A 57,671-nucleotide genomic window follows, 5' to 3' on the forward strand; every position below is an offset into this window, starting at 1 on the left:
ACCTATCGCTTGGGTAGTATCTTTTCCATCCTCACTAATAAAGGTGGTTTTCCAGCGTCCGTTGACTTTAAATCTACTCTCTACTACATTCTCGCTAATTCTCCAGTTTGCATTGGCTTTCGCATAAAATGTCATTTCTACATCCTTATCAGCGAGATGCTTAGTCCAAACGCCGGTAATCTTTTCGTCTAGAATAACTCCATTAATTTCAGAATCAAATAACGGCATTCTGATATGGATAGAATCTCCAACTCTCGTAATCTCATCTACTTTAAACCGCTCCTCACCGTTGATGATATAAATAGTGTGATTTTCTGCACTATCCTTTACTTCAAAATTAAAAGGAATCTCTACTCCAGTTTCTGTAATTAACGCTCCCCGCCAAATACCCGCACTAAACTTGCCGGAGGGCTTATCGCATGCGCTTAACAGTATAATTCCTAATAGAATTGTGTTTAATATTAAGCTGATCTTTTTCATGCTATAAATATAGATGTTCTGTAAACTATTTTAAAATACTTCTGGAGATTACAATCTTTTGAATCTCGGAAGTTCCTTCGTAAATCTGCGTGATTTTAGCGTCACGCATCAATCGTTCAACGTGGTACTCTTTAACAAAACCATAACCGCCGTGAACTTGAACTGCCTCAACAGTAGTTCTCATGGCAACTTCTGATGCAAAAAGTTTGGCCATTGAACTCGCTTTGTCATAAGGCAAATCCTGGTCTTTTAACCAAGCCGCATTAAGTACCAATAATCTCGCCGCTTCTATCTCGGTTGCCATATCTGCCAGTTTAAATGCAATTGCTTGGTGCTGGCAAATCGGCTTTCCAAATGTTTTTCTTTCTTTCGAGTAATTGGTTGCCAATTCGAAAGCTCCGGAAGCTATGCCTAATGCCTGGGCAGCAATACCAATTCTACCACCTTCTAAAGTTTCCATGGCAAACTTAAACCCAAAACCATCTTCGGCAATTCTATTTTCTTTGGGAACTTTAACGTCATTAAACATTAAAGAGTGTGTATCAGAACCTCTAATCCCTAATTTATTTTCTTTTGGGCCAATGGTAAACCCATCCATTCCTCTTTCAACAATCAGAACATTTATGCCGTGGCTACCTTTTGAAACATCTGTTTGTGCAATCACTAAATAAATAGACGCAGAACTTCCGTTGGTAATCCAGTTTTTTGTACCGTTTAAAAGGTAATGGTCACCCATATCTTCGGCAGTAGTATGTTGCGATGTAGCATCAGAGCCAGCTTCAGGTTCTGACAATGCAAAAGCTCCCAATTTTTCTCCTGTTGCCAAAGGTGTTAGGTACTTTTCTTTTTGTGCCTCTGAACCATATTTTTCTAAGCCAAAACAAACCAAAGAATTATTAGCAGAAACTACGACAGACGTCGATGCATCAATTTTAGAAAGCTCTTCCATTACCAAAACGTAAGAAATGGTATCCATTCCGGCACCCCCATATTTTGGATCAACCATCATCCCCAAAAACCCCAATTCGCCTAACTTTTTGATCTGCTCGGTCGGGAACTTCTGGTGTTCATCTCTGTCGATTACTCCCGGTTTCAACTCAGTGTTTGCAAAATCTCTTGCCGCCTGTTGAATCATTAAATGCTCTTCGGATAGTTGAAAATTCATAGGTATAGTCTTTTAATAATTGAAATGATTTAGGTTTTGCATAATTGATGCGCAAACGCTTAACTCAAATATATTAAATTTTATTATGCAAGCATAGTAATTTAGAGATTGATATATTACAAATTTTAAGGCTCACCTTCAACTTAAATTTGCTCCCAACTGTTTGAACGAATGATTTGGCCTTTTCGCTAAGCCTTTTCTGCCCTCTGCCGGGCAATGGCAGTCACTTTTTTCCGAAAAAAGTTCCCAAAACTCTCGCCTGCGGAATTAGCTATGAAAGGTAGTGCTTTTACTCTTTTCAGAACACCCGCAAATTCCAAGGTCGAATTGAGGAAAAATAAAGTCAGTGCTTGACTGGATCGGCTAGTCAAAGAAAATTCCGAAATCTGTGCTTTTTTTGACTAAACTCGATTTCTAAAGCAAAAAAAGGGTTGCTCAATGAACAACCCTTTTAAACAAGTTTAAAAAACTAAACTATATAATTCCAATTACGAGTATCTTCAACGCGGCCATACTTAATATCGTCCATGGCTTTTCTCATTTTATTTGCAAATACGCTTTCGTCTGGGTTTGGTAAAGTATAAGTTTTACCCTTATAAGTAATATCAGCAACTGATGCAATAACTGCTGCTGTTCCTGCACCGAAAGCATCGGTCAGCGTTCCATTTTCTACCGCTTCTATTACTTCTGCAACAGAAACTCTACGCTCCTCAACTTCCATTCCCCATTCTTTAGCTAAAGTGATGATGCTATCACGGGTAACGCCGTCTAAAATAGTATCTCTGGTTGATGGCGTTACTAATTTACCATCAATCACGAACATGGCATTTGCAGCACCCATTTCTTCAACGTATTCGTGGGTTTTGGCATCCGTCCATAAAATTTGATCAAACCCTTGTTCTGCCGCCTTTTTTCCAGGATATAATGAGCCCGCATAATTACCGGCAGCTTTAGCGTAACCAAATCCGCCTTCTGCAGAACGGGTGTATTCTGTTTCGATTTTAACGCTTAGGTTTTTAGAAAAATACTTACCTGTTGGGCAAAGCAACACCATAAACTTATAGGTAGTTGATGGTTGTACGCCTAAATACGGGTCTGTAGCAAACATAAACGGGCGGATATACAGCGTATAATCTTTTTTATTGGGTACCCAATCTCTGTCTAAATCTACTACTGCTCCAATACTTTGTATAAATAATTCTTCTGGCAAAGCTGGCATACACATACGCTCAGCCGAACTATTGAAGCGCTTTGCATTTTTATCCGGACGAAAAATAGAAATCTTTCCATCATCGTTTCGGTAAGCTTTTAAGCCTTCAAAAAAGGTTTGTCCGTAATGTAAAGAAGACATAGCAGGGCTTACGCTGATATTTCCGTAAGGGACTATTTCAAAATTCTTCCATTCACCGTCTGCATAATCAGCAGTAAGCATATGGTCCGAAAATATTTTACCAAATGGAAGGTCTTCAAAATCAGTTTTTGAAAGCTTGGATGAAGTAGTCTTAGTTACCTTAATAGCTAATGTATCTGTCATGATTTTACGATTTTTACGGTCGGGCAATTTACAAAATTGTTTAACAAAATATCAACAATTAACTTTGATTAACACATTTTTAGTCCGCTTTTCAAGATTTTGGCAATACGTTGATTTTTGCAATAGATTAATTAATATGGTATTTTAATTTAACACTGGATTTGAGGTAGGCGACCCTTGCCGATAACTGATTAAACGCGGGAATGTAAATATGTAATTTGTGTAATATTTCTTCTCCTTAAACGCTCAATAATTAAAATTTGTAAATTGCTACTCAAATTTTGTAAATCTATTTACCGCATGAAATTTAATTTTTTAAGTCTGTTTTTTCTTTTTATCACCTCTTCTTCTATAGCACAAACATCGCCACAGCTCAATGCTGCTGAGTTATTGCTGGCTATAAAGAAATTAGGTGTTACGGGCAGTGTGCTTTACATTGCAGCGCACCCGGATGATGAAAACACCCGACTGTTGGCTTATCTCGCAAAAGAAAAACTATATAAAACAGGTTATTTGGCTTTAACCAGAGGCGATGGCGGACAAAACCTGATTGGAAACGAACAAGCTGAGGATTTGGGTCTGATTAGAACCCAAGAACTTTTGGCAGCCCGTAGAAATGATAGTGCTATACAATTTTTCACGCGAGCAAATGATTTCGGTTTTTCAAAAACCCCAGAAGAAACGTTCAAGATTTGGAATAAGGATTCCATTTTGTCGGATGTGGTTTATATCATCAGAAAATTTAAACCCGATGTAATCATTACCAGATTTCCACCAGATGCTAGAGCTGGACACGGACACCATGCAGCATCTTCCATTTTAGCCCAGGAAGCTTTTACCGCTGCCGCAGATCCTAACATGTTCCCTGCACAGTTAAAAGAAGTATCGGTGTGGCAGGCAAAACGCATTTTATGGAATAACTATAATTTTGGCGGAAATGATAATACTGCCGACGATCAGCTAAAAATTGATGTTGGTGTTTATAACAATTTGCTGGGTAAAAGTTATGGCGAAATTGCGGCAGAAAGCCGTTCGATGCATAAAAGCCAGGGTTTTGGTAGCGCCAGACAACGCGGTAGCAGTTTAGAATACTTTAGCTCGTGGAAAGGCGCTTTACCTAAAAGCGATTTGATGGAAGGCATCAACACCGATTGGAGCAAAATTAAAGGCGCAGAAAACGTGGATGGCTTGGTAACAGCTGTAGTTGAAAGTTTTAATCCGCAACAGCCACAGAAAAGCATCACCCAATTGTTGATAATCTATAAAGTGTTGGCAAAAGCCCAAAAAACTGACTTGGTAAACGAAAAACTAAACGAACTTAAAAATATCATTTTAGCCTGTAGCGGAACTTGGTTTGAGGCGTATGCTATTGCTGCATTTAATGCTGTAAATACGCCTTATAATGTAAAGGTAGATTTGATATCGCAAAGCCCGGATGTTAGCATTACCGTAAAAAATTGGGATAAAAAGGTTGCATTGCAACCTAACAAATTGACAACCGTTGAAGGTGAAAAAACCTCCGCAAACATCAGCCAGCCTTATTGGCTAGCGGAGGCGCATGATATTGGCAGGTATCATCTTGCTAGTCAGAATTTATTGAATTATCCAGAAGGAAAACCGGCAGATTCGATCAATTTTTCAGTAAATATTAATGGTGTAAATTTAGATTTCCAGCGCTCAATTGTTTACAAATACACGGATGCAGTGCGTGGCGAGGTTTACCAGCCCTTAGCAATTACACCACCAGTTACCGCAACCATTAGTACCAAAGCGTTTGTTTTTAACGAAGAAAAACAAAAAAGCATCACAGTTAAATTAAAAGCTTTCCAAAAAAATGCCCAAGGTACGCTAACATTGCAAGCACCTAAAGGTTGGAAAATTTCTCCCAACAAATTAGATTTTGACCTTAAAGATAAGGATGAGGAAAAAAGTTTGGCATTTACCCTTTTACCTTTGCCCAATGCAGAAAATGGCCTGTTGAAAGCTACCGTTTTAATAGCTGGAAAAACATATGACAATGGCATTAAAACCATCAGTTATGAGCATATTCCAACGATCACCTATTTCCCACCCGCTGAAGCAAAACTGGTAAAACTTGATTTAAAGAGTACCGCAAAAAACATAGGTTATATTGTAGGCGCTGGAGATCTAATTCCCGAAGCTTTACGCGAGATTGGTTTAAACGTTACTGTACTTTCGGAAAATGATTTGGCAAACAATAATTTGAGCAACTACGATGCAATTATTGCTGGCGTAAGACTATACAACGTTAACGAACGGATGAAGTTTGTGCAAAAAAAACTGATGGATTATGTAAAGAATGGTGGAGTTTACCTGGTTCAATATAACGTAAACCGTCCTCTAGTAATGGATAACATTGGTCCTTACCCTTTTACTATTGTAAGGGATCGGGTTACGGAAGAAAACGCAACAGTCAATTTTATAAACCCACAGAGTAAAGCTTTAAATTTTCCAAATAAAATTACAACTGCTGATTTTGATGGTTGGATACAGGAACGTGGAATTTATTTTGCTAGTGAGGCAAGCAAAGAATATGAGAAACCTTTGAGCATGAAAGATACGGGCGAAAAAGAAAGTGAAGGTTCTTTACTGATTGCCAATTATGGCAAAGGCAAATTTGTTTATACTGGGTTGGTGTTTTTTAGAGAGTTGCCAGCGGGCGTTCCAGGAGCGTATCGGCTGTTTATGAATTTGTTGGCGAAGTAGGGTTTCTTTCCTCCGTCTTCACCGTTCATTCCGAATGAGGTACGAGGAGGAATCTGCAAGCGACGGAAACAGAATCTCTTTTTAACCCACTGCCCAAAAAAACACTGTTAAAGGTGGGACAGTGCAAAGGAATTTGCAGACCTCTCCTTTCGTCGAGGTGACGGGAAACTCTCTTCCCCACTGCCGTGTTAGGGATTGCAGTGGATACCGGCCAAGCGCCTAATGCCTGTGTGCGTATGAAGGTAAAGCCCGACCCCGTTTTTCCCGGGGTAACACCCATATTTTACTCATCATCACTTCCGGCATTTGCACCCACACCTCTTCTCACCACTGGCATTCCTAAAATTTTATAAACGTCATCAATTTGATTGATGCTTCCGTTTACCAGATTGCTTAAAATCACGATGGTGATGTCACGTTTCATATCCCGCAAATAAATATGACGGAAACCATGCCACCAGCCCGTGTGGTAAATTACCTGTTCTTTTCTAGCAGAGTCAATATACATACGCCAGCCCAAACCGTATCCAAAATAGTTGCTTTGCAATTTACTGTGTGGCGTATAGGCCGAGTCTAAAGTCTGTTGCTTTAATAATCTCCCGTCGCGTAGGGCTCGATCAAATAAAAACAAATCCTCAACGGTAGAGTAAACTCCTTTATCGCCAGTAACACCATCTAAAAAATCCTGACGAACAGAACGACGCCAAATACGGTCATGCCCGACTACATCTACCGGAATTTTCTCATATTTTGCAGTAGTGTAGATAGCGGTATTCTTCATCCCGCTAGGTTTAAAAATATGTTCCTGCATATAAATATCAAAATCCTGCCCCGTCACTTTTTCTACAATGGCGGCCAGCAACATAAAATTACTGTTGTTATAATGGAATTGCCTATTTGGCGGAAAGTAAGGCGCTGGTTTATGTTCTGCATAAAGCCTTATTACATCTTTATTGGTCATTCCTTTATACTTTTCTTTCCAAATGCCATCTGTAAAATAAACGTAATTGTTTAAACCAGATCGGTGCGAAAGCAACATCTCCACGGTAATGCCCTTGTAAGGGAACTCTGGGTAAAACTCGTCAACCGTTTGCGAAAGTTTTAATTTCCCTTGCTCCATGAGCATTAAAACTGCTGTAGCAGTCATCGGTTTAGAAACCGAAGCCAACTGAAACTTTGAATCTATTTTCAAAGAATCGCGGTGCAGGTAATCGGCCCATCCAAAAGTACCTTCATAAATAATTTTGCCTTTTTTGGCAATCAATACGTTGCCGTTATAATTTCGTTTACGGTGGATTTCTTTAAAATATTCGTCCAGTTTTTTATCGTTGTTTGCAGGATGAAAAATAAGCGACAGACTGTCTTTTTTAGAATTGTCAATTATTTTTTGTTTTGCTTTTTGTTCTTTAGAACCAGAGGAAGAGCAGGCACCTAAAATCAACACAGAAATCAATAAAAAATGGAACGGGCGAATCTTAATCATTGTAATTTTTAAACATTTTAAACGAGCGTTGAAATTAGAAATTATATAGCGATAAAAACAAACAGAGTTTTACACATTAGTGTGCTAATAATTGGGCTTTGACTGTAAAAAGGCTTAATTTTGTGCCCGTAACAAAAAGGAAACAAATGGAATACAGAATAGAGCATGACACCATGGGTGAGGTTAAAGTTCCGGCAGAAAAATACTGGGGAGCACAAACCGAGCGTTCAAGAAATAATTTTAAAATTGGTCCGGAGGCTTCGATGCCTATCGAGATCATACATGCTTTTGCTTATTTGAAAAAGGCTGCTGCCATGGCAAATGCCGATTTAGGCGTTTTAGCACCAGAAAAAAGAGATTTAATTGCCAAAGCTTGTGATGAGATTTTAACTGGTAGCTTAGACAATGAGTTTCCGCTGGTAATTTGGCAGACAGGCTCCGGTACGCAATCAAACATGAATGCAAACGAAGTAATTGCCAATTATGCGCATGTAATGAACGGCGGTTCGTTAGCAGACGACAAAAAAGTTTTGCACCCCAATGATGACGTAAACAAATCACAATCATCTAACGATACCTTTCCAACTGCCATGCACATTGCTACTTACAAGCAGGTGATGGAAGTCACCATTCCTGGTTTGGTGCTTCTGCGTGACACGTTAACAAAAAAATCAGAAGAGTTTGCTACGATTACCAAAACCGGTCGTACCCATTTTATGGATGCTACTCCGCTAACTTTGGGTCAGGAGTTTTCTGGTTATGCACAACAGATCACCAATTCCATCAGAACCATTAACAACGCTTTAGAAGCTGTAAAAGAACTAGCTTTAGGCGGTACAGCTGTTGGAACCGGCTTAAATACCCCAAAAGGTTATGATTTTTTAGTGGCAAAACATATTGCAACACTAACCAAACTGCCTTTTATCACTGCTCCAAATAAATTTGAAGCTTTGGCAGCACATGATGCCATGGTAGAAATGTCTGGCGCATTAAAACGCACCGCGGTTTCTTTAATGAAAGTTGCTAATGATATCCGTATGTTGAGCTCGGGCCCACGTTGTGGAATTGGCGAAATCATCATTCCCGATAACGAACCAGGTTCTTCTATTATGCCGGGCAAAGTAAACCCAACCCAGCCAGAAGCCTTAACTATGGTTTGTGCACAGGTTATGGGTAATGATGTGGCGGTTTCTATTGGTGGTGCAACTGGTCATTTTGAACTGAACGTTTTTAAACCTGTAATTGCCTCAAACGTATTGCAATCTGCCCGTTTAATTGGCGATGCCTGCGTTTCTTTCACTAACAATTGTGCTGCTGGTATTTTACCAAATCTGCCAGAAATCCAAAAGCATTTAGAAAATTCTTTGATGTTAGTAACAGCTTTAAATCCACATATCGGTTACGAAAACGCGGCTAAAATCGCGAAGAAAGCACATAAAGAAAATAAAACTTTACGTGAAGCCGCTGTAGAGTCCGGCTTGTTAACTACCGAACAGTTTACCGAATGGGTAAAACCTGAAGATATGGTAGGTTCATTGAAGTAAATTATTGAAAACTCGCGAGGTACTAAAAACTTCGTGAGTTTTTTGAACGTCTAAATGATTTAGGCGTTTTAACGGTCCGCCAGCTGGCGGATGTATCTTTTTTGTCATCCTGAGCGGAGTCGAAGGACAAAAAAAAGGATGCCGTTTCAATCCCTAACGCAACCTTGCCAACGCAAAAATGAAATTTAAAACACATCAATTACTGGCTTCAACAATAGTTTTCGTACTTTTTTTTACTGCTTGTAAGTTTAATAAAGTTGAAACGTCAGCTGGCGAAGCCTTTTTGCAAGGAAAATGGACCGAAGATTCTCTAGCCAGTGAGCGTGAGCTTGTCTCCTATCAGCAATTTGATTTCACCTTTACTTGCGACTCATTTTATACCGTAATCAATAACTTCTCGAAAGTAGATTTACAGGGCGGTGCCTGTTACGAAAAAGGAACATGGAAAGAATATGCCAAGGGTTACTATAAAATAGCTGGCGATACTTTAAAGTTCAACGGCAACTTTGTAGACAATGAGTTTAAGTACAAAACGCAGGGAAGTTGCTATCGCAGCGGAAAGTTTACTGATTCTTTTATCATCAATCACAAATCAGACAGTACACTAATTTTAAAAAGTTTAGAAACCGGAACACTACACCAATTAGTGCTAAGGGAAAGATTAAACTGTAAGTAATTTTCACTGATCTTAAGCGCTTAGCGCTCGCATCAAGCCTTAACGTATTTACTGGTAAGCTTAAGTATTCCACAGTAAATCAACTCGGATTACAATAAAATCATTAAAAATTTCGCAAAGTCAATTTTCTTTATAATTTTGCGGAGCAATGAATAACAAAAACAATACAAACAGATGGTGGTGGCAAGGTAAAAACCTAGCTTCGGCAACCGTATTTGTATATTAAAGAAGAATTTAATCCAAACCTAAACAAATATGAACCCGACGCTAACCCGTCGGGTTTTTTTTTGATTTAAGATTTGTAAAATATAAAAAGCATGAAAACATTTAAATTAAATGTATCCTATAAAAAATTATTAGCAGACACCACAACGCCGGTGAGTATTTACTTGCGTTTACGTGATGTTTTTTCTAACAGCTTACTGTTAGAAAGCTCTGATTACCACAGCAGAGAAAACAGCATGAGCTATGTTTGTAGCGATCCAATAGCATCTATTATTTTAAACAAAGGCGTTTTAACCAAAACCTATCCTGATGAAAGTATAGAGACTTTACAGCCGGGAACATTCAACCTCAGCGACGAAGTTTACACCTTCAGAAAGTGTTTTGAAAGTAATGCAGATACCAGTTTAAAATTCATCACCGATGGTTTATTTGGTTATTTTACCCACGAAGCTGTTGAGTTTTTTGAAGACATTAAACTAAAAACAGATGACAACGACGAACGTGAAATCCCAACTTTTCAATACCACGTTTACCGTTACATTATTGCGATAGACCATTTTAAAAACGAACTCTACATCGTTAAAAACGAAACAGAATTTGAAAAGGAAGAAAATGGCTTGGAAAAAGTTCAATACCTTATCCAAAACAAAAACTTCCCCGAATATAAGTTCAACCTGCAAGGAGAAGAAACCTCAAACCTAAAAGACGAGGAGTTTATCACTTTGGTTGAAACCATGAAGAAACACATTTACCGTGGCGATGTTTTCCAAATTGTTCCTTCTCGGGCTTTTCAAACTTCTTTTTTAGGAGATGAATTCAACGTTTACCGAGCTTTGCGTTCTATCAACCCTTCGCCATATTTATTTTATTTCGATTACGGAAGTTTCAAAATATTTGGGTCTTCGCCAGAGGCACAGCTGACTATCAAAAAAGGCGTTGCTGCTATTTATCCAATTGCCGGCACATTCAAACGTTCTGGCAACGATATTCAGGATAAAATAATTGCTGAAGAATTGCAGAAAGATCCTAAAGAATCTGCAGAACATGTTATGCTGGTAGATTTAGCCCGTAATGACTTGAGCAGACATTGTACCGAGGTTAAGGTAGAAGCATATAAAGAAGTTCAGTTTTACTCACATTTAATTCACTTGGTTTCTAAAGTAAGTGGTAAATTAAAGCCAGGCGTAAATCCGTTTAAAATTGTCTCAGATACGTTTCCAGCAGGTACGTTAAGTGGTGCGCCAAAATACAGAGCTATAGAGTTGATAGACCAGTATGAAAAAACAAAACGTAGCTTTTACAGTGGAGCCATCGGTTTTATGGGTTTTAATGGTGATTTCAACCACGCCATCATGATTCGTTCGTTTTTGAGCAAAGCCAATAAATTGCATTACCAAGCTGGCGCCGGAATTGTAGCCGATTCGGATCCCGCATCTGAACTGAACGAGGTAAACCATAAGATAGCAGCTTTAAGAAACGCGTTGAAGCAAGCAGAAGAAATATAAGCGGAAAGTCAAAGACGGAAAACTTAAAGCGAACTAAACAGTCTGCTTGCTTTCTGCCTTAAGCATAAAAAATGGAATTAGCAACAGATTGTAAAAGCCTTACAGAGGTGAGAAATTGTATTGACGAGCTGGACAGAGAAATTATAAAACTGATTGGCAAAAGATACTCTTATGTGAAGAGAGCGGCCGACTTTAAAACCGACGAACAAGCGGTAAAAGCTCCGGAGCGTTTTAAAAATATGCTACAAAAAAGAAAGGACTGGGCAACAGAAGAAAATCTCAATCCCGATGTAATTGCTAAAATATATACAGATTTAGTGAATTACTTTATTGAAGAAGAATTAACCACTTGGAAGCAACGAAAATGAAAATATTAGTTATAGATAATTACGATTCTTTCACCTATAATTTGGTGCATCTGTTGAACGAACTTGGTCACGAGGCCGAAGTTTGGAGAAATGACAAATTCAAGATTGAGGAGGTAGGAGCTTTTGATAAAATTTTGCTTTCACCCGGGCCAGGAATTCCTTCTGAGGCAGGATTACTTTTAGAAGTAATTAAAACTTACGCCAAAACAAAAAGCATTTTGGGCGTGTGCTTAGGTCAGCAAGCCATAGCCGAAGTTTTTGGTGGCGAATTGTACAACCTAGAAAAACCCGTTCACGGAACGGCAACCAATATTGTAATTACCGACGCCGAAGAATTACTATTTAAAGGCTTACAAAGTGGATTCAAAATTGGTCGGTACCATTCGTGGGCAGTAAAACCAGAAAACCTCCCAGAAGAATTATTGGTTACCGCAACTGACGAGAAAGGCGTAATGATGGCTTTACGCCACCGAGAACTTGATGTGCGTGGCGTTCAGTTTCACCCAGAGTCTGTACTTACAGAAAACGGAAAAGAAATGATCGCGAACTGGTTAAACGCCTAAGCTCATGGCTTAAAGCAGAAAGTTAAATGCCTGTACGGGATTGTAGACTGTAATTCCATTTTAAAGAAAATATTGTTTTAAGATTTAAACGAGCTTTCAGCTTTTAGCTCAAAAATTCAGCTTATAAAAATGAATATCCTAGATAAAATAGTAGCCCGTAAAAAAGAAGAAGTTGCATCGGCGAAAGCAATAAACAGCATCAAAAATTTGGAAAATTTTCCGGCCTTTTTACGGGAAACTTATAGCTTAAAATCTTTTTTAACCGACCCAAATAAGTCGGGGATTATTGCGGAGTTTAAAAAAAAATCGCCCTCAAAAGGAATCATCAACGATAAAGTTACGGTAGAAGAAGTAACTACAGGCTATGCAAAGGCTGGCGCGTCGGCTTTATCGGTATTAACGGACCATGATTTTTTTATGGGTCACGAAGATGATTTAATTGCTGCCCGTAAAGTAAATGAAATCCCCATTTTACGTAAGGATTTTATGGTAGACGAATATCAGATCATCGAGGCGAAAGCCATTGGTGCCGATATTGTTTTGCTAATTGCAGCTTGCTTAACTCCTGATGAAATCTTAAGCTTCGCAAAACTCGCTAAATCTTTAGGCTTAAGCACTTTATTGGAAGTTCATAACCGCGAAGAATTGGACAGAAGTTTAAACCCTTATTTAGATGTAGTTGGGGTAAACAACCGTAACCTGAAAGATTTTACGGTAAGTATTGATACGTCGCTTACACTTGCGGAAGTTATCCCAACAGAATTTCTTAAAATATCAGAAAGTGCCATAAGCGAACCAGAAACAATTAAAATTTTGAAAAAAGCAGGGTTCAATGGCTTTTTAATTGGCGAGAACTTTATGCGTACCCCAAACCCAGGTTTAGCAATGGCCAATTTTGTGAAACAGATTTAATATTGTACAATCAGAAACGCATGTATAATCTCATGCCTTCGTAAAATGTAGATCTTGCTCTTAAATAAAGAAACAAGTCTTCACTAGGCTACGGATACTTGTTTTATTGGTAAATCATAGGCCATTCTTCATCCAGCTCTGTGACCTCGGCGTCCTCCGTGGTTGAAAAATAATCCTATAAACTTCAAAAAAACCTAGCTCTGTGACCTCCGCGTTCTCCGTGGTTAATATTCGTCTACTACGTTTATAAAAACTCTTTATTCGCCGTGGTTAAAAAACCTTTAACTCTACCTCTTAAAATTAAATATCCTCCTCCCCTTCACAATCTCGAAATCTCTTCATACTTTTAGATTTTTTCTATCGCTACCTTCTCTAAATTTTTTTCCTATTACGATGTTAAGAGTTGCAACAGATAAGCCTTATAAACTGGTTTATTCATTGGCGAAACATGATTATTTTGGATTTTTAATTGAGCCACATATCGTTCAACTAAATACTGATGGAGATTTTTCGCTAACTCATCAAAGAATCTTTTCTCATACCCATGATGAATTTAGTGCGTGTATTGACGCAGTAGATGTTAAGCTGATCAAACTGTGCGAAGAAACCGAGCAGGACTACGTAATCAAAAAGATTTTCAAAAAAACGGTGAGGGCAACTGAATTCTTCGCAAAAATGTGGGATGATAAATCGTACGACTTTGTTCGCCCTAAAATCGAGAAAAAATTAGCCGAAATTCTAAAGCTTCTACGTGGCAAAGACATTTATGTGATGAGCAAAGAGGGCTGGCCTGTAGAAAAGAAAGTGAATTTTGCAGAAAAACCGTCTACCGTTTTATTCCATTTTAGAAGAAACGAAACTGAAACCCGCTATTTCCCTACCATTAAATATTTAGATAACCGCATCGACTTTATGTTTAAAGATGCGCAGGTAATTACCAACAAGCCAGCATATCTATTATTAGAAGACACACTCTACGATTTTGAACAGGATTTAGAAGGCAAAAAACTGCAACCATTTTTAAACAAGCGTTTCATCTCCATTCCAAAATCATCAGAAGAAACCTATTTCGAGAAATTTGTGTGTCCACTGATTGAGAAATATCACGTTTACGCCGAAGGTTTTACCATAAATACCGAAAAATACGAAGCCACGCCGATACTAAAAGTGGTTTACGTGAATGATGGAACGTCAGAAATTCAGCTTTACTTTAAATACGGAAAATATACTTTCCCCGCTGGCAGTGATTTGGCTGTAACCGTCCGCATGGAAAAAGAAGGCGATGATTATGCCTTCCACCGCATTAAACGTTCTTTAGCGTGGGAGCAAAAAAAACTGGAAGAGCTTTTGGCAATGGGTTTAAAACAGCCATCCAGTCTTTTTGTCCATTTAGAAGTTGCAACTACTAGCGAAGAGGCAGACAAATCCTTCTCGGTTTTCGATTTCATCAGCGAACATCATGATGTTTTGGTAGAACAGGGTTTTGAGTTTGAGCAAGATACCAGCGCAAAAAAATACATAATCGGTAGCAGTAAAATTGATTTAGAAATTAACGAGAAAAACGATTGGTTTGATATTGAAGCCATCGTACAGTTTGGCCAATATAAAATTCCTTTTATTCAACTTAAACATCATATCCTCAATAAAAAGAGAGAGTTTACTTTACCTAATGGCGAGATCGCTATCATCCCAGAAAAATGGTTTTCGCAATACGGCAACCTGTTAAGTTTTTCTGAAGGCAATGAACATTTACGTTTGAAAAAACTGCATGTTGGTTTGGTCCATGATTTTGCAAACAGTGAGTTGGCAAACATCACCATGGATAGAAAACTACAAAAACTTGCTGATTTTGCCCATATTGATGAAGTTCCAGCGCCCGTAAATTTTAAAGGAGTATTGCGTCCGTACCAAAAAGCTGGTTATGATTGGTTTCACTTCTTACAGAAATACAGTTTCGGCGGTTGTTTGGCAGATGACATGGGTTTGGGAAAAACCATCCAAACATTAGCATTACTACAAAAAAGCAAGGAGGAACAGGAAGTGCAAGGCATCCATACCACATCCTTAATTATAATGCCTACCTCCTTAATCTACAACTGGATCAATGAGGCAAAAAAGTTCACACCAAAGCTTAAAGTTTATACCTATACCGGCAGTTTCCGAGAAAAAGACATTGCTATTTTTGATAAATACGATGTGGTAATTACCACTTATGGCATTACCCGTGTAGATACCGATTTACTAAGTGAGATGTATTTCCATTACATCATTTTAGATGAAAGCCAGAACATTAAAAACCCTTCATCAAAGTCCTTTAAAGCGGTTAAACAGCTAAAATCTAAATATAAGCTCATCTTATCGGGTACGCCAGTTGAAAACACGGTGAATGATTTATGGACGCAGATGTCTTTCATTAATCCAGGCTTACTGGGTTCACAAACGTTTTTTCAAACAGATTTTGTACAACCTATCGAAAAGAAAAAAGACGAAGAGAAAGCGCAAAAGCTACAAGTGCTTATTAAACCATTTGTAATGCGCCGCACCAAAGAGCAAGTGGCAACAGAGCTTCCGCCGAAAACGGAGAACTTGGTTTATTGCGAGATGAGCGAAGATCAGTTGGATATTTATGAGCAAACAAAATCGGAATACCGTAACGAATTGCTAAAATCTATTGAAACGGGAGATTACCGTAAATCGCCTATTCAGATGTTGCAAGGTTTAACGAAATTAAGGCAAATTGCCAATCATCCGTACATGATTGATGAAAATTACACCGGCGATTCGGGCAAGTTTGAAAACGTAATCCATAAACTGGAAAGCGTGGTAGAAGCCGGGCACAAGGTTTTAATTTTCTCGCAGTTTGTTAAGCAACTGGATATTTACCGTAAGTATTTTGATAAAAACCAAATCAACTATTCGTATTTGGATGGTAGTACGCAAAACCGCGGGCAAGTAGTGGAGGAGTTTAAAAACGAAGATCATATTCAGGTTTTCCTGATCTCCTTAAAAGCCGGTGGCGTGGGTTTAAACCTTACCGAAGCAGATTACGTTTTTATTTTAGACCCCTGGTGGAACCCAGCGGTAGAGCAACAAGCTATAGATAGAACGCATCGAATCGGGCAAACCAAAAATGTTTTTATCTATAAATTCATCACTAAAGATACGGTTGAAGAGAAAATTCTAGCACTCCAAAATAAGAAAATGCGGGTGGCAAAAAGTTTGATTACTACGGAAGATAGTTTTATCAAATCGCTTACGGAAGCGGATATTAGGGAGATTTTGGCGTAATAATATAGCTACCATTAGCCTTTTTAGAAGCCGTTACAGCCACACAGTACAAAATACCCTGACCAGAAAAACTACCAAGAAATTAATTCTGACAATGGCGTTATTAAGCCATTTGCTTTTCACCATAAATATCCCGACTTTTGCGACGCTTATAGAGAAAGACGGAGGGATTAGACCCAACGAAGTCTTAGCAACCTGTTTAAAATAAGGTGCTAAATTCTATCCCAAAAACAAGGGAGAAGATAAGTGAAAGTCTAAAAAAACTAACCCGACTTTTCTTTTAAGCATTTTTAGAGTAGCAAGAGCCAAGTATCAAGACACAAGACACTTGTATTACGCTTATCTTGATACTCAAAACATTTTTAGTAAAAGATTTAAAAGCCACCATTTGAGTTAATACTCATTCTAGGCTCTTGATACTCGATACTAAATACTTGATACTTTAAAAAATGGATATCAGAAAAGAATTAGAGAAGAGAATATTAGTGATAGATGGTGCAATGGGTACCATGATTCAGCAATACAAATTGTCTGAAGAAGATTTCCGTGGAGAGCGTTTTAAAAATCATCCTTCAGATGTTAAAGGGAATAACGATTTATTAAACATCACTCGCCCCGATGTTATTAAAGCTGTTCACGCAAAATATTTAGATGCTGGCGCAGATATCATTGAAACCAATACTTTTAGTACGCAGCGTATTTCCATGGCCGATTATGGCATGGAAGATTTATCATACGAGCTGAGTTTCGAAGGTGCAAAAATCGCCAAAGAAGTCGCGACTGAATACACTCAGAAAAATCCAGAGAAACCACGTTTTGTAGCGGGCGCTGTTGGTCCAACCAACCGTACGCTTTCCATGTCGCCAGATGTTAATGATCCAGGCTACCGAGCAGTGTCTTTCGATGAGTTAGAAGCGGCTTATTACGAGCAAGTTCGTGGTTTGGTAGATGGCGGCGCCGATTTATTATTGGTAGAAACTATTTTTGACACCTTAAATGCAAAAGTTGCAATCTTCGCCATCAAACGCTACGAGCAAGAACTAAACGAAAAACTAAAAAATTCAGAGGAGCTCCCAGAGAACATATCGTCTTCTGTATATAATCAGTCAGCAAATTCTCCCCAAAATAACCCCACTACAAATCCCCAAGGACAGGCATCCCTCTCCTTCGGAGAGGGACCGAGGGTGAGGCTCCCCATCATGATCTCCGGCACAATCACCGATGCTTCTGGAAGAACCTTATCCGGGCAAACCGTTGAAGCTTTTTTAAACTCAATGCGTCATGGCGATTTACTTTCCATTGGTTTAAACTGTGCTTTAGGTGCAAAAGAAATGCGTCCGCATGTTCAAGAGCTTTCAGAAAAAGCAGATTTATTTGTGTCTGCTTATCCAAATGCAGGTTTACCAAACGAATTTGGAGAATACGATGAAACCGCATCTGAAACCGCAGCCTTAGTTGATGATTTTATGGCTTCAGGCTTTATAAATATCATTGGTGGCTGTTGTGGTACAACACCTGCGCATATCAAAGCAATGTCCGCTGTGGCGACCAAATATCCGCCAAGGAAAATTCCGCAGACAGAACCTTATATGCGTTTATCAGGCTTAGAAGCTGTTACCATTAAACCTGACACTATGTTTGTAAACATTGGTGAACGGACTAACGTAACGGGTTCTCCAAAATTCTCTAAGCTTATTTTAAGTGGAGATTTTGATACCGCACTTGCGATTGCCCGTCAACAAGTTGAGGGTGGCGCACAGGTAATCGACGTAAACATGGATGAAGGGATGTTGGATTCTGAAGCCGCAATGACCAAGTTTTTAAACTTGATTGCCTCAGAACCTGATATTTCTAAACTGCCCATCATGGTGGATTCATCCAAATGGACGGTAATTGAAGCAGGCTTAAAATGTTTACAAGGTAAAGGAATTGTAAACTCAATTTCCTTAAAAGAAGGTGAAGAAGCTTTTAAAGATCACGCTCGTAAAATCAAACAATACGGTGCCGCAACGGTAGTAATGGCATTTGATGAGCAAGGTCAGGCCGATAATTTAGAGCGCCGTAAAGAAATTTGCCAACGTTCTTATGATATTTTGGTAAACGAAGTCGGTTTTCCACCGCAGGACATCATTTTTGACCCTAATATATTAACGGTTGCAACCGGATTAGAAGAGCATAATAATTATGCAGTAGATTTTATTGCTGCCACAAAATGGATTAAAGAAAACCTTCCTTACGCAAAAGTAAGTGGCGGTGTATCCAATATTTCTTTCTCTTTTAGAGGAAACAACACTGTTCGTGAGGCCATGCACTCGGCATTTTTATACCACGCCATTAAAGCTGGTTTAGATATGGGAATTGTAAACGCCGGGATGCTAGAAGTTTATGAAGAAATCCCAAAAGAGCTACTCGAAAAAGTAGAAGATGTTTTGTTGAACCGTCGCCCCGATGCGACTGAGATTTTAGTGGATTATGCCGAAACGGTTAATACCAAAGGAAAAGTTGTTGTTAAAGATGAGGAGTGGCGCAACGGAACAGTACAAGAACGACTTTCACATTCGTTGGTAAAAGGCATAATCGATTATCTAGATATCGATGTTGAGGAAGCCCGTTTGCAATATCCTTTACCTATCGAGGTAATTGAAGGTCCGTTAATGGACGGGATGAATGTGGTTGGTGACTTATTTGGCGCCGGAAAAATGTTTTTGCCGCAGGTGGTAAAATCTGCAAGGGTAATGAAAAAAGCCGTTGCTATTCTAATGCCTTACATTGAAGCGGGCAAAGTAGCTGGCTCAAGCAGTAGCGCCGGAAAAATTCTAATGGCTACCGTAAAAGGTGATGTTCACGATATCGGTAAAAATATTGTCGGCGTAGTTTTAGCCTGCAATAACTTTGAAGTGATTGACTTAGGCGTGATGGTTCCGGCCAACAGAATTATTGAAGAAGCCAGAAAACACAATGTAGATATCATCGGCCTAAGCGGATTAATTACGCCTTCACTTGATGAAATGGTGCACTTTGCCAAAGAGATGGAGCGTGAAGGTTTTACCCTTCCCTTGCTGGTTGGTGGTGCAACGACTTCCAGAATTCACACCGCAGTTAAGGTAGATCCTTTTTATAGCGGTGCGGTGGTTCACGTTTTGGATGCTTCCAGAAGTGTGGGCGTTTGTTCCCAGCTTTTAGCGAAAGATACCAAAGTAGCATACATCAAAAACTTTAAAGACGAATACGAAAAAACTCGTGACAACTACAATGCAAAAAAGGTGACAAAAACCTTTTTACCAATTGCAGAAGCAAGAGCAAATAAATATCAAATCAATTTAGAAAACTTAAATCCAGTTAAACCTAAGTTTTTTGGAACAAAAGTTTTGGACAATTACCCACTAGAAGAACTACTTCCGTACATAGATTGGACCCCATTTTTCCATACTTGGGAATTAAGAGGCTCTTATCCAAGGATTTTTGAAGACGAGTTTGTAGGTGTGGAAGCCAAAAAATTATTTAACGATGCTCAAGTTTTATTACAGCGAATCGTTGATGAAAAGTTGCTGACCGCGAAAGCTGTCTTCGGTTTCTGGCCAGCGAATACCGTTGGTGACGATATTGTCTTAGAAGTGGAAAGTGAAAAGTTAGAATTTGAAAGTCCGGATGATAAAGCCGAACAACCTAACAACCAAAAACCTAACAAACTGGTTACTATTCACACGCTTCGCCAACAGGCAGAAAAACCAAAAGGTGAGGTTTATTATGCCCTTTCAGATTTTATTGCGCCAAAAGGAACAGGAATCCAAGACTATTTTGGAGGTTTTGCAGTAACAACCGGACATGGAACTGATGAATTGGTGGCAGAATTCCAAAAATCTTTTGATGACTATAATAGCATCATGACTAAAGCTTTAGCCGATAGATTGGCAGAAGCTTTTGCAGAAAAACTGCATGAAATGGTACGTAAAGATTATTGGGGTTATGTTAATGATGAAGCGCTTGATACGGATGAGTTAATCAAAGAAAAGTACCAAGGTATTCGTCCGGCGCCGGGCTATCCAGCTTGTCCGGACCATACCGAAAAAGGAATTTTGTGGGATTTGTTGAAAGCTGATAAAGAAATAGGTTTAGAGATTACCGAAAGCTTTGCCATGTACCCAACTGCTGCAGTAAGCGGGTTTTATTTCGCCAACCAAGAATCACGCTATTTTGGTTTAGGAAAAATAAACAAAGACCAAATAGCAGATTACGCAGCAAGAAAAGGAATGGATTTAGAAACCACTGAAAGATGGATGAGCCCTAACTTAGGTTATTAAAAGTAGGAAGTATTTAGTAGGAAGTATCAAGACTGATTTGCGAACTATTAAAGTATTTAGTAGCAAGAATCAAGACTGATTTGCTTAATGTATTTATGTAGTTAGTAACTAACACTAAAACTGCTTTGCTAGATTGTCTTGTTAAAGTAAGAACTTTATATGCATAATTTTAAAGAACTAAAGGTTTGGAAATTGAGTATGGAACTTTCAAAATCGATTTTTGAAACCACTCGCACATTTCCAAGTGAGCATAAGTTTGGATTAGCAAGTCAGCTATTCAGATGCGCCGTTTCGATTCCTTCCAACATTGCTGAAGGATGTGGAAGAAAATCAGACAAAGAATTGAAGCAATTTGTTAGTACAAGCTTGGGTTCTTCTTTCGAACTAGAAACGCAAATCATAATTGCAAAAGAAGTTGAATTAATAACTCTAAAACAATTCGAAACCCTAAATGATAAAATCATCGAAATACAAAAGATGTTGAGTGGTTTTTCAAAAAGTATTAGCATTTAATACTTTTTGAAAAACCACTCGATAATTCTGCAAGGAGTCTCGACACTACCTATTTCCTACTCAATACTATTAAAAAATTTGCAAATAATCTTGCTACTTAATACTAACTACTCGGTACTATTGAGAACTCTGCAATAAGTCCTGATACTTGTTACTTAAATCTTTAATACTTTTGCAAAGAGTCTTGCTACATAATACTTGCTACTCGATACTTAAAAAATGAAAATTACCGACCATATTAAAAACGCAAACGGGAAAACGCTTTTCTCTTTTGAACTTCTACCGCCAATTAAAGGGCAAAGCATTCAGTGGATTTACGATGCTATTGACCCCTTGATGGAGTTTAAACCACCTTTTATTGATGTAACTTCATTACGTGAAGACTATATCTATAAGCAAAAGGACAACGGCTTATTAGAAAAAGTATCGTACCGCAAACGCCCAGGAACTATTGCAATTTGTGCTGCAATTATCAACAAATACGGTGTAGATGCTGTACCGCATTTAATTTGTGGTGGCTTTACAAAAGAAGAAACAGAAAATGCGTTGATAGATTTACAGTTTCTAGGTATCGATAATGTTTTAGCACTTAGAGGTGACGCAAGAAAAGCGGATTCTTCTTTTGTGCCAACTCCAGGCGGACATTGTTACGCAACCGACTTGGTTCAGCATGTTAAAGACCATAATTCTGGCAAGTTTCTACATGAGGATATCTCTACAGAATATACAAGTGATTTTTGTATCGGTGTTGCCGGTTATCCCGAAAAACATTTTGAATCACCAAACTTAAAAACAGATTTTGCCCACCTCAAGAAAAAGGTAGATATGGGCGCTGACTTTATTGTTACCCAAATGTTTTTTGATAATCAGAAATACTTTGATTTCGTAAATAAATGCCGTGAGAATGACATTAACGTTCCCATTATACCCGGCTTAAAACCAATAAGCGCCATTGGGCAATTGGTGGCATTGCCTAAAATTTTCCATATTGATTTACCAGAAGAATTAAGTGAAGCCGTTGCAAGCTGTAAAACGACTAAAGATGTAAAAGAGGTTGGTACCGAGTTTATGATTCAACAATGTAAAGAACTGATGGATTTTGGCGTTCCAGTATTGCACTTTTACACCATGGGCAGACCACAGCAAACTTACGACATTGCAAAAGCGATATTTTAATGGAAAGCTTCTCGAACCATCGAGAAGCTTTTTCGTTTGTGAACTTCCCAATTATCAGCGTTTTTCTTTTTAAACGGATAACCATACAATACATTGACAGAACCTAGCAGTCCAACAGCAAAAAACGACCCTTACATCGCATTACGGTTTCCCGAATTTAGGTCATATCTACTAATGCGTTTCTTTTTAACCATCGGTTACCAAGTACAAGGCGTAGTTATTGGCTGGTATGTTTACAGTTTAACTAAAGATCCTTTATCTTTAGGTTTAGTAGGTTTAGCAGAAGCCATCCCAGCAATCGGAATTGCACTTTATGGCGGTTACGTGGCCGATAAATCTAACAAAAGATCCTTGCTGATTAAGGTTGTAGCACTCATCCTACTATCCTCTACGGTAATGTTTGTAGTCACACTACCTTCCGTAACCCAAAGTTTGGGACAGTCGATGCTGATCAACGTTATTTACCTCATGATTTTTGTAAATGGCTTTGCCCGGGGATTCTATGGACCAACCGCGTTTTCGCTTATGGCGATGATTATTCCACGAGAACATTACCCCAATTCCTCCACCTGGAACAGTTCGACCTGGCAAACAGCATCGATTATTGGTCCCGCAATTGGAGGTTTACTTTACGGATTTGTAGGTATCCACAATACTTTCCTATTTATTTTAGCCTGCCTTTCCATAGCCTTTATCGCTACATTTCTTTTCAAAAACAGGCCAGCCACTTACGTACGTACAACCAGTATTTACCAAAGCTTGTCAGAAGGATTGCGTTTTGTATTTAAAACAAAAATGCTAGTAGGTGCATTAAGTCTGGATTTATTCTCGGTGTTTTTTGGTGGTGCAGTTGCGTTAATCCCTGTAATAGCCACAGAGGTTTTGCATGTTGGTGCAACTGAGTTTGGATTTTTAAGAGCCGCACCCGCAGTTGGAGCAGTTTTAACCATGCTTTTGATGACTCGCTTTTCGCCTATGGGTAAACCTTGGCGCAACTTACTGTTGGCCGTTACTGGTTTTGGGCTCTCCATTATCTGTTACGGTCTTTCTACCAACTTTTACCTCACTCTATTTTTTCTGTTTTTAGAAGGAGCTTTTGACAGCGTAAGTGTAATCATCAGATCCACTATATTACAGTTGCTTACGCCCGATGATATGCGTGGACGGGTTTCCGCCGTTAATCAAATGTTTATTGGTTCTTCAAATGAAATTGGGCAGTTTGAATCCGGTTTAACCGCAAAATTAATGCGTACCGTACCTGCCATTGTTTTTGGCGGAAGCATGACTTTATTGGTAGCTGGCATAACCTGGTTCAAAACCAAAAAACTAGTTCCTTTAAGCTTAGATGATATTAGCAGATCCTAAATGTAGCAGAAAAATCAGCGGATTTTTTAAAACTGTACCACAAGAATTCTCAAAGATAAAGATTGGGGTCAATAACTCTTCGTTGTAACGGAAAGAAGTGCCTGCTCAATAAAATGAACAACACATAACTCATCAGACAGACCAATTTCTGGTTGCTTATCGCTTTTAATGCAATCAATCACCTTACTTAAAAAAATATCGTGTTTATCGGCCGAGCCTTGGTAATATTGATAATTATTGGCTTGGTTAACCTGGTTAAATACCGGAATTTCAGAATTCTTCTTCAGGTTAACAGAATCCAGTTTCTCCATATATTGCCCGCCAACTTTAACGTTCCCCTCCGATCCAATAATGGTTAAGCTACTCTCTAAATTAGCTTGGTAGGCTGCGTTAGTGAAGTTAAAAGTCCCTCTTCCGCCGTTTGCAAGGTTAAAACTTATTGTTCCGCTATCATCAAACTCTGTTTTAATTTCTGGTTTTAAGGTAAAGAGGTTACTGCTGATGTTTTGCGGTTCGCCACACAACCAAATCAATAAGTCAATAAAATGGCTAAACTGCGAGTACAATGGTCCACCACCTAACTGCTTTGTTCCTCGCCACGACGAATCAAGATAATATTGTTCATTCCTATTCCAAAAGCAATTGATTTGCAAAAATAACACCTCACCCAACATCTTGTCGGTCATCAGCTTTTTTAACCATACCGCAACTGGGCTATACCTGTTTTGCATTACTGCAAAAACCTTTTTCCCAGACATTTCTTCAGCTTCCATCATCTGATGTACATCCTGCGTTTCTAAAGCAATTGGTTTTTCGCAAACTACATGGTAACCTGCATTTAAACATGCTATAGTGTGTTCTGGATGCAAACCGTTTGGTGTGCATACACAAACAACATCTGCAGGGATTTTTGCTTGTAAAAATTCTGGAACAGACGTAAAAAAAGGAACTAAATTTTCTAAATCTTTATGCTTTCTAAAATCCGTATCTACTACAGCCGTGAGTTCGGCATCTTTAAAACTATTAACAAGCGCAACGTATTTCTTTCCAATGTTGCCTATACCAATAATTACGAATTTTGTAGTGCTCATGTAGTTTTTTATTCAAATAATACTGCAAAAAATGCCTAATTTAGGCGACTTAAATAAACGCGTAAATAGGTTAAAACTATAATATTAGCACCCAATAACGTTGTAATAATATCAAAATATAATATAAATACATGAAAAAAGACAAATTAATTTTTGACCTCATTCAAAAAGAACAAGAAAGACAAGAAAACGGAATTGAATTAATTGCTTCAGAAAACTTTGTTAGCAAGCAAGTAATGGAAGCTGCGGGTTCTGTTTTAACCAATAAATACGCCGAAGGGTTACCCGGAAAAAGATATTACGGAGGTTGCGAAGTTGTTGATGATATTGAAACAATTGCGATTGAAAGAGCAAAAGAATTATTTGGTGCTGCATGGGCAAACGTACAGCCACACTCAGGCGCACAGGCAAATGCTGCAGTATTGTTAGCCGTTTTAAATGCAGGCGACAAAATATTAGGTTTCGATTTATCACATGGTGGGCACCTTACCCACGGTTCACCGGTAAATTTTTCTGGTAAATTATACAAACCATTTTTTTACGGAGTTATAGAAGAAACCGGTTTAATTGATTACAAGCAATTAGAAGAAGTTGCTTTACGCGAAAAGCCAAAGTTGATTATTTGTGGTGCTTCTGCATATTCAAGAGAATGGGATTATGAGTTTATTAGAGCTGTTGCCGATAAAATTGGCGCTTTAGTGTTGGCAGATATTTCTCATCCATCTGGCTTTATTGCTAAAGGATTATTAAAAAACCCATTACCACATTGCCATATTGTAACTACTACTACTCATAAAACGTTGCGTGGTCCACGTGGTGGTTTGATTATGATGGGTCAGGATTTCCAAAATCCTTGGGGTTTAAAAACTCCGAAAGGAGAGATAAAAATGATGTCGGCTATTTTAGACGGAGCAGTTTTTCCAGGCACACAAGGTGGCCCATTAGAGCATATCATTGCGGCCAAAGCAATTGCTTTTGGCGAAGCTTTAAGCGACGATTACAAAACCTATATTGAGCAAGTTAAGAAAAACGCCAACGCAATGGCAAATGCCATGGTAGCAAAAGGCTATAAAATCATATCTGGCGGAACAGACAACCACCTGATGCTTATTGACCTTACCAATAAAGATATTACGGGTAAATTAGCAGAACAAGCTTTAGGCAAGGCAGACATCACCGTGAATAAAAACATGGTACCTTTTGATAAAAAATCTCCATTTGTAACTTCTGGTATAAGATTGGGTACTGCGGCCATAACAACCCGCGGTTTAAAAGAAAAAGAGATGGAAGAGATTGTGGAATTAATTGATTCTGTGATAATTAATCATCAAGACGAAACTTTTTTAAGTGGAGTGCGTAAGAAAGTGAATGAGATGATGAAAAATTATCCTCTCTATAAATAAACCAACACTTGAATTACGTTGATGACAATATGTTAGACCAAAATCCTCCATTTAAATTAATGGAAGATTTTGGTTTATATGAACCCTCGTCTAATGACCAATTCAACGACATACTATCTTTAGCCTGCTTTATAACAGGTTGCTCCTCTGCTTATATATCTTTAATTGACGAAAACTGGCAAAACATTAGATATACCCGTAGTTTTACTGCCGGGCAAAACCCTATAAATAACTCTATTTGTAAACTTGCAATTACCGAAAGGAAGATATTGCAAATAGTAGACATTAGCACCAATCCAGCTTTAATAAACACTATATTACCTACGCAACAAGGCTTTAAATTCTACGTTGGCCTACCGTTAATAGACAACAAGGGCGTTGTTTTAGGTACTTTATGTGCCCTTCATCCAAACACTAAAGCGCTAGACCTTAACCAGCTCCAAAATTTCGAAATAATAGGTAAGCAAGTGCTCAATCTTTTAAAATTACGAAAGCGTAATATCCAGAAAAAGAAGAGCGAGGAATCCGCAGATGAACATAAGGTTTTCTTCAATGCTACCGATAGCGTAATCTGTACTTTAAGTGATCAGTTAGACATTAAAGAAATTAATAACGCTTCTTTTGATGTATTTGGTTTTGAACCAGAGGAGTGTATAGGATTAAATATTGCAGATTTCATATTCCCTGAAGACAGGGTGCGAGTGGTGAAACTGGCAACCGAGAAACTAAAAAACAAGTTAAAAACGCTTGATATTGAGACCCGTATCGTTACCAAAAACAATGAATTAAAATGGATCAGCTGGAATGCTGTTACCAGAAACAGAAAATGGTTCGTAGTTGGCAGGGAAATTACACAGGAAAAAGAAATCAGTAAAAATTTACAGCACCTTTCAACCGTTGCCAGTAAAATAGAAAACGGTATAGTAATAAGTAACGTAAAAACAGAAGTAACGTGGGTAAACCCAGCATTTACAACTATTACAGGGTATAATTTAAGTGATCTGAGTTTTAAGCGCTTGGGCGATGTGCTTGCTGGCGAAGAGACCGATAAAGAATTATTAGAAAAAGTAAGATATGAAACAATAAATAATCGTTCATCATCTACAGAGTTTTTAGCTTACAGAAAAAATGGGGAAAAGATTTGGATATCTGTACATAATACGCCTCTTGTTGACGATAAAGGCATAGTTGAGAGCCAAATCACGATAATTATTGATATTACTGAAAGGAAAAAAGCAGAAAAACAGCTAGAATTACTCTCTTTAGTAGCCAGCAAAACCAATAATGGTGTTCATATATGTGATAAAGATGGGAATGTAACTTGGATTAATGAAGCGTTAGAGAACATTCTAGGCTTAAAAAACAAAGACGTTATTGGAAAAAAATTAGTAGATCTTGTAAAAGGAGAGGATACTGACATGGATCTTCTGGAAATTGTGAGAGAGAAAGCAAAGCTCCACGAACCTTTTAATATTGAACATAAAGTTTACAGAAAAGACGGGCAGCCGATATGGCTTTCTATTGCTAATACACCAATTTACAATACCACAACAAAGCAACATACGCAAATAGAAATTATCAATGATATTACACAAAGAAAAATTGCTGAGTTTCAATTATTAGCTCAGCGTGAAGAAACTTTGCAGTTAAGTAAAGCCAAAGAGTCCTTTGTGTCAATCATGAGCCACGAAATACGGACCCCATTAAATGCGGTCATCGGTTTAGCTAATATTTTGCATGACGAAGAAAAACTCCCCAGTCAAGAGCAGTCTATAAATTTACTTAAATTCTCTGCGGATAATCTGCTTAATCTCATCAATGATATTTTAGATTTCAATAAAATTGAGGTAGGTAAAATGGAGCTTGAAAATAAGCGGCTTGATATTAGAGCTTTATTAAAAGACATTGTTGCCTCGATGCGCTTCAACACTAATGAAAAGCCAATAACGCTAGCATTTAGTGTAGACAATCAAATTCCGGGACTGATCCGTGGCGACAAAACCAGACTTTACCAAATTTTAGCAAATCTCATCAACAATGCACTTAAATTTACGGAACAGGGAAATGTAAATGTGAGTGTTACGCTACAACCAGAAATCCAAAATAAGGTTGTGCTAAATTTCAAAGTCACAGATACTGGCATCGGCATTCCAGAAGATAAACTAGCTGCAATATTCGAACCTTTTACCCAGGCAGCCAGCAATACCAGCAGAAAATACGGCGGATCTGGCTTAGGTTTAGCTATTACGCAAAAACTGATTCATCTATTTGGTGGCGACATTAAAGTGCAAAGTAAGCTTGGCATTGGCACCGAATTCTCTTTTACGCTTAACTTTAATAAATTTGAAGGTGATATAGTTATGCCAGAAACTCCAGAAAAAATCAGCCTAGCCGGTAAAATATTAGTTGTTGATGATAATGAAATAAATACGCTATTGGCAAAACGCGTATTGAGTAAGTTTGGTTTAACTGTTATTACGGCAAACAGTGGCGCAAATGCTATTGAATTACTTAAAAGCAAAGAATTTAGTGTCGTTTTAATGGATGTACATATGCCAGACATGAACGGCTATGAAACTACACAGCATATCCGTTCTCTAGACGATGAATATTATAAAAACATACCTATAATCGCCTTAACAGCTTCCGTTTTAGAAGATGGTGTGGAAGATTTCAAAAAAGCTGGAATGAACGATTTCCAACTTAAACCTTTTAAGCCGGATGAGCTTGCGAGTAAGATTGCTCAATACCTCAAAAAAGCTTAAACAACGGTTATTCAAAAAACGCATCTGATTTTAGCTTATAAAAACATCCTCACATTTTTATTTAACTTTGCCAAAACAAAAATTAAACGTTGGCAAAATGTTCAAATCTTTAAAAGGCAATATCTACGTCGCCTTAGTTTTAAGGTTACTCATTATATTTTTTCTATATACAGTTTCTAGAATACTTTTCTTAGCATTTAATCTCGATTCCTTTACCGGCTTATCAACAAAAGGAATTTTAACAATATTATTGGGTGGCTTAAAGTTTGACTTAAGCGCTATACTCTACATCAACATTCTTTTTATACTTAGTCAGGTTATTCCCTTCAAAATCGTTTATCAAAAGCTTTATCAAAAAGTATTTGCTTGGGTATTTTTTATTACCAATGCAATTTGCCTAGCCACCAATATGGGCGATATTGTGTATTATCCGTTTACCCTTAAACGCACTACGTTTTCTGCGTTTTCGCAATTTTCTAATGAAGACAACCTAGGCAAACTGTTCCTGAAGTTTATGTTTATAGATTACTGGTACATTACCTTAATTTTTATAGTCATGCTGTTTTTTATGGTTTGGAGCTATAAAAAAATACCAGTTATCAATCCTCAAACTAAGTCGAAACTACTTTATCATTTTACTGCACTGGCATTGATGCTATTAATTGCGTGGTGCTGTATTGCAGGTATGCGTGGTGGTTTTAGGCATAGTACTCGCCCTATTACGTTAAGCAATGCAGGTGAATTTGTTGAAGATCCGGCCCAAATAAATATCGTAATTAATACGCCTTTTTCTATTATCAGAACCATCCGTACAAAACCTTTAAAAAAACAGGAATTCTTTTCACAAGCAGAAGCAAACAGCATCTACAACCCAATAAAACAACCAGATACAACCAGCTCATTTAACAAAAAAAACATTGTAGTGTTGGTTTTAGAGAGCTTTAGTAGAGAGTATATTGGAGGTTTCAATAAAAAATTGGATGGCGGAACATACAAGGGTTATGCACCATTCTTAGATTCACTAAAATCAGTTTCACTTTCTTTTAACAATGCCTATGCAAATGGCAGGAAGTCTATAGAGGGTTTACCCTCAGTAATTGCTAGTATCCCAGGGATAAACGAACCTTTTGTATTAGGGTATTACTCTGGAAACAAGATAAACAGTTTGGGCGGATTATTGGGTAAGGAAGGTTACCATACTTCATTTTTTCATGGTGCACCAAACGGCTCAATGGGTTTTAGTTCCTTTATTAACTTGGCGGGTATAGCGCACTACTACGGCAAAACAGAGTATAATAATGATGCTGATTTTGATGGAATGTGGGGTATTTGGGACGAACCATTCTTACAGTTCTGGGCAAACAAAATGAATACGTTTAAAGAACCTTTCTTTAGCAATATTTTTACAGTTTCCTCTCATCACCCATTTAAGGTACCAGAAAAATACGAAGGTAAATTCCCCAAAGGCACTTTACCGATCCACCAAACGGTTGGCTATACAGATATGGCATTGCGCAAGTTTTTCGAAACTGCATCTAAAATGCCTTGGTATAAAAATACTATATTTATTTTAACGGCTGACCATAGTACGGTGGCGTGGCATAACGAATACAAAACGTCTATTGGGGCATTCGCAGTCCCAATTATTATTTTTGATCCTAGCGGAGATTTAAAAGGGCAAATTGACGCTCCGGTACAACAGATTGATATTTTCCCTACAATTATGAACTATCTGCATTACCCTAAGCCTTATTTTGCTTTTGGTAACAATATGTTGGCTCAGGACAGCAACCATTTTGTAATCAACACGATTGATGGTGACTATCAGATTATAATGGGTGATTATGTAATGCTTTCGAGAGATAACAAACCCGAAAAGCTTTTTAATTACAGAAATGATGTTCTTCTAAAACAAAACCTGATAAATAAAGAGCCCGAGCAAGTGGAAAAAATGAACAAGTCTCTAAAAGCTTTTATTCAGCAATATAACCAACGCATGGTTGATAATCAGCTTACCGCGAAATAAAAGCTAAACATATAAGGCTAAAGGCAAAAACTAACCTGCCAGTTGTAAACAGCAGGTTAGCCTTATTTGCAGAAAATTAATCCCACTTATTTTTACTGGAAAGCGCAAACCTGCCCGACCCACTAACTATGAGTGCTAAAGCGCCTGTGATAAACAAACCTAGTAGCTCAACGCCCCAACCGCCTGCTTGATTAAGTTGAAATATATCTGCTGAGTGAACCAAAAACATTGCAAACAACGCTCCGAATAGGAGAACTATAGATGCTAATCTTGTTCTGTAGCCAATGATGATCAAAAGTGGAGCTATGATTTCGGTTAAGTAAACGCCATAAGCAAAAAAGCCTGGCAGTCCGTTTTTACTTAACATTCCCTCAATAAAACCAATTCCTTGCAGTTTTGCAATACCATGCAAAAGCATCAAAACACCTACTCCAATGCGGAGAATGAGTAAGCCCAAATCTTTGTCTTTTTTCATCTTCTAATTTTTAAACAATTTTAAATTGATTATCTGTTTAAACACTAAATTAGTGTCAAAGTTTGAATTATTACTATTAATTCGATAAATTTTCGGTTACTCTTCTTTATGGAATAAATTTAAACTGCTAATTATGAAAACTATTACAAGATTATTATCTCGCCGTACCGGGTGTAAATTTGTGATAGTTTGCTATTATGTGTTGTGATGTTACAACTTTTTAGCAACAATTGCTACCGCGTGTAAATTATTTCGGTGTTTCTTGAAAGTTTTTCGAAGTGCAAAAACACGTTCCCTGATTTCCGCCCGTGTAATCAGATTCCAGATAATATGGAGGAAATTTATCAAACCTTCATCAGCAAGCATCCGCTTTGGCTCCAATAAAAGCATTTCACTCGTTTCCACAGCAAGCACTCTAAAGCCTTGCTGTTCTAACAATTCTACCCATTCCTTATTGCTTAAAGGACGGGCATTTACATGTGATACTTGCGCAAGTTCCTTTTTAATTCGACTGCTAGCTATATCAGAAATTTCATCGGTATTTAAACCTAATTCGTGGATGCCATATAAACCACCTGGTTTTAACAAGCGATAAGCCTCTGCAATAATTTCTGTTTTCCGACGATCTGCATGCATAGTAAGCATAGCTTCGCCATAAACTTTACTTGCGCAACCGGCCAACAAGCCCGATTTTGCCACATCGGCAATGATGAAAGTACAGGATTTGTTCGGAAACTTCTTTTTTAAACGACCCACAGTTATTCCATCACGCTCAATACCTGTATATGATTTTGGGTATTTGCTTAAAGTAATTGAAGCAGTAAAGCCCAAACCTGGCGCAAACTCTACCACATCATCTTCGGGACCAATATTTAGCTGGGTCAGAAGTTTTTGGGTAAGCTGTAAACCGCCTGGTCGAAGTACTTTTTTACCAACACGGTTTAATAGGTCATAGCTTTCTGCTTTTTCAATACTTTGAGTATTCACCTAAGTAGATTAAGGTTGATTAGCAACATCTTTTACGCGGTTAACCTTATCTCCTTTAGCAAGTGTTAAACGTACGATACTTTCCATATTGGCTTTTAAGTCATGCGGAACATTTGCATCCAATGTTACGATATCACCTTTCTTAAGTGCTAAAGTTTCACCGTTTACACCAAATTCAATCTCTCCATCAAAAATTTCTACCACAATAGGAAAAGCAGTTTTATGCTCTTTCATGGTTTGATTCTCTAAAAAAGCAATACGTATTTCTTTGGTGAAATCACTTTCGAATAAAACTGATATCGCAGGTTTGTTTTCGCTAAACTCTAAATTCTCTAAAATGGATGCTCTTTTCATAATTGTATGTTTTTTGGTAAAAGTACAGGTGTATGGTTATTTGCAAATGACGAGTATCATGTTTTACACCAATGCCTATTTTAGTAGGCTATTTTTACTTATGTATGATGATTAAAACCCTAAACTATACAAATGCACTAAACCCGGTAATTGCTCTTCCAACAATTAACGAATTAATTTCTTTAGTTCCTTCGTAAGAGTAAATCGCTTCTGCATCTGCAACAAATCTGGCTACGTCATGCTCTAATAAAATTCCGTTGCCACCCATTACTTCGCGGGCTCTGCTTACCACATCACGCATGCGCATGGTACAAAATACTTTTGCTAAAGATGCATGTTCATCAGTCAGCTTGCCTTCATCTTGCAGTTTAGAAAGCTGAAAAACTAGCGTTTGCATGGCTGTTAAATTAGATAACATTTCTACCAAGTGGTTCTGTATCAACTGAAATGATGCAATTGGTTTTCCAAACTGCACACGCTCTCTGGTATATTTCAAAGCACTTTCATATGCACCTCTGGCGCAACCAACTGCCATCCAGGCCACACCTGCTCTTGTCATTTGTAAAACTTTGGCGGTATCTTTAAACGAGTTACAGTTCTGTAAGCGGTTTTCTTCCGAAACCACACAATCCTTCATGGTAATTACGGCATTCTGTACTATTCTCAGTGCCATTTTATCTTCTATTTTCTTAGCAGAAAAACCAAGATTGTTTTTTTCTACAATAAATCCTTTTACTTGATCATCATCAACATCTCTTGCCCAAATAATATTAACATCTGCAAAAGTTGCGTTACCAATCCATTTCTTTTGACCGTTTAAAACCCAAGTGTCGCCTGTTCTTTTCGCAGTTGTAGTTAAGCCACCAGCAGCAGCCGACCCAACTTCTGGCTCGGTTAAACCAAAAGAACCAACCAGTTCTAGTTTCTGCATTTTTGGCAACCATTTTAGCTTCTGTGCTTCGGAACCACAGATATAAATTGAGCCCATTGCCAAACCACTTTGCACTCCAAAAAATGTGGCGATCGATGCATCTATCCTACCCATTTCGGTTGCAATAATCCCTTCCATTAAAAAAGAACGGTTAGCGCATCCATAGCCTTCATAAGTTAATCCACAGATATTAAGTTCGGCTAGTTTAGGGATAAGTTCGAAAGGAAATTCGGCCCGGTTCCAGTATCTGTTTACTATCGGTTTAACCTCTGTTTCCATAAAGTTGCGCACTTTTAGCTGCAAGGCCCGGTCTTCTGGCGAAAGTGAATCTGAAAGCTCATAAAAATCGCCGTTAATGGGCGGAAGTTCCCGCTTCTTAGCATTGCCGTTCATCATTTTCATCAAACCATTTAGTTGGCGCTCATCAAGCTTACTAAATTGGTTCATTACTTTTGGTAGATCTACTTTTTTAGAAAGCGCTTCTAATTGGTTAAAATCTACCGTTTTAAGTAAATTATAGATGTTTTTTGCTTTTGAAAATAAATCCGACATAGTTCTTTAGGTTGGGCATACAAGATATTGAATTTTGTGTCGCAAGAACATTGCCAATTTAAAGCAATTTGGGCTTAGTGAGGAAATCACTAAAAAAGAACCATCGAGATATGCAAATTATCCCGATGGTACTAAATTTTTAGAAAAATCTTACTTTGCTGATAGCGCTTCGCCTTCGAATTGGATTCCGTCCCAACCGTTTTGCATAAACTGACGGATATTCTGATGATCATTTGCTTCAGGGCTGTTTAGCACCGATTGATAATGTTCTGCAAATAGTAAAAGCGTTTCCTCTTTTGATAAACAATTTAGCGTTGCAAAGGAAAAGACCTTTGCACTACCTTGATTCTGGTTTGCCTCATTATAAGTATCGCCGTTTTTAAAAGCTGTAGGTGTATGGTTGTAGAGCGAATCTATGGTTTCGATTACCGCGGTAAATGGCAGTTTATTTTCTTTTAAACTTTGGATAAGATTAGTAGCTGTATTTGTCATAAAGCAAAGATAATAGGATTTATAATTCTAACACAAAAGGTACGAAAGTGGCAATTTAAAACTTGTGAAAATTTGCGGTTAGTGATAGATACGGATATCGGTCTCTGGCCGGTACCCTGTAGAGTATAAGTGCGTAAGGCGTTACCTCGCCTCCGACAGGCAACAAACGCCTAAACTAAAAACTACGTTACTAATTAACTAAACAATAAATAGTATTTTGGGCACAGTTATAGGTTATAAAACTATAAAACGTAAAAATGTCCAGTCACCATATAATTAGAGAAAAACAGGAACCTGCACTTTTAATTTTTGATTTGAGCGAATTCAACGAGGAATACTTAGGTCAATTATTAGAGTGGTCGCCCATGATTATGGTTCCGCTAAATTTGTTTGAAAAGGTTGTTTCCTTAGGAATTAAAGTTGATGCAGTGCTGGCGAAAGAAAACCCAAACCTTTTATATTTTCAGGAGCATGTGAAAGTGATTCCATGTGATGAAAACCTTTTAGACTGTGCGCTAAAACATTTAGTTGGCGAAGGTTTTCCAGCGGTAAACATTATTGGAAACCATTTTAAAGCTAATGAATATCAGTTTTACACAGATTTAATTGATGTAGTTGTTTTCAATGGCAATCGCAAAATTTTTCCAGTAAAATCTGGATTTAGCAAGTGGAAAACAAGCGGAGAAAATGTATTTATTTTGCAAGAGAGTTTAGCCAGCAATTTATCCACAAGTGGTTTACACTGTATTGAGCCAGCACATTATCGTACAGAAAAAGATGGCTTTTATAGCTTAACTTTTCAAAATTCTTTTATTTTTATTGCGGAGGAAATATAATGAATGTAAGAATCGCTAACCTGTCTGATGCGGAAACTATTGCTAAACTTGCTCGCGAGATTTGGCCCCGTACTTATGCTGATATCATTAGCACCGAGCAAATTGCATTTATGCTGGAAAAATCCTACACGGTTACTTCACTTGAAAAGCAATTGCTAGAAGGACACACTTTTTTCATCTTAGAATCAGATGCTGTTGCTTTGGGTTTTGCAAGTGTAACGCAAGAAATTGAGGATACTTATAAACTCCAAAAGTTTTATATCCACCAAAATCTACATAAAAAAGGTGCAGGAACATTGCTTTTGAGTTTTGTGGAAGATTACTGCAGAACCAAAGGAGCTGAACGTTTACTGCTAAATGTGAACCGGAATAATAAAGCGAAGCTATTTTATGATAAAATGGGTTACACCATCCTTCATACGGTGGATATTCCTTACCATGATTTTGTTTTGAACGATTATATCATGGGCAAAAACCTGTAGAACGAATATTTCTTATCAGATTTGTCAAAATGGCATTCACCACACTGACTAGATTACTCATCCACATCATTGTTTCATTGGTTTTAGCCGATTTTCGTCAGAAATTAGCAATTTGTAAGCAATTATTTTTGAACGGACTACTTTTTGTTTATCATTATAAAATTATTAGAAGAAAAAAATGGCTATTATTTTATTTGTAATTATTGCTTTAGCGGGTTTCGCAGTACAGTGGAGATTTAAAAGTAAGTTTAAAAAATATTCGGAGATCGCGATATCATCTGGTGTAAGCGGTGCGGAGATCGCCCGTAAAATGCTGTCTGATAACGGCATCCACGACGTGGAAATTATTTCTGTTGATGGACAGTTAACAGACCACTACAACCCCGCAAACAGAACAGTAAACCTTTCGCCAGATGTATACCATGGCAGAAGTATTGCTGCTGCTGCAGTTGCAGCCCACGAGTGTGGCCACGCTGTTCAACATGCTAAAGCTTACGCTTGGTTACAGTTTAGATCTGCAATGGTACCGATAGTTGGTGTTGCTTCAAACCTTATTCAATGGGTATTAATCATTGGTGTTTTGCTAATGGTTTTTAGCGGCAGTCCGATTGTGTTAGCAGTTGGTGTTGGAGCGTTAGCAATTGTAACGATATTTAGCTTTGTGACTTTGCCTGTAGAGTTTGATGCAAGCAGAAGAGCTTTAGTTTGGTTACAAACCCAAAAAGGAATTATGCAGACTAGCGTAGAAAATGACCAAGCTAAAGATGCTTTATGGTGGGCCGCTATGACATATGTTGTTGCTGCTTTATCATCATTGGCAACATTGGTATATTATGCTTCAATGCTTTTCGGAAGAAGAGACTAAGAATAGTTTTTAATAAAGAAAGGGGATGATTCGACCGAATCATCCCCTTTTCTATGTTCTTTTTAATCTACTTTCTCTAAATAAGAACCAAATGTACGCTAAGTCAAAGTCTATTTATTTCAGCGTAGCGGTTAAGTACCTTATTAGAACCGATAAATCATCGCGTTGATATTCATTCCTGCGCCAACGGAAGCAAAAAGTATCACATCACCTTTATTAATTTGATGATTTTCTTTTTCTCCTTTTAGGATTAAGTCTAATAACGTTGGTACAGTTGCTACTGATGAGTTCCCTAAAGTGGAAATCGTCATCGGCATTACGTCTGCTGGTGGTGTATCAATATCATACAATTTAAAGAAACGCTTTAAAATTGCTTCGTCCATTTTTCCGTTTGCTTGGTGCACCAACACCTTTTTCACTTCACTCGGCGAAACACCAGCTTTTTCTAATGTAGCTTTCATTACCAAAGGAACATGAGTTAAAGCGTATTCATAAACTTTACGCCCGTCCATTTTAATGTACAAATCACCTATAGCATCGTGATCTATTTTATTAGAGCCTTCCATTCTTAAAAAATAAGCTTGGTCAACAGTATGGCTTTCCGTCTTGTGACTTAAAATACCTGCATTATCCGAACCATCAGTGGAGGCTGCTAAAATCGTAGCCCCGGCACCGTCGGCATAAATCATACTGTCTTTATCATGCGGGTCTACTATTCTTGATAAAGTTTCTGATCCAATAACCATCACTTTTTTAGCATCGCCAGATCTGATAAAATAATCTGCTTGTATCATGCCCTGCAACCACCCTGGGCAACCAAAAGGCAAATCGTAGGCTACGCAGTTGGGGTTTTCTATTCCTAATTTATGTTTTACCCTACTGGCCAAAGTTGGTACAATATCCGTTCTGTTCGAGCCTGCCTTAACATCTCCAAAGTTATGGGCTACAATAATGTAGTCCAACTCCTCCCCATTTATTCCAGAACTTTCTAAAGCATCTTGGGCGGCAAAAAAGGCTAAATCAGAAGCGTTTTGTCCGTCTTCTGCGTATCTTCTTTCTTCAATATCGGTTATCTGTTTAAACTTATGAATGGCATCAGCATTTTTTCTTAGCTGTGGAGTACCATCTTTTTCTACAAAGGTGTGAGAAAGAAAATCATCGTTCTTTACCACTTTAGACGGGATATACTTCCCTGTCCCAACAATTATTGATTTTATATGACTGCTCATTTTTAAAATTTAAACCGAAAACTCTTCTGGTATATAGTATAAAGTTACTGAATAATTTTGAAAATCATTTAGGTTTGTAATCAGCTCGATAAGCATTTACAATTGCGTGGAGTAGGATTATTTATTTACATGGTAATAAAATCACACTGTAACAAAGCTTTACGATTGCTGTCTTAATAAAAGAATATCTAATTTGTCGTTAAATCTATTCAATGGATAATATAGAAATCGTAAAAGTTGCGCTACAATCTATCAACAGTAATAAATTAAGAACCTTTTTAACAGCCTTAATTATTGCAATTGGCTTGATGGCTTTAGTAGGTATTTTAACTTCTATCGACGCCATTAAAGGCTCGTTAAATAACACTTTTGCCAGTATGGGCGCTAACTCGTTCACTATACGTAACCGAGGAACGGGAATTAGAATTGGCGGAAACGGTGCAAAAGCGAAACGCTGGCCTGTAATTACTTACCGCCAGGCAATGGATTTTAAACGAGGCTTTTCAGTACCTTCTTTGGTTTCAGTTAACACTTTTGCATCTTTTGCGGCAACGGTAAAGTTTAAGAACGATAAAACGAATCCCAATATTTCTGTTTTAGGTGGCGATGCAGAATATGTGGCTACGGGCGGTTATAAAATTGTCGAAGGGCGTAATTTCTCTAGCAACGAAATGGAGTTTGGTGCAAGCGTTGTAATTATTGGAGATGAAATAAAAAAGAAATTTTTTGATAAAGGTGATGCTGTAGATCAAATTATAACTATTGGCACTAATAAATTTCGGGTAATCGGTGTTTTTGCACCTAAAGGTTCGAGCATGGGTTTTGGAGGTGATAAAGTCTGCGTAATTCCGATCGTGAGAGGTCGGCAAATTATGACCAACAAAAACCCAACATATACTATTTCTGTAATGGCTAGCGACCCAACTTTACTTGACTATGCGTCTGGCGAAGCAACAGCGTTAATGCGAAAAATTAGAAATTTAACTGTGCAGGAACAAAGTACATTTGAAATTACCAAAAGTGATGCAATTGCAGAAACCTTGATCAGCAACCTAAAATTTGTACAAATTGCCGGCATAGCAATCGGTTTAATTACTTTGATTGGCGCAGCAATCGCCTTAATGAATATTATGATGGTTTCTGTTACCGAACGTACCCGCGAAATAGGTATCCGAAAAGCAATTGGAGCAAACCCCGCATTAATTCGTAAACAATTTTTGTACGAAGCTATTGTGATCTGTTTAATAGGTGGTGGCGTTGGAATATTTTTGGGGATTGTAATGGGAAATTTATTAGCTATTGCAATGGGAGCCTCTTTCCTAATCCCATGGTTATGGATTTTTATAGGCTTGGTAGCATGTGTTGGAACAGGTTTAGCGTCTGGAATTATCCCCGCATCAAAAGCTTCAAAACTGGACCCAGTCGAAGCTTTAAGGTACGAGTAGATTTTCGTTCTTTGCTAATCCACAGGGTTCTCTTTGGAGAAACCCCTGCTGGGATGTAAATGCACTGAACTAAACGCAGGGTCCTCTGCGAGAGACCCCTGCTTCGACGAATGAACTAATGACTAATAAACTCTCAACCACTCCAAAAGCCTATCTAACTAATAACTAACTAACTAACTTAGCCCAAGTATCTTTCAGCGTAACCGTTCTATTAAACACCAAATGCTCTGCTGTTGAATCAGCATCTAAGCAAAAATAACCTTTACGTATAAACTGGTAACGTCTATCAGGATTGTCTGCTAACTGTTGTTGGGCGTTTGCCAAATCAGCTTCTATGTAAGCATTTTTTAATACTACTAAACTTCCTGGGTTTAAATAATCTTTAAAATCGCCTTCTTCACGGTCTGGCTCTTCAGCGGTAAATAGTCTCTCGTACAGCCTAACTTCTGCAGTTTTTGCGTGTTTAACACTTACCCAATGCATGGTTCCCTTCACTTTTAGTCCTGATGTATCTTCGCCAGATTTTGATTCTGGGAAATAAGTACAATGAATCTCCGTAACGTTACCTTCAGCATCTTTCACAAAATCATCACATCTAACAATGTAAGCGCTCTTTAAACGGCTCATTAACCCAGGTCCCAAACGGAAAAACTTTTTTGGTGGTTCTTCCATAAAATCTTCCCGCTCTATCCAAAGTTCGCGACTGAATGGGATTTGGCGTTCACCATCATGACCTTCAACTTCAGGATTGTTTTCGCCCGTCAACATTTCCTCTTGTCCTTCTGGATAATTGGTAATCACCATTTTAATAGGATCCAAAACCGCCATTCTGCGCCACGAAGTTTTGTTTAAATCCTCACGAATAAAAAACTCCAACAAACTATATTCAATTAAGTTCTCTCTTTTTGCAATTCCGGTACGTTCGCAAAAATTACGGATTGATGATGGTGTAAAACCTCTTCTGCACAAACCGCTTATGGTTGGCATACGTGGGTCATCCCAACCCGCAACAAATTTCTCGTTCACCAACTGCAATAATTTTCTTTTGCTGGTTACCGTATAATTTAAGTTTTTACGAGCAAACTCATATTGTTTTGACGGATAAATCTCCAATTTCTCAATTAGCCAGTTGTATAAATCGCGGTGAGGAATAAACTCTAAAGTACAAACAGAATGCGTAATATGCTCAATGGCATCACTTTGTCCGTGAGCAAAATCATACATCGGATAAATACACCAAGCATCACCAGTTCTGTGGTGTTTTGCATGCTTTATACGATAGATAATAGGATCACGCATAATCATGTTCACATGCGTCATATCTATCTTGGCTCTTAAAGTATGGCTTCCATCTGGAAACTCGCCATTCTTCATTCTGGTAAATAAATCCAAGTTTTCTTCAACACTGCGGTCTCTGAACGGACTGTTTTTCCCTGGTTCTGTTGGTGTTCCTTTTAAGGTTGCCATATCCTCTGCATTCAAATCGTCCACATAGGCCAATCCTTTTTCAATCAGTTTAACAGCATACCCGTAAAGCGTATCAAAATTATCTGAAGCATAATTCTCGTTTTCCCACTTAAAACCTAACCAAGCAATATCTTTTTTAATTGCTTCAACGTAGGCTGTATCTTCTGTAACTGGGTTGGTATCATCAAATCTAAGGTTGGTGTAGCCTTTGAATTTTTCTGTTAAACCAAAATTCAAGCAAATACTACTTGCATGCCCAATGTGCAAAAACCCATTAGGCTCTGGCGGAAAACGGGTAATAATCTGATCGTATTTACCTTCTTTTAAGTCGGTTTCTACAATCTCTTCTATAAAGTTTAGTGATTTCTCTTCGGACATGTGTTTTGCGTATAGCCTGCAAAAATAGTAAAATTAAAGATAGGCAAAAAGCTTGTTGATGGTGTTCAAGTACACTAATCGTCTAAAGACATAAATAAATTATTCAAGGATTCGCTAAAGAGTGGATGCGCAAACATGGTATGCCTTATTTCGGGGTATGTAATTCTACCCATCATAGCCATCTGCAATACCGACATTACTTCGCCGCCTTCGGCACCAATAATTGTTGCACCTAAAACCTCCTTTGTTTTGGCATCTACAATGGCTTTCATAAATCCTAAAGTTTCACCAGTTTCATCTGCTCTGGCAACATGGCGCATCGGCAGTGTGGCAACTTTATAATTTAGTTTTTGCTTTTTTGCTTCACGTTCCGTAATTCCCACACGCCCCATTTGTGGATCGGTAAACATACAGTAAGGAATCAGTCTGTTTTTGATGCTTCTGCTTTTTTTATTGATAAGGTTATCGTAAATAATTAAATGGTCATTGTAGGCAACATGCGTAAACGCTGGGCCACCTTTTACATCGCCTAAAGCATAAATATTTTTTGTAGCTGTTCTCAACTGATTATCAACTAAAATGTGACCCCTGTTATCCGTTTTCACTCCTGCTGCCTTTAAATTTAGGTTTTCTGTTTGGGGTTTTCTACCAGCAGCTATTAAAATATGACTACAAAGAAAATTTTGCTTTTTGCCGTTTACGGTTGCCATAACCTTTTTTTGTTTTTTCCCGCTTATCGCTGATACTTTGGAGTTTGTGTGTATTTCTATATTTTCCTTCTTAAATATCTCTGTCATCGAGACGCAAACATCTTCATCCTCATGCGGAAGCAATGTTTTTGATTGTTCTAAAATGGTGACTTTAGCACCAAACCGGTTCATCATTTGCCCTAGCTCTAAAGCAATATAACCACCACCAATAATTACTAAATGTTTCGGAATTTCTTTTAGTTCTAATAATGTTGTAGAGGTGAGATAATCAGTTTCTTCTATACCTTTCAATTTGGGAATTAGCGGACTAGCTCCGGTATTGATAAAAATCTGCTTGCCGCTGATTTCTATATTGCCTTTAGCGGTTTTCACTTTTAAAGTTTCTTGATCTTGAAAAGAACCCTCACCCATGATGATGGTTAGGTTCTTCGTCTTTTTTAATCCCTTGATCGCCCCGTTTCTAAAAGAAGTTACAATATCCTGTTTTCTCTCATAAACTTTATCGTAATCTATGCTTATGCTTTTACATTTAACGCCCCAACGTTCTGAGTTCTTTACGATATGAGCCACCCTAGCAGAAAAGATCATCGTTTTGGTAGGCGAACAGCCATCGTTAATACAAGTTCCACCGATAATCCGCTTTTCAATCAATGCCACTTTTTTGCCAGCCTTCGCTAATTTCTTAGCCAAGGGGATCCCTGCCTGGCCTGCTCCAATAACTATTGCATCAAATTTTTTCATATTATGCTATTTTCCGCCATCACCAAATAGCGTACAAATAGTAAGCAATAACTTTACCAAGGAAAGCTATAAAAAAAAGAGGCTATCTCTAATAAGAAATAGCCTCCGTTTTAAGGTTAATCTGTATGTGCTTTTTTATTTGTATTCTGAAGAAACGGAATTAATTTTCCAATCTTTACCAGCTTTCACAAGTGTAATGTAATTCTCTCTGGTAAATGTATCATAAACTTGGCTCACCTTTACTAGCGTATAGCTTTCTGTATTAACTACCACGGCTGACAAGACTTCGCACTGCTGTGTAATGCCTTTGTTTTTGGCTAAAAATCCGTATTCCTCACTTTTTGAATGACTGGTTGTTTTCCCGTTAGCGGAAATACTAAATTTTGCATCATCAGTAAATATTTTATTGAAATTAGATAGGTCGCCATACTTAATCAGATTCACATAGTTACTTATGCTAACATCCATAGTTTGAACAGTGGCTGTACCGTCATCTGTTTTCGCAAAGCTTATGGTAGCGGTAAGCATTACAATGGCTAAGAATGATTTTTTTAGGTTAAAAATTTTCATGGTTTTAAATATTAGTTGTTTAATTGTTATGTAATATAGACGGCACCATGAGCTAAAAAGTTACAGTTGGATTACAAAAAAAAAAATTTAGGGTGAGAGGAGAAAATCTGGTCCAAAGAAAGCGCTAGATTTAGTGTTTGCAAGAGGAAAACTAGTCACCAAAAAAAACTAAATTAATGTGCCAGTAGATGCGCCAAGACCTAGTTAAGTTTGCCCGAAAACACCTATTTTAGTTTTACTAATTAACTCAGAAATTAATTGGCGCAAAAAATTAGATTTGTTATTTGCTTGGATAAAAACTTCTAAAAAGACAAAAGAGAGCAAAATGCTCTCTTTTGTTGCTGTGGCTCCGACGAGAATCGAACTCATATCTAAAGTTTAGGAAACTTCTATTCTATCCGTTGAACTACGGAGCCTTTTAAAAAAAAAGTTCTTACCTCACCACACTTCCAACTCCAAACTCTTCCTTAGGAGCCACAAAAGTAAGTTTTCCATCTGAATTTTCTGCCATTAAAATCATTCCTTGTGAAAGAATTCCTTTGATTTCTCGTGGTTCTAAGTTAATTAAGATACTTACCTGTTGACCAACAATACTTTCTGGTGCAAAAAACTCTGCAATTCCCGAAACTACCGTTCTTTGATCTAAACCAGTATCAACAGTAAGTTTCAATAATTTTTTAGTCTTCGCTACCTTTTCTGCGGTTAATATTTTGCCTGTTCTAATATCTAACGATGCAAAATCATCAAAACTGATATTTGCCTTTGCTGGCACAAGCGCTGGTGAATTTGCTGCTTTTGCTTCTTCTTTTTTAACAGCTAACTTAGCTAACTGCCTCTCCACTTGTTCATCTTCTACTTTTTCGAACAGTAAACTTGCCGGATTTAGCTGATGCCCGTCGGAAAAAACAATTACTTCATTATAGCTTTTATCTGCTACTGCGATGTTGAGCATCGTTGCCAACTTTTTACTTGAATGCGGTAAAAATGCCTGCGAAAGAATTGTTAAATGTGCGATGATATGCAAACAGTTCTGCAAAACCTCTCTAGTCTCTTCTGGGTTTTCTTTGAAGGTTTTCCACGGTTCTTTCTCTGTCAAGTACTTATTCCCTAGCCTCGCCACATCCATTAATGAGGCAATAGCATTTCTAAATTTATAGTCTGTTAAGTACTTATCAATATCTGCGTATGCAGTTTCTATATGCGTTGCTAAAGTTTCATCTTTCAATTTTTCTCCGCCCAATACTTTTCCGTCAAAGTATTTGTGCATCAAAATCATCACCCTGTTTACAAAATTTCCGAAAATAGCCACCAACTCATTGTTTACACGAGCTTGGTAATCTTTCCAGGTAAATTCGCTATCGCTGGTTTCGGGCATAATAGACGTCAACACATAGCGCAGTTCATCCTGCTTATTGGGGAATTCTTCTAAATACTCATGCAACCAAACTGCATGATTTCTGGATGTAGAAAGCTTATCGCCCTCTAGGTTCAAAAACTCATTTGCAGGTACATTTTCTGGCAAAATATAATCGCCATGCGCATTCAATATAGACGGAAAGGTAATACAATGAAAAACAATATTGTCTTTACCTATAAAGTGAATCAGGCATGAATTATCTGCTTCATTTTCCTGCTTTTTCCAGTACAGTTGCCAATCTTTATCATTATCAATTGCCCACTGTTTTGTAGCAGAAATATAGCCAATTGGCGCATCTAACCACACATAAAGCTTTTTACCCTCGGCTTCCATCAAAGGCACATCAATTCCCCAATCCAAATCACGAGTCATGGAACGTGGTTGTAAACCCTGCTTTAACCAAGAGCTACACTGCCCGTAAACATTTGTTTTCCAGCTATCCTTTTTCCCTTCTAACAACCATTCCTCTAACCAAGGCTGGTACTTGTCTAAAGGCAAATACCAATGTTTAGTAGGCTTTAAAATCGGTTTATTCCCACTTAAGGTTGACCGTGGATTAACCAACTCGGTTGGACTTAATGATGTTCCACATTTTTCGCATTGGTCGCCGTAAGCGTTGTCATTACCACAATTTGGGCAAGTACCAATAATATAACGATCGGCTAAAAACTGCTGAAACTCTTCATCAAAATATTGATCAGAAAACTTTTCTATAAACTCTCCTTTTTCGTAAAGATTCAAGAAAAACTCTTTCGATAAATCGTGGTGAATAGGTGCAGAAGTGCGGTGGTAAATATCAAAAGCAATCCCAAAATCTTCAAAACTTTTTTTTATCTGATGATGATACTGGTCAATGATTGCTTGTGGCGTAGTTCCCTCTTTTTTGGCTTTGATAGTGATAGCCGCACCATGCTCATCAGAACCGCATACATAAACTACGTCTTTTTTCTGCAAGCGCAAATGGCGCACAAATATATCAGCTGGCAAATAAGCCCCGGCTAAATGACCGATATGTAAAGGTCCGTTGGCATAAGGCAAAGCGGAAGTAACAGTATATCTTTTATAATTTTTATTAGTCAAAACTAAATGTTTGGGTTGTTTTATTAATTTGCAAAGATAATTGATAATGGTTAAAATCTAAGCTATCGCAAAAGATAAATAATTTGTGCGCTTTAACACGCTTTTCGCTGTATCTTTTTATTTGTTTCCCTCCAGCTCCGCCCAGGACAACAAACAAAAAGGATGTCGCTACTATCGTTAACGCCTTATAATACTTATAAAAATTTAGAAATCGATGACCCATCCACCCTATTTAAAAAAAGGAGACAAAATAGCCATTACCTGTCCGGCTAAAGCTTTAAAATCTCCAATGACTGATGCAATTTTGCTGTTAGAGTCTTGGGGCTTGAAAGTTGTTTTAGGCGAAACTGTAGGTGCTGTTCATCATCAGTTTTCTGGAACAGATGAAATGCGGGAAAGGGACATGCAAAAATTCATTAACGACAACACGATAAAAGCAATCATTGCAGCTAGAGGGGGCTATGGCTGTATCAGAATTGTAGACGACATAGATTGGATGCCCTTAATCCGAAATCCAAAATGGGTCATCGGTTTTAGCGACATTACTGTTTTTCATCTACAATTGCAAAGCATGGGCTTGCAAAGTTTACACGCACAAATGCCCTCTACCATTGCCGAAAGCTCAAAAGAAGGCTTAGAAAGTTTAAGAAAAACCCTTTTTGGAGAAAGTATACAATACACTTTTGCTGCGGATACTGGAAACAGAAAAGGGGTATGCCAAGGTGAATTAATTGGAGGGAATCTAACCTTATTGGTAGCATGTATAAATTCTGTAAATGATATAGATTATAGCAATAAGATTCTTTTTATAGAAGATGTTGGCGAATATGCTTATGCTGTTGACAGAATGATCCGCACTTTAGACAGAGCAGGCAAACTAAAAAACTTGAAGGGCTTAATAGTTGGCGGCTTTACCAACATCAAGCAAGATGACCCTCCATTTGGCTATTCAGCGTATGAAATCATCAATTCTGTGGTTGCTAAATATAATTTTCCGGTAGGTTTCAATTTCCCTGCGGGCCATTTACCAGACAATAGGGCTTTAATTTTAGGAAGAGAAGTCAAACTTGAAGTCGGAATTGAAAGCTCAAACCTTAAATTCTTATAGTCTTTATTCGATAGAGATTAATGCTTTCTTTTTCTTGCTTTTCATCCTTTTTGGGATTGCCAGCAGTATTTCTTGCTCCAAGGCATCAATCATTCTTTTTTTGATGAAATTCTTATGCGTTACGATACTGATTTCTCGACTAGGTTCTGGACTTTTAAAATACCGTACCCGATCCATCTGCTTCATAGAGAAATCCTGTATAGCGAGTTCTGGCAATATGGTAATACCTTCGTTCACATCGACCATTTTTATCAAAGTCTCAATACTTCCGGTGTTATAATTAAGTTTATGATGGTTTGATTTGGTATGCTGGCAAATATTTAAAACCTGGTTGCGCATACAATGCCCTTCGTTCAAAAGCCAAAGATTATCTACATCCAAATCATTGGTGGTTAATGCTTTTTTCTTAAACATCGGACTGCTTTTGGTGAGGTAGCTTACGAAATTTTCGTAATACACCGGACGTTCCTCTAAAAAATCCTCATCAAGCGGGGTTGCTAGTATGCCACAATCCAAAAGACCAACTTTTATTTGCTTAATAATATGCTCGGTAGTCAGCTCGGAGATAGAAAGGCGAATTTTGGGATATTTCACTAAAAAGCCACCAATCACCTTGGGAATTAAGTATGGCGCCACTGTTGGGATCACGCCAATCTTCAATTCACCCCCTATTTCGCCTTTACGCTCTTCAATAATATCTCTTATCTTAAAACTTTCTTGCAGTAGTATTCGGGCTTGCTCTATAATCTCGATACCAATCTCGGTAGGTGTAATCGGTTGCCTGGACCTATCAAATAACTTCACCCCTAAATGCTCTTCCAGTTTTTGGATCTGCATACTTAAAGTGGGCTGTGTCACAAAACACTTCTCGGCCGCTAGCACAAAACTACGATACGTATCTACTGCCACAGCATATTCAAGTTGAGTAATTGTCATGCTGTAAAATAGATAAATTCTATGGCAAAAGAAATAGCTATCTATAAATAAAAAAAGGAGGTCTAGCCTCCTTTTTTTATTTAATTTTTATTCTACCGTTACCGACTTTGCAAGGTTTCGTGGCTGATCCACGTTACAACCTCTTAAAACCGCAATATGATAAGACAACAATTGTAAAGGGATAGTAGCTAGAAGCGGCAAGAAAGCCTCATCACTTGCCGGTATTTCTATCGCATAATCCGCCATCTTAACCACCTCCGTATCGCCCTCCGTAACAATGGCAACAACTATTCCTTTCCGGGCTTTTACTTCCTGTATGTTAGAAATTACTTTTTCGTAAGATGAATTTTTAGTAGCAATTACGATAACCGGCATTTCTTCGTCAATCAACGCGATTGGGCCATGTTTCATTTCTGCTGCCGGGTATCCTTCTGCATGGATGTAAGAAATCTCTTTCAATTTCAACGCACCTTCTAAGGCCACAGGGAAACCGCTCCCTCTCCCTAAAAAAAGTGCATTTCTAGAGTCTTTAAATTTTTTGGAAATCTCCAAAATCATTTTATCAGATTCTAGGGCTTTTTCAACCATACTTGGAATACGCTCTAGCTCGCTCAGTAAAGAAATCAGCTTTGTTTGAGGTAAAGTACCTTTCTTCTCAGCCATATAAAAAGCCAATAAAGTTAAAGCTGTTACCTGTGCAGTAAATGCTTTTGTTGATGCCACGCCAATTTCTGGTCCCGCATGTGTATAAATCCCCGCATCAGATAAACGAGGAATAGATGCACCAACCACATTACAAATACCAAAGATCGTTGCACCTTTCGCTTTCGCCATTTCAATAGCGGCCATGGTATCGGCTGTTTCTCCAGATTGTGAAATTGCAATAACAATATCTTTCTCGGTTATAATTGGGTTACGATACCTGAATTCCGATGCGTATTCTACCTCAACCGGTATTCTCGCATACTCTTCAATTAAATACTCGCCAACTAACCCTGCATGCCATGAAGTACCACAGGCTACAATGATAATTCTGTTTGCATTCTTAAACTTTTTGGTATAATCTTTAATTCCACCGAGTTTAATTTTACCTTCTAATGGATAAATACGACCACGCATACATTCAGTGATAGAACGTGGTTGCTCATAAATTTCCTTAAGCATGAAGTGATCATAACCACCTTTTTCTATCATTTCGAGTTTAATCTCGAGCTGCTGAACGTAAGGAGTTTTTATTTCATTATCAATTGACCTAATAACCAGCTCGTCTGTTTTCAGATAAGCAATTTCGTTATCATCTAAATAAATCACATTCTTAGTGTATTCTACAATTGGTGTAGCATCAGAAGCAATAAAATACTCGTTTACTCCAACACCGATAACCATCGGACTTCCTTTTCGAGCCGCAATTAGCATTTCGGGATCCTCTTTGCTCATGATTACAATTGCATAAGCACCAACAACCTGCTTTAAAGCCTCACGAACTGCTTCTTGCAAATCGATTTTAGCTTCTTTTCGGATGTCCTCAATTAAGTGGATCAAAACTTCCGTATCTGTATCGCTTTTAAAAACGTGGCCACGGCTAATGAGCTCCTCTTTTAAGGGACCGTAGTTTTCAATAATACCGTTATGAATGATTGCTAATTTTTCGTCACCAGATTGGTGAGGGTGTGAGTTTTTATCATTTGGCGGCCCGTGTGTTGCCCAACGGGTATGCCCCATACCCACAGATCCAGAATGATCTTTTCCTGCGATAAAGTTCTCTAACGTGGCAACTTTCCCTGCCTTTTTGTAGATATTTAACTTTGATGAATGATCCAACAGTGCTACTCCAGCACTATCGTAACCTCGATATTCTAAACGTTGTAATCCTTTAATGATAATAGGATAGGCTTCTCTGAAGCCGATATAACCAACAATTCCACACATAAAAAAAAACTATATTTTGAAGATTGGTCGCTAATCTACAAAATATAGTCTCATTTATAACAGGAATTTTACTTCTGATCGGTATAAAAAACGCGTAATTTGACCTTGTAGGCGGTGTTTACGCCCCCACCGACGATTAATCTTCCAAGATTATTAAAAATACTTGAAGCCGTAAAATCTGACGGAGTAATAAAGGTACCGTAGTTTTTAATTTTACCACTTATCAAATCTTGTACATAACCCGTAAAGTTAAAAGTATATGATTTTGAGTTACTGCTATAAAACCCACCAATAAATCCCGGACCCAAATAACGAGGATCATTTGGAGATTCATCTGGAATCAACTGTGGTCTGTTTGCAATATCCCAACGGTAGGTACGTAGCTTACTTATCGGTTTGTACAAATTGTTAGCGGGTGTGTTTTCTGTATATAAAACCAACTCGGCTCTATTTATAGCAACATTTTTTCCAAGTTTTTTTAAGCTATCCAGGTGAGGAAACTCTACTTTAACAAAAGTACCACCTAAGCCTTTCAAATATAACAGGTTGCTATTCTTATCAGTGCTGGCAAGCGCTGTTTTAACTACTGTTCCATCCATATCCCACGTAAGCTCTGTTGCGGCATCTCCGTTAACCCCGTTTACGGTAAAAGTATTTACTAAGGTATCGGTTACGCCTGCTACTGTAGATTTATAAAAAATATCCAACCTGGTTGCACCACTTGTATTTGTATTAAAAGAAAACAACCCTCCAGCGCCTGTAGTTGCACCTTTATTCATCGAAATAAATAGCCCTTTAATGTAATTGTTAAAAGTTAGGTTCGAAATCTTGTTTACAGAGTCTAGATCAATAATATTATTTTTAACAAAATTAGCATCAAGCTTTATTCTCAATTGTCTTGGAACACGCTTTGTGCTATCTGTTTGTCCTTTTCTAATATCTTGTAATGTAATACTGTCTTTTAAATTGGTGGTCATAATTTTTGTACCAATTACCGTAGACTTGGTTAACCATTTTTTATTGGAGTAATAACTCTTTCCAGACTCGTTGTACAATACTTCATCAAGCTGCCTTACTTCAGCAGTAAAAGTCGAATTTGTACTATCCCCGTAAAACTCAGTATAAGGCAACACTAAAATTGCCGAATCCAAAACCGTACTTGTCCCAAACTTGTAATTTGAGCTAGGCATAGTTAAACCTAATGCTAGGTTCGCGGTGGTTTTACCAAAAACTGCATCGTTGAAATAACCCAAAACACTACGTTCAGTGAAATTCGCTATTACGCTATCCTGCTTTTGTAGCTTAGTGATAACGGTACTTGTATCAACTAACTTTGTTTCAAGAGCTATATCGGGTCCAACATCTAAACCAACGCCTGTAGGGTTTTTACAACTCCCTAAAATAAAAAGACTTACTAACAGGGTTAATAAGTCTGATTTTATAAATCTCATATAATTTTTTTCGAACTTTTTAAGCTACCGACACTAATTCGTCTGTTGCAATTTCTTGGTAAAAATTGTAATAATTTTCGAAATCTGCGGTAAGTGCATGCTCTAAAACAGGTTTTTCTTGTTTTTTAACAAAGTTTAACACTTCTTCATCCACATTTTCTGCTCCTAAAACTATCGCATCAGAATACTCAATGGCCGCTTTATTTAAACCGTTATGGGTTGCATCTGCATACGAAGCTGTATCTTTCTCGTCCATTCCTTTAGCTAAAGCCTTTTTTGCAAAACCATCGCCTAAAGAACCCGTAAAAGTGTTTTCGTAAATAGAATAAACTACTTTTGCATCCTTAAAAGTAGGGTCGTCTTTGTAATTAGTTTTTAAGTAAGCAGGCACTAGTGCACTCATCCAGCCGTGACAATGTACAATATCTGGCGACCAGCCTAATTTTTTAACGGTTTCTAAAGCACCTTTACAGAAGAAAACAGCTCTTTCGTCGTTATCTCCGTAAAACTTACCTTTTGCATCATTAAAAACATACTTTCTGTGGAAATAATCCTCATTATCCAAGAAGTAAACCTGCATTCTTGCAGAAGGTATCGAAGCAACTTTTATAATTAAGGGATTATCAGTTTCATCGATGATGATGTTCATCCCAGAAAGGCGAATTACCTCATGCAGGCGATTTCTTCTTTCGTTGATGTTACCAAAACGAGGCATTAAAATTCTTATTTCGAAACCCTTCTCTTGCATTGCTTGAGGCAAGGTTCTCGTAATCTTTGAAATTGCTGTTAACTCTAGAAATGGTGACATTTCATGTGTGATAAACAAAAGCTTGGTTTTTCCCATCTCCTAAATCTTTGATAAGTTTTTGTTAAGAAGTTTTTTTTTAAAGTGCGAATATAACAAAAATCTTGCAGAGTTACAATGTTTTTCGTAAATGCCCATTGCAATTCCAGAACTATTTAGCCACTTTTGCCGACTAAAATTCAGTTGTTTTTGAAAAGTTTCAACACAAAAGAAAAGCTGGTAGCTTATTTAAATTCTGTAAGGGGCAAAAACCTAAAAATCGGTTTAGTGCCAACTATGGGTGCTCTGCATGAAGGGCATTTGTCTTTGATTGCCGCTTCAAAAGAAAAGTGCGACCTCACCATTGCCTCCATATTTGTAAATCCTACGCAGTTTAACAAAGCAGATGATCTGTTAAAATATCCTAAACCTATTGAACGCGACAAACAGCTATTGGAAAAAGCCGGTTGCGATATTCTCTTTAATCCGGAAGTTAGTGAAATGTACCACGATAACGAGCGCTGGAATTATAAAGTCGGAAACTTAAACACCATTTTAGAAGGGAAGTTTAGACCGGGGCATTATGAAGGTGTTACGCAGATAGTTTACAAGCTTTTTACTTTGGTTGAACCAGATTTTGCATTTTTTGGACAAAAAGATTACCAACAGTTCTTGGTTATAAGTGAACTGACAAAACATTTTAAGCTACCGATACAGCTGCAAGCCTGCCCAATCATCAGAGAAAAAGATGGATTGGCAATGAGCTCGAGAAATGTACGTTTAAACCAGTTGGAACACGAAAAATCCTTACAACTGTATCAATCATTAAAGTTTATTAAAGCAAACTACGGCAAGCTCCCTAAAGAGGGATTATTAAACCAAGCTAAGGGTTTTTATAACGATGATTTACTTGATTTGGAATACCTTGAGATTGCAGATCAGCACACTCTATCACCTATAAACGATCAAAAAAACGCGATAGTTTTGGTGGCTTGTAGCGTAGGAAGCACTAGACTGATAGATAATATGATGCTCCCCTAACATATTTTATAAAATCTATTCTTTATTTTTGCAACATGGTAATTGAAGTTTTAAAATCTAAAATTCATCGGGTTAAGGTTACAGAGTCGGAATTAAATTATGTTGGCAGTATAACTATTGACGAGGATTTATTAGATGCAGCCAATATGATTCCGAATGAGAAGGTGCAGGTGGTAAACAATAATAACGGCGCTAGATTTGAGACCTATATCATTAAAGGCGAACGCGGCACAGGAACAGTTTGTTTAAACGGATCTTGTGCAAGATTGGCGCAAATTGGCGATATTGTAATTATTGTATCCTATGCGCATATGGAATTTGAAGAAGCTAAAAAATATGAACCTATCTTAGTTTTTCCTGATGACAACAATAAGTTAATCAAATAAATATTGAAAATACGGCTACTTACTGCTATCAAATACACCTTATTTTCAGCAGTGGGTTTGGCTATTATTTATTACCTCTTTAGCTCATATTACAATCCTTCCTTTTTAAAAAACTTACAAAGTATTAGCCTAAAATGGCTCGCTATTTCTGCTTTATGCGCAACTGCGGCCAACATTTTTAGGGCATGGCGTTGGCAGTTAATGATTGCCCCTTTTGCAGATAAAAAACCTGCTCTTTCAAACGTTTTTAATGCTTTAATGATTGGTTACCTGATAAACCTGGCTTTGCCAAGGGCTGGCGAATTAGCTAGATGCGCATGGATGGCTAAAAAAGAACAAATAGATACGGCAAAGCTTATTGGGAGCGTAATTGCCGAACGTATTTTTGATTTATTGATGTTGCTGCTACTGATTCTATTAAGCCTATTGCTTTATCAGGATCTATTTTCCAATTTGATTTATTTTGAAGTTTCTAAATCTGTTAAAGAAAAGACACTAGTAGCTGTCGGCCTATTTGTTGTGGCTTTCTTGATTGTTACAATTGGCTATAGCCTATCAAAAAACAATAACTACTGGATTGTAGCTAAAGTTAAGCGTATCGTAAAAAAGCTATGGGACGGTTTTATATCTGTACGTGAAATCAAAAACCCAATTGCTTTTATACTTTTAACCTTATTGATCTGGTTTTTCTATATCGCATCTAGCTATTTTGCGTTTAAGATGCTACAACAAACAGAATTTTTAACTTTCGTTGATGCTTTGTTAACCGTTGTTGCCGGTAGCTTCGGGATGATTGCGCCAATACAAGGTGGAATAGGTGCTTTTCATTTTATGGTTTCAAAATGCTTGATTCTTTTAGGTATTGATAGTACGGTTGCCTTAGTTTACGCCACAGTTCTTCATGCTTCACAGACTTTGCTTGTAGCATTATTAGGTACAATTGCACTTAGTGCTACGCCAACGCTTTCAAAAAAGCAGTGAGTCAGCGTCTAAGACCGTTCGCATCGCGTTAAGTAAAACCTTAGATATTATATTTTCCAAGTTTCTTTTTTAAGAAACCCTCGTTTCTATCTGTAAAATCTTTCAAGGTTTCGTTTTCCTTAATCTCGGCATCTGCTAGCTTAGGGACCCCAATACGTTGCGAACTGTAAATACCTGAATGCCCACTAAAGAAATATGCTGTAAAACAAGCAATTGCAAAAAACAGAACATACTCCCCGCCAAATAGCTCAACGCCCATAAAAGTACAAGCTAAAGGCGTGTTGGTTGCGCCTGCAAAAACCGCTATAAAACCCAAAGCAGCAAATAAGCTAACCGGCGCATCCATTAAAGTGGCCAAGGTATTGCCCAAAGTTGCACCAATATAAAACAGCGGTGTTACTTCGCCACCTTTAAAACCAGTACCCAAAGTAACCGTGGTAAAAATGGTTTTCCAAAGCCAGCTAAACATATCGGCACCACCAGCTTTAAAAGCGGAAACAATGGTTATTGCACCGGGGTATTCGGCATCTACTCCTAAGCTTAGATAATCGGGTTTCCCAACCAAAAGCGTTAATAATATAATGGCTACTCCCCCAAAAAATGGAATTAACCAAGTTGTTTTAAAAAGACTTGTAAAAACAGATTTTACGCGGTGCACCAAAGTTGCAAAGAGATAGCTCACTAACCCAAACGCTACCGAAGCGATAATAATTTTTAAAATTAAAACTACATCCCAATGTGAAAAACCAACTAAAAAACTTGCTTTGGTTTCTAAAAAATCTATATGGTAACGGGTATGGCTAAGTCCCCAAGCGCTTACTGCAAAATCTCCAACAAGGCTTGCAAACAGGCAGGGAACAATTGCATTGTATTTCAATTTGCCCAAAGCAATTACCTCAATAGCGAAAATTGCTCCAGTTAGTGGAGTGCCAAATACGGCCCCGAAACCAGCGGCAACTCCTGCCATCAACAACGTTTTTACGTCCGCTTTGGAAAGTTTAAACCAATTACCCAAAAACTGGGCAATACTGCCACCAATTTGTACCGCTGTACCCTCCCTGCCAGCCGAACCACCGAATAAGTGAGTAAGTACTGTAGTGAATAAAACCAATGGTCCCATCTGGGGAGGAACTCCGCCTCCGGGCTGATGAATTTCATCCATAATGAGGTTGTTCCCTTTTTCTGATGATTTGCCCCATAATTTGTACATAAAATGTATACCCACGCCTGCAAAAGGCAATAGATATAGCAAGTAAGTATGAGAAAATCTAAAGAAAATTGCGCTGGTTAACAACCATAAAAAGAATGCAACTGAACTCCCAACTGCCAGCCCAACAGGAATGCTTAATGCAATCCATTTCAATACGTACTTAAGAATCTGTAACCTTTCGGAGGAGTATTTTTTGTTCTGGATATCCAATTTTAGATTAAAATAAGGATTAATAATAGGTTTAAGCTATCAAACTTACACAGAATCAAAGGTATTATTTTGAAAATAAGTTTTGGTACGCACACTTATAAATGTTGAAATCTTAATTGTTAAGCTGAATTTTTACCTTTGCTGCATGAGCTTAAATCCCGACGACCTCCAAAATTACTTAACACTTTTTTGCGATCCTGAGCCAGAACTGTTACAAAGGATTGACCGAGAGACACAATTGGAAGTACTAATGCCGAGAATGCTATCGGGTCATTTACAAGGGCGAATGTTAAGTATGCTGTCTAAAATGATGGCTCCAAAGCGTGTTTTGGAAATTGGAACTTTTACGGGTTACGCTACTTTATGTTTTGCGGAGGGTTTAGCTAAAAATGGCAAAATCATCACTTTAGACATCAACGAAGAACTGGAAGAACGGGTAAAAGGTTATTTCAAAGCATCAGAATATGGCGAAAAAATAAACTATAGAATTGGAAATGCAATGGAAATTATCCCGAGCATTGACGAGGTCTTTGATATTGTTTTTATCGATGCGGATAAAAAAAACAATGGCAATTATTACAACCTGGTTTTTGATAAAGTGCGGAGTGGTGGCTTAATTATAACCGATAATGTATTGTGGAGCGGGAAAGTTTTAACAAAAATTAACGACACCGACACTGCTAATATTCATACTTTTAACCAAATGATAGCCACAGACAAAAGAGTAAATAAGCTCATTTTACCCTTAAGGGATGGCTTATTCATCGTTAGAAAAAAATAATATCGTATAAACTGCGTTACCTTTTAAAAATTTGTTTTGGTAAAAAAAATCTTCTTGTTATGCTTTCTGTGTGTGAATTTTGGTGCTTATGCCCAATCTGTGACGGAAAACTACATTGATGAACATAAAGAAACAGCAATCGCTTTAATGAACGAACATCACTTACCGGCCAGCATAATTTTAGCGGTTGCAATACATGAGTCGGCAAGCGGAACCAGCAAAATCGCCAGATATTTAAACAACCATTTTGGGCTAAAAGGACCGAATAACAGTACTCAGATTAAATCAGCATACCGAGGCTTTGATGAAATTGATGATTCTTACCACTATTTCATCAGCTTTTTAAAGAACCGACCAAAAATGAACGAGCTGTTTGATCAATTCACCGAATATGATTATAAAAATTGGGCTCGCGGGATACAGCGGGGCGGTTATGCGGCCAGTCGAACGTGGGCTTCGCAAGTTATGGCATTAATCAAAAAGTATAACCTACAACAGTTCGACAATCGACCAGACGGTTATATCGAACCCTTAGAACCCGTAACAGTAATAAAGCTTTATAATGTAAAAAAAGGCGATACCTTAAGTCTAATCGCAAAAAAACATCAGACAACTACAAAAAAATTAATGTTGAAAAACCACCTCAAAACTACCGTTTTGAGGATAGGGCAGAAATTAGAACTATAAATGAAGAAATTAATAATTGGAATGCTTGCGTTGGCCGTTTTGGCTT

The 57,671-nt window shown here is 37.8% G+C and carries 46 protein-coding genes, 1 tRNA gene and 1 riboswitch (2 of these 48 running past the window's edge); of the genes, 26 read left to right on the forward strand and 21 right to left on the reverse strand.

The genetic code is table 11. The annotated features are described in order from the left end of the window. From B176_RS0118100 to B176_RS0118115, 3 genes are all read right to left on the reverse strand, one after another. Window positions 1-480 carry the start of a TlpA disulfide reductase family protein gene (locus tag B176_RS0118100; protein WP_017260254.1) on the reverse strand. It extends 759 nt beyond the left edge of the window, so 480 of the gene's 1,239 nt are visible here — the first part of the coding sequence; it begins with the start codon at window positions 478-480; its stop codon lies off the left edge, out of view. A gap of 25 nt (window positions 481-505) precedes the next feature. Then, the gene (locus B176_RS0118105) at window positions 506-1,645 is read right to left on the reverse strand and encodes an acyl-CoA dehydrogenase (RefSeq protein WP_026063442.1); all 1,140 of its coding nucleotides are present in this window, start codon (window positions 1,643-1,645) and stop codon (window positions 506-508) included. 469 nt (window positions 1,646-2,114) lie between these two features. Beyond that, the gene (locus tag B176_RS0118115) at window positions 2,115-3,179 is read right to left on the reverse strand and encodes a branched-chain amino acid aminotransferase (RefSeq protein ID WP_017260257.1); all 1,065 of its coding nucleotides are present in this window, start codon (window positions 3,177-3,179) and stop codon (window positions 2,115-2,117) included. 300 nt (window positions 3,180-3,479) lie between these two features. Here B176_RS0118115 and B176_RS0118120 point away from each other — a divergent pair, with 300 nt between their 5' ends. Further along, window positions 3,480-5,906, forward strand: coding sequence for a PIG-L family deacetylase (locus B176_RS0118120; protein WP_017260258.1), 2,427 nt, complete (start codon window positions 3,480-3,482; stop codon window positions 5,904-5,906). Window positions 5,907-6,189: 283 nt separating this feature from the next. On the opposite strand, the gene B176_RS0118125 is transcribed toward B176_RS0118120, so the two are convergent. After that, complete coding sequence (locus tag B176_RS0118125; RefSeq protein WP_017260259.1) at window positions 6,190-7,389, reverse strand: serine hydrolase domain-containing protein; 1,200 nt, start codon at window positions 7,387-7,389, stop codon at window positions 6,190-6,192. Window positions 7,390-7,535: 146 nt separating this feature from the next. Between B176_RS0118125 and fumC the strand changes: the two genes are divergently transcribed. The 11 genes from fumC (at window position 7,536) to B176_RS0118180 (ending at window position 23,825) form a co-directional block, all read left to right on the forward strand. Next, window positions 7,536-8,933 carry a class II fumarate hydratase gene (gene fumC / locus B176_RS0118130; protein ID WP_017260260.1) on the forward strand — a complete coding sequence of 466 codons (1,398 nt, stop codon included), beginning with the start codon at window positions 7,536-7,538 and terminating at the stop codon, window positions 8,931-8,933. A gap of 178 nt (window positions 8,934-9,111) precedes the next feature. Next, window positions 9,112-9,609 (forward strand): hypothetical protein, encoded by a 498-nt coding sequence (locus tag B176_RS19995; protein ID WP_017260261.1) that lies wholly within the window; start codon window positions 9,112-9,114, stop codon window positions 9,607-9,609. A gap of 317 nt (window positions 9,610-9,926) precedes the next feature. Next, window positions 9,927-11,339, forward strand: coding sequence for an anthranilate synthase component I family protein (locus tag B176_RS0118140; RefSeq protein WP_017260262.1), 1,413 nt, complete (start codon window positions 9,927-9,929; stop codon window positions 11,337-11,339). A gap of 71 nt (window positions 11,340-11,410) precedes the next feature. Next, window positions 11,411-11,707 carry a chorismate mutase gene (locus tag B176_RS0118145; RefSeq protein ID WP_017260263.1) on the forward strand — a complete coding sequence of 99 codons (297 nt, stop codon included), beginning with the start codon at window positions 11,411-11,413 and terminating at the stop codon, window positions 11,705-11,707. Further along, window positions 11,704-12,270, forward strand: coding sequence for an anthranilate synthase component II (locus B176_RS0118150; protein ID WP_017260264.1), 567 nt, complete (start codon window positions 11,704-11,706; stop codon window positions 12,268-12,270). Before B176_RS0118145 ends, B176_RS0118150 begins: the two co-directional genes overlap by 4 nt. A 129-nt stretch (window positions 12,271-12,399) precedes the next feature. After that, window positions 12,400-13,182, forward strand: a complete 783-nt coding sequence (gene trpC, locus B176_RS0118155; RefSeq protein ID WP_017260265.1) for an indole-3-glycerol phosphate synthase TrpC — start codon at window positions 12,400-12,402, stop codon at window positions 13,180-13,182. A gap of 393 nt (window positions 13,183-13,575) precedes the next feature. Next, a complete protein-coding gene (locus tag B176_RS0118160; protein WP_017260266.1) occupies window positions 13,576-16,470 on the forward strand; it encodes a DEAD/DEAH box helicase in 2,895 nt (964 codons plus the stop codon). Window positions 16,471-16,616: 146 nt separating this feature from the next. Continuing rightward, a riboswitch (SAM riboswitch) is annotated at window positions 16,617-16,719 on the forward strand. Window positions 16,720-16,919: 200 nt separating this feature from the next. Beyond that, complete coding sequence (gene metH, locus B176_RS0118165) at window positions 16,920-20,771, forward strand: methionine synthase (protein ID WP_017260267.1); 3,852 nt, start codon at window positions 16,920-16,922, stop codon at window positions 20,769-20,771. A gap of 159 nt (window positions 20,772-20,930) precedes the next feature. Next, the gene (locus B176_RS0118170) at window positions 20,931-21,284 is read left to right on the forward strand and encodes a four helix bundle protein (protein WP_017260268.1); all 354 of its coding nucleotides are present in this window, start codon (window positions 20,931-20,933) and stop codon (window positions 21,282-21,284) included. Between the two features lie 219 nt (window positions 21,285-21,503). Beyond that, window positions 21,504-22,460 carry a methylenetetrahydrofolate reductase [NAD(P)H] gene (metF, locus tag B176_RS0118175; RefSeq protein WP_017260269.1) on the forward strand — a complete coding sequence of 319 codons (957 nt, stop codon included), beginning with the start codon at window positions 21,504-21,506 and terminating at the stop codon, window positions 22,458-22,460. Window positions 22,461-22,553: 93 nt separating this feature from the next. Next, on the forward strand, window positions 22,554-23,825 hold the full coding sequence (locus tag B176_RS0118180; RefSeq protein ID WP_026063443.1) for an MFS transporter: 1,272 nt from the start codon (window positions 22,554-22,556) through the stop codon (window positions 23,823-23,825). 68 nt (window positions 23,826-23,893) lie between these two features. Here the strand turns inward: B176_RS0118180 and B176_RS0118185 are convergent, their stop codons facing one another. Then, window positions 23,894-24,916, reverse strand: coding sequence for a Gfo/Idh/MocA family protein (locus B176_RS0118185; RefSeq protein ID WP_017260271.1), 1,023 nt, complete (start codon window positions 24,914-24,916; stop codon window positions 23,894-23,896). Between the two features lie 131 nt (window positions 24,917-25,047). Between B176_RS0118185 and glyA the strand changes: the two genes are divergently transcribed. The 3 genes from glyA to B176_RS0118200 all read left to right on the forward strand — a co-directional run bounded on the left by glyA (window position 25,048) and on the right by B176_RS0118200 (window position 31,110). Next, window positions 25,048-26,319: a serine hydroxymethyltransferase gene (gene glyA, locus B176_RS0118190; protein ID WP_017260272.1), complete on the forward strand. Its 1,272-nt coding sequence runs from the start codon at window positions 25,048-25,050 to the stop codon at window positions 26,317-26,319. A gap of 8 nt (window positions 26,320-26,327) precedes the next feature. After that, complete coding sequence (locus B176_RS0118195; RefSeq protein WP_154648042.1) at window positions 26,328-29,084, forward strand: PAS domain S-box protein; 2,757 nt, start codon at window positions 26,328-26,330, stop codon at window positions 29,082-29,084. A gap of 97 nt (window positions 29,085-29,181) precedes the next feature. Beyond that, window positions 29,182-31,110, forward strand: a complete 1,929-nt coding sequence (locus B176_RS0118200) for an LTA synthase family protein (RefSeq protein WP_026063444.1) — start codon at window positions 29,182-29,184, stop codon at window positions 31,108-31,110. A 76-nt stretch (window positions 31,111-31,186) separates the two neighbouring features. Here the strand turns inward: B176_RS0118200 and B176_RS0118205 are convergent, their stop codons facing one another. The 5 genes from B176_RS0118205 to B176_RS0118225 form a co-directional block, all read right to left on the reverse strand. Then, a complete protein-coding gene (locus B176_RS0118205) occupies window positions 31,187-31,585 on the reverse strand; it encodes a DoxX family protein (RefSeq protein ID WP_017260275.1) in 399 nt (132 codons plus the stop codon). 210 nt (window positions 31,586-31,795) lie between these two features. Next, window positions 31,796-32,572 (reverse strand): methyltransferase domain-containing protein, encoded by a 777-nt coding sequence (locus B176_RS0118210; RefSeq protein ID WP_017260276.1) that lies wholly within the window; start codon window positions 32,570-32,572, stop codon window positions 31,796-31,798. Between the two features lie 9 nt (window positions 32,573-32,581). Next, window positions 32,582-32,926, reverse strand: a complete 345-nt coding sequence (locus tag B176_RS0118215) for a cupin domain-containing protein (RefSeq protein WP_017260277.1) — start codon at window positions 32,924-32,926, stop codon at window positions 32,582-32,584. Between the two features lie 124 nt (window positions 32,927-33,050). Further along, entirely contained in the window at window positions 33,051-34,409 is a 1,359-nt protein-coding gene (locus B176_RS0118220) for an acyl-CoA dehydrogenase family protein (RefSeq protein WP_017260278.1), read from the reverse strand. 150 nt (window positions 34,410-34,559) lie between these two features. Then, entirely contained in the window at window positions 34,560-34,901 is a 342-nt protein-coding gene (locus tag B176_RS0118225) for a HopJ type III effector protein (protein WP_017260279.1), read from the reverse strand. A gap of 257 nt (window positions 34,902-35,158) precedes the next feature. Between B176_RS0118225 and B176_RS0118230 the strand changes: the two genes are divergently transcribed. The 3 genes from B176_RS0118230 (at window position 35,159) to B176_RS0118240 (ending at window position 37,084) form a co-directional block, all read left to right on the forward strand. Then, window positions 35,159-35,737, forward strand: coding sequence for a hypothetical protein (locus B176_RS0118230; protein ID WP_017260280.1), 579 nt, complete (start codon window positions 35,159-35,161; stop codon window positions 35,735-35,737). Beyond that, the gene (locus tag B176_RS0118235; protein ID WP_017260281.1) at window positions 35,737-36,219 is read left to right on the forward strand and encodes a GNAT family N-acetyltransferase; all 483 of its coding nucleotides are present in this window, start codon (window positions 35,737-35,739) and stop codon (window positions 36,217-36,219) included. The genes B176_RS0118230 and B176_RS0118235 overlap by 1 nt, the downstream gene beginning before the upstream one ends. Window positions 36,220-36,397: 178 nt before the next feature. Then, complete coding sequence (locus B176_RS0118240; RefSeq protein ID WP_017260282.1) at window positions 36,398-37,084, forward strand: zinc metallopeptidase; 687 nt, start codon at window positions 36,398-36,400, stop codon at window positions 37,082-37,084. 143 nt (window positions 37,085-37,227) lie between these two features. Here B176_RS0118240 and B176_RS0118245 read toward each other — a convergent pair whose 3' ends face one another. Next, window positions 37,228-38,313: a 3-oxoacyl-ACP synthase III family protein gene (locus B176_RS0118245; protein WP_017260283.1), complete on the reverse strand. Its 1,086-nt coding sequence runs from the start codon at window positions 38,311-38,313 to the stop codon at window positions 37,228-37,230. 212 nt (window positions 38,314-38,525) lie between these two features. On the opposite strand from B176_RS0118245, the gene B176_RS0118250 reads away from it, so the two are divergent. Continuing rightward, a complete protein-coding gene (locus B176_RS0118250; RefSeq protein WP_017260284.1) occupies window positions 38,526-39,758 on the forward strand; it encodes an ABC transporter permease in 1,233 nt (410 codons plus the stop codon). A 165-nt stretch (window positions 39,759-39,923) separates the two neighbouring features. On the opposite strand, the gene B176_RS0118255 is transcribed toward B176_RS0118250, so the two are convergent. From B176_RS0118255 to metG, 5 genes are all read right to left on the reverse strand, one after another. Further along, the gene (locus B176_RS0118255; protein WP_017260285.1) at window positions 39,924-41,603 is read right to left on the reverse strand and encodes a glutamine--tRNA ligase/YqeY domain fusion protein; all 1,680 of its coding nucleotides are present in this window, start codon (window positions 41,601-41,603) and stop codon (window positions 39,924-39,926) included. A 74-nt stretch (window positions 41,604-41,677) separates the two neighbouring features. Next, window positions 41,678-43,054 carry a dihydrolipoyl dehydrogenase gene (gene lpdA / locus B176_RS0118260; RefSeq protein ID WP_017260286.1) on the reverse strand — a complete coding sequence of 459 codons (1,377 nt, stop codon included), beginning with the start codon at window positions 43,052-43,054 and terminating at the stop codon, window positions 41,678-41,680. A gap of 135 nt (window positions 43,055-43,189) precedes the next feature. After that, window positions 43,190-43,624 carry a nuclear transport factor 2 family protein gene (locus tag B176_RS0118265; protein ID WP_017260287.1) on the reverse strand — a complete coding sequence of 145 codons (435 nt, stop codon included), beginning with the start codon at window positions 43,622-43,624 and terminating at the stop codon, window positions 43,190-43,192. A 344-nt stretch (window positions 43,625-43,968) separates the two neighbouring features. After that, a tRNA-Arg gene (locus tag B176_RS0118270) sits at window positions 43,969-44,040 on the reverse strand. Between the two features lie 17 nt (window positions 44,041-44,057). Then, entirely contained in the window at window positions 44,058-46,121 is a 2,064-nt protein-coding gene (gene metG, locus B176_RS0118275) for a methionine--tRNA ligase (protein WP_017260288.1), read from the reverse strand. A gap of 214 nt (window positions 46,122-46,335) precedes the next feature. Between metG and B176_RS0118285 the strand changes: the two genes are divergently transcribed. Next, window positions 46,336-47,229 carry a S66 peptidase family protein gene (locus tag B176_RS0118285; protein ID WP_017260290.1) on the forward strand — a complete coding sequence of 298 codons (894 nt, stop codon included), beginning with the start codon at window positions 46,336-46,338 and terminating at the stop codon, window positions 47,227-47,229. Between the two features lie 3 nt (window positions 47,230-47,232). Here B176_RS0118285 and B176_RS0118290 read toward each other — a convergent pair whose 3' ends face one another. From B176_RS0118290 to B176_RS0118305, 4 genes are all read right to left on the reverse strand, one after another. Beyond that, window positions 47,233-48,165: a hydrogen peroxide-inducible genes activator gene (locus B176_RS0118290; RefSeq protein ID WP_017260291.1), complete on the reverse strand. Its 933-nt coding sequence runs from the start codon at window positions 48,163-48,165 to the stop codon at window positions 47,233-47,235. Between the two features lie 87 nt (window positions 48,166-48,252). After that, window positions 48,253-50,094, reverse strand: a complete 1,842-nt coding sequence (glmS, locus tag B176_RS0118295) for a glutamine--fructose-6-phosphate transaminase (isomerizing) (protein ID WP_017260292.1) — start codon at window positions 50,092-50,094, stop codon at window positions 48,253-48,255. A 68-nt stretch (window positions 50,095-50,162) separates the two neighbouring features. Then, the gene (locus tag B176_RS0118300) at window positions 50,163-51,545 is read right to left on the reverse strand and encodes a DUF4270 domain-containing protein (RefSeq protein ID WP_017260293.1); all 1,383 of its coding nucleotides are present in this window, start codon (window positions 51,543-51,545) and stop codon (window positions 50,163-50,165) included. Between the two features lie 19 nt (window positions 51,546-51,564). Beyond that, complete coding sequence (locus B176_RS0118305; RefSeq protein ID WP_017260294.1) at window positions 51,565-52,389, reverse strand: glycogen/starch synthase; 825 nt, start codon at window positions 52,387-52,389, stop codon at window positions 51,565-51,567. 150 nt (window positions 52,390-52,539) lie between these two features. Between B176_RS0118305 and panC the strand changes: the two genes are divergently transcribed. The 3 genes from panC to B176_RS0118320 are packed head-to-tail and all read left to right on the forward strand — an operon-like array spanning window position 52,540 to window position 54,737. After that, the gene (panC, locus tag B176_RS0118310) at window positions 52,540-53,370 is read left to right on the forward strand and encodes a pantoate--beta-alanine ligase (protein WP_017260295.1); all 831 of its coding nucleotides are present in this window, start codon (window positions 52,540-52,542) and stop codon (window positions 53,368-53,370) included. A 35-nt stretch (window positions 53,371-53,405) separates the two neighbouring features. After that, window positions 53,406-53,756, forward strand: coding sequence for an aspartate 1-decarboxylase (gene panD / locus B176_RS0118315; protein ID WP_017260296.1), 351 nt, complete (start codon window positions 53,406-53,408; stop codon window positions 53,754-53,756). Between the two features lie 3 nt (window positions 53,757-53,759). Beyond that, the gene (locus tag B176_RS0118320) at window positions 53,760-54,737 is read left to right on the forward strand and encodes a lysylphosphatidylglycerol synthase transmembrane domain-containing protein (RefSeq protein ID WP_026063446.1); all 978 of its coding nucleotides are present in this window, start codon (window positions 53,760-53,762) and stop codon (window positions 54,735-54,737) included. A 40-nt stretch (window positions 54,738-54,777) separates the two neighbouring features. Here the strand turns inward: B176_RS0118320 and B176_RS0118325 are convergent, their stop codons facing one another. Beyond that, window positions 54,778-56,157: a voltage-gated chloride channel family protein gene (locus B176_RS0118325; protein ID WP_017260298.1), complete on the reverse strand. Its 1,380-nt coding sequence runs from the start codon at window positions 56,155-56,157 to the stop codon at window positions 54,778-54,780. Between the two features lie 145 nt (window positions 56,158-56,302). Here B176_RS0118325 and B176_RS0118330 point away from each other — a divergent pair, with 145 nt between their 5' ends. The 3 genes in view from B176_RS0118330 to B176_RS0118340 are tightly spaced (at most 36 nt apart) and all read left to right on the forward strand, a layout consistent with a single transcriptional unit that may run on beyond the window. Next, window positions 56,303-56,938 carry an O-methyltransferase gene (locus B176_RS0118330; protein ID WP_017260299.1) on the forward strand — a complete coding sequence of 212 codons (636 nt, stop codon included), beginning with the start codon at window positions 56,303-56,305 and terminating at the stop codon, window positions 56,936-56,938. Window positions 56,939-56,974: 36 nt separating this feature from the next. Continuing rightward, window positions 56,975-57,625: a glucosaminidase domain and LysM peptidoglycan-binding domain-containing protein gene (locus tag B176_RS0118335; protein WP_040540784.1), complete on the forward strand. Its 651-nt coding sequence runs from the start codon at window positions 56,975-56,977 to the stop codon at window positions 57,623-57,625. Then, window positions 57,626-57,671 carry the beginning of a glucosaminidase domain-containing protein gene (locus B176_RS0118340; RefSeq protein WP_017260301.1) on the forward strand. It continues 779 nt past the right edge of the window, so the window shows 46 of its 825 coding nt (coding positions 1-46); the start codon lies at window positions 57,626-57,628; the stop codon falls past the right edge of the window. It begins immediately after the preceding gene.

This window comes from Pedobacter arcticus A12, assembly GCF_000302595.1.
Classification (GTDB): domain Bacteria; phylum Bacteroidota; class Bacteroidia; order Sphingobacteriales; family Sphingobacteriaceae; genus Pseudopedobacter; species Pseudopedobacter arcticus.

What these genes read in the sequence shown, in the direction of transcription:
- B176_RS0118105 (WP_026063442.1), bottom strand. Translation starts at nt 1,645, where the DNA reads ATGAATTTTCAACTATCCGAAGAGCATTTAATGATTCAACAGGCGGCA.
- B176_RS0118115 (WP_017260257.1), bottom strand. Translation starts at nt 3,179, where the DNA reads ATGACAGATACATTAGCTATTAAGGTAACTAAGACTACTTCATCCAAG.
- B176_RS0118120 (WP_017260258.1), top strand. Translation starts at nt 3,480, where the DNA reads ATGAAATTTAATTTTTTAAGTCTGTTTTTTCTTTTTATCACCTCTTCT.
- B176_RS0118125 (WP_017260259.1), bottom strand. Translation starts at nt 7,389, where the DNA reads ATGATTAAGATTCGCCCGTTCCATTTTTTATTGATTTCTGTGTTGATT.
- fumC (WP_017260260.1), top strand. Translation starts at nt 7,536, where the DNA reads ATGGAATACAGAATAGAGCATGACACCATGGGTGAGGTTAAAGTTCCG.
- B176_RS19995 (WP_017260261.1), top strand. Translation starts at nt 9,112, where the DNA reads ATGAAATTTAAAACACATCAATTACTGGCTTCAACAATAGTTTTCGTA.
- B176_RS0118140 (WP_017260262.1), top strand. Translation starts at nt 9,927, where the DNA reads ATGAAAACATTTAAATTAAATGTATCCTATAAAAAATTATTAGCAGAC.
- B176_RS0118145 (WP_017260263.1), top strand. Translation starts at nt 11,411, where the DNA reads ATGGAATTAGCAACAGATTGTAAAAGCCTTACAGAGGTGAGAAATTGT.
- B176_RS0118150 (WP_017260264.1), top strand. Translation starts at nt 11,704, where the DNA reads ATGAAAATATTAGTTATAGATAATTACGATTCTTTCACCTATAATTTG.
- trpC (WP_017260265.1), top strand. Translation starts at nt 12,400, where the DNA reads ATGAATATCCTAGATAAAATAGTAGCCCGTAAAAAAGAAGAAGTTGCA.
- B176_RS0118160 (WP_017260266.1), top strand. Translation starts at nt 13,576, where the DNA reads ATGTTAAGAGTTGCAACAGATAAGCCTTATAAACTGGTTTATTCATTG.
- metH (WP_017260267.1), top strand. Translation starts at nt 16,920, where the DNA reads ATGGATATCAGAAAAGAATTAGAGAAGAGAATATTAGTGATAGATGGT.
- B176_RS0118170 (WP_017260268.1), top strand. Translation starts at nt 20,931, where the DNA reads ATGCATAATTTTAAAGAACTAAAGGTTTGGAAATTGAGTATGGAACTT.
- metF (WP_017260269.1), top strand. Translation starts at nt 21,504, where the DNA reads ATGAAAATTACCGACCATATTAAAAACGCAAACGGGAAAACGCTTTTC.
- B176_RS0118185 (WP_017260271.1), bottom strand. Translation starts at nt 24,916, where the DNA reads ATGAGCACTACAAAATTCGTAATTATTGGTATAGGCAACATTGGAAAG.
- glyA (WP_017260272.1), top strand. Translation starts at nt 25,048, where the DNA reads ATGAAAAAAGACAAATTAATTTTTGACCTCATTCAAAAAGAACAAGAA.
- B176_RS0118200 (WP_026063444.1), top strand. Translation starts at nt 29,182, where the DNA reads ATGTTCAAATCTTTAAAAGGCAATATCTACGTCGCCTTAGTTTTAAGG.
- B176_RS0118205 (WP_017260275.1), bottom strand. Translation starts at nt 31,585, where the DNA reads ATGAAAAAAGACAAAGATTTGGGCTTACTCATTCTCCGCATTGGAGTA.
- B176_RS0118215 (WP_017260277.1), bottom strand. Translation starts at nt 32,926, where the DNA reads ATGAAAAGAGCATCCATTTTAGAGAATTTAGAGTTTAGCGAAAACAAA.
- B176_RS0118220 (WP_017260278.1), bottom strand. Translation starts at nt 34,409, where the DNA reads ATGTCGGATTTATTTTCAAAAGCAAAAAACATCTATAATTTACTTAAA.
- B176_RS0118225 (WP_017260279.1), bottom strand. Translation starts at nt 34,901, where the DNA reads ATGACAAATACAGCTACTAATCTTATCCAAAGTTTAAAAGAAAATAAA.
- B176_RS0118230 (WP_017260280.1), top strand. Translation starts at nt 35,159, where the DNA reads ATGTCCAGTCACCATATAATTAGAGAAAAACAGGAACCTGCACTTTTA.
- B176_RS0118235 (WP_017260281.1), top strand. Translation starts at nt 35,737, where the DNA reads ATGAATGTAAGAATCGCTAACCTGTCTGATGCGGAAACTATTGCTAAA.
- B176_RS0118240 (WP_017260282.1), top strand. Translation starts at nt 36,398, where the DNA reads ATGGCTATTATTTTATTTGTAATTATTGCTTTAGCGGGTTTCGCAGTA.
- B176_RS0118245 (WP_017260283.1), bottom strand. Translation starts at nt 38,313, where the DNA reads ATGAGCAGTCATATAAAATCAATAATTGTTGGGACAGGGAAGTATATC.
- B176_RS0118250 (WP_017260284.1), top strand. Translation starts at nt 38,526, where the DNA reads ATGGATAATATAGAAATCGTAAAAGTTGCGCTACAATCTATCAACAGT.
- B176_RS0118255 (WP_017260285.1), bottom strand. Translation starts at nt 41,603, where the DNA reads ATGTCCGAAGAGAAATCACTAAACTTTATAGAAGAGATTGTAGAAACC.
- lpdA (WP_017260286.1), bottom strand. Translation starts at nt 43,054, where the DNA reads ATGAAAAAATTTGATGCAATAGTTATTGGAGCAGGCCAGGCAGGGATC.
- B176_RS0118265 (WP_017260287.1), bottom strand. Translation starts at nt 43,624, where the DNA reads ATGAAAATTTTTAACCTAAAAAAATCATTCTTAGCCATTGTAATGCTT.
- B176_RS0118285 (WP_017260290.1), top strand. Translation starts at nt 46,336, where the DNA reads ATGACCCATCCACCCTATTTAAAAAAAGGAGACAAAATAGCCATTACC.
- B176_RS0118290 (WP_017260291.1), bottom strand. Translation starts at nt 48,165, where the DNA reads ATGACAATTACTCAACTTGAATATGCTGTGGCAGTAGATACGTATCGT.
- glmS (WP_017260292.1), bottom strand. Translation starts at nt 50,094, where the DNA reads ATGTGTGGAATTGTTGGTTATATCGGCTTCAGAGAAGCCTATCCTATT.
- B176_RS0118300 (WP_017260293.1), bottom strand. Translation starts at nt 51,545, where the DNA reads ATGAGATTTATAAAATCAGACTTATTAACCCTGTTAGTAAGTCTTTTT.
- B176_RS0118305 (WP_017260294.1), bottom strand. Translation starts at nt 52,389, where the DNA reads ATGGGAAAAACCAAGCTTTTGTTTATCACACATGAAATGTCACCATTT.
- panD (WP_017260296.1), top strand. Translation starts at nt 53,406, where the DNA reads ATGGTAATTGAAGTTTTAAAATCTAAAATTCATCGGGTTAAGGTTACA.
- B176_RS0118330 (WP_017260299.1), top strand. Translation starts at nt 56,303, where the DNA reads ATGAGCTTAAATCCCGACGACCTCCAAAATTACTTAACACTTTTTTGC.